Origin of the sequence: Psychromarinibacter halotolerans, assembly GCF_029168315.1 — a bacterium.
GTDB classification, from domain to species: domain Bacteria; phylum Pseudomonadota; class Alphaproteobacteria; order Rhodobacterales; family Rhodobacteraceae; genus Psychromarinibacter; species Psychromarinibacter halotolerans.
The window spans coordinates 390,370-446,438 of sequence record NZ_JARGYD010000003.1 but is presented as its reverse complement, the minus strand read 5'-3'; the positions used below and the strand labels follow the sequence as shown (position 1 = coordinate 446,438).

Here is a 56,069-nt window from a genome sequence, read left to right as displayed (position 1 = left end):
CGGACCATGCCGCCAGCCACGCCCGTCGCGACGGCCAACACAACGATGCCGAACAGGTCCAGCTTGCGGCGCACCGCGACAAGCGCGCCGCTTAGCCCGAAGGCGAAGGTGCCAAGCACGTCCAGCGTGGCGATCAGCAGGGTGGCGGTCATCGTGGCGGTCTCCAGTTGACTGCCGTGCAGCCTAGCGGCGGCGCGGAGCGATGCACAGATGCCGAGCGGCTTGGGGGGTGCTGTGACAATCTCTCTCTTTCGTTCGACCGTGGGTTCGCGATAGAGATCGCCGCATGACCAGATCCTGGCCTCATATCCTGTTCGGGCTGCTGTTGGCTGTCACGCTTGTCGTGTCGGGCGCGCTGTCAGCACGGCAGATGGGGCCGGACCGCGACACGATGATGGCGGAAGCCTCGCTTGCGGCGCTGGGCGGAAGCCTTGCGGATCTGTGCCAGACCGATGACGGCCCGGCGCATGTCCACGACTGCCCGTTCTGCCACAAGCTGCCAGAGGCGCAGAGCATGGCCTTCACGCCTGCGGCCTCGCGGGTGGTGCATCGCTTCGTTGCCGACCTGTCGCTCGATCTTGTCACCGGCCCGCAGACGCACGGGTTGCACAGAACAGCGCGCGCTCCTCCACGCACGGCCTGAGATCCCCCTCGTTTTGGCCCGCCATCGTGCGGGTGGTGATCAATGGCAGACCGGCGCAGCCGGCTGCGACCCTTGGAGCGACCATGAAACTTCTTTCCCTGACCTTCGTCCCGGCCCTTGCGCTTGCGCTGTCCGGGGCCGCCGCCCTTGCGCATTCGACGCTTGCGCAAAGCGAAGTCACCGCAGGTGCCACGACGAAGCTGACCGTCCGCGTGCCGCACGGCTGTGATGGCGAAGCGACCCACACCGTCGAACTGACGCTGCCCGATGGCGTCTACAACGCCAAGCCGATGCCCAAGGCCGGGTGGGAGCTGTCGACCGAAACCGGCGCGTATGCGACCCCCTATATGAACCACGGCGCCGAAATGACCGAAGGCGTGCGCAAGGTCACGTGGTCTGGCGGCAATCTTGAAGATGGGTGGTACGACGAGTTCACCGTCCGCGCGGCCATCGGCCCCGACGTGACGCCCGGCACGATCCTGTACCTGCCGGTGATGCAGTACTGCGCGAACGGAACATCTGACTGGACCGACATCACCGGCGCCGATGGCGTGCCGAACCCCGCGCCCAACGCGCGGGTCGTCGCGGGTGCGACGGGGCAGGGCCACGGCCATGCACACGGGCAAGACCATGACGCGGTCGCCATGACAAACGACGGGTCGGTGGTCGCCGGAGACCTGACGCTGACGGGCGGCTTCTCGCGTGCGACGCTGCCGAACGCCCCCGTTGGTGGTGGCTTCCTGACCATCGAGAACGCGGGCGCCGCCGACCGCCTTGTCTCTGCCAGTTCCGACGCGGCCGAACGTGTCGAGATCCACGAGATGGCGATGGACGGCGACGTCATGCGGATGCGCAAGCTTTCGGACGGCCTGCCGCTTCCTGCGGGCGAGACGGTTGATCTGAAGCCCGGCGGCTATCACCTGATGTTCATGGGCCTGACCGGCGCGCTTGTCGAAGGTGAGACCCTAGAGGTCACGCTGGAATTCGAGAACGCGGGCGAGGTCGTTGTGCCGCTGCTGATCGGCGCGCCGAACGCCAAAGGGCCGGGCAACGGCACGATGCAGCACGATCACGGCCACATGGCCGACACCGGCAAGGAGTGAAAACGGATGACCAGAAACCGGGTATTCATCGGAATTCTCTGGGCCGCGGCGGCAATCGCGCTGCTTGCGTTTGCCTACTTCAGGTTCGTGGCGCCGCAGATCGAGGCGCGCGTCAGCGACGGGCTGGGCGTGGGAGACTATGAATTGGTCACCACGGACGGTCAGCCCTTCACGCAAGACAGCCTGAAGGGCGGCGCGACGGCGGTGTTCTTCGGCTTTACCCATTGTCCCGAGGTCTGCCCGACCACGCTGGGGGATGTCGCCGGCTGGCAGGACGAGCTTGCCGCCGATGGCGAGGAGTTGCGCGTTTTCTTCGTGACCGTCGACCCCGAGCGGGACACGACCGAGGTGCTGGGCGACTATGTCGGCTGGGTGCCCGGAACGGTCGGCGTGACCGGGACGCCGGAAGAGGTCAAGAAGGCCGAGAAGGCGTTCATGGTCTACTCTGCGAAGGTCCCGCTGGAAGGCGGCGATTACACGATGGACCATTCGGCCAGCGTGCTGTTGTTCGACGAAGATGGCCGGTTCTTCGAGCCGGTCGGCTATGGTGAAGGCTTTGACCGCGCGGTGGCAAAGATCCGGCGGATGATCGGGGCCTGACGGGCCCTTCCTAACTTACCTCCCCCCCCCTCCCTTACCTCCCCCCAGTCGGGGGGAGGGGCTTGGTTGCGCCTGTAGCTTGCGGCGGCGGCCTAGATCTCTTCGATGGCTTCCAGCGACTCTGGCAGGATCTGTCCGCCGTCCACCACGATGGTCTGGCCGGTGATGTACCCGGCCTCTTTCGATGCGAAGAACAGCGCGGCGTTGCCGATGTCCTCGGGGTCGCCCAGCCGTTTCAGCGGGATCGAGGCGGCCATCGTATCAAGGTAGTCCTGCCCAAGATCGGCCAGCCCCTCGGTCGCGATGTTCCCCGGCAGGACCGCGTTGATCGTGACGTTGTAGCGCGACAGCTCCATCGCCGCCGTTTTCAGGAACCCAAGCTGACCGGATTTCGACGCGCCATAGTGCGTCCAACCGGGAAAGCCGGTGAACGGGCCGGTGATCGACGAGGTCAGAACGATCCGCCCGCCGCCCTTCGCCTTGAACGCGGGGATGCAGGCCTTGGTGCACAGGAACGACGACCGAAGGTTGGTGGCCATCACGGCGTCCCATTCCTCGACCTCCATGTCGATCATCTTCGACTGCGGGAACGCACCCGCGTTGGCGCACAGGATATCCACGCCACCGAACGCTTCGGTCGCCGCCGCGACCATGCCCTGTACGGCGTCCCAGTCGGACACGTCGGCGGAATGGGCCAGCGCGGTTCCGCCGTCTGCGGTCAGCTCTGCCGCTGTCGCCTCGGCGGCGGACAGGTCGCGCCCAACGATAAGGACCTTCGCGCCTGCTCTGGCGAAAACCCGTGCAATCCCCCGTCCAATACCCTTCGAGCCGCCGGTGACGATTGCGGTCTGTCCCGTGATCGGTGTCAGCATCCTGTCATCTCTCCCTGTCTTTTGCCCGGATGCTTGCGTCTGACGCACGGGCAGGGAAGAGAGAGGGTGGAACGGTCCCACCCCCGCAGGGACGGGACCGGGGGAACTGCACGGAAGTTGGGCGCATGGGCGGAGTTTACAGCGAAACGGTGCTGAAGGAGTTGGCGGCGGGGGTTCAGGGCCTGCTGCCCGAATGGGGCCTTTCGGGCACCTTGCGGCTGCTGACCATCTCGGAGAACGCGACTTACCTGCTGGACGGGCCGCACGGGCGCACGGTGTTCCGCGTCCATCGCCCCGGCTATCACACCGAGGATGAAATCCGGTCCGAGCTTGCGTGGATCGAGGCATTGCGAGCGCAGGGCATCGTCGAGACACCGGCGATCCTGCCGACCCGCGACGGCGCCCGGGTCCGGGCCTTCGATCACGGGGATGAGTTGCGCCACGTCGTGGCCTTTGCCTTCGCCGAGGGGGTCGAACCGCGCCCCGGCGACGACCTTGTGCCCGGCTTCCGGACGCTGGGCGGCATCAGCGCGCGGCTGCACGGGCATGTGCGTGCGTGGGACAAGCCCGCCGGTTTCGTGCGCAAGACGTGGACGTTCGACACCATTGCCGGGGACCGGCCGCACTGGGGGCCGTGGCAGGCCGCGCTTGGGCTGACGCCGGACGGGCGCGCGGTGCTGGATCGGCTGTCGGCGGCGCTGGACGCGCGGCTGGCCGCGTGGGGTACGGGGCCGGAGCGGTTCGGGTTGATCCATGCCGACTTGCGGCTGGCCAACCTGCTGGTCCGCGAGGGCGGGCTGACGGTGATCGACTTTGACGATTGCGGGTTCGGCTGGTTCGGCTTCGACTTTGCCGCCGCCGTCAGCTTCATGGAAGACGCCCCCGAGATCCCCGCGCTGATGGACGCTTGGGTCGAGGGTTATCGCGCCGTGGCGCCGCTGGGGGACGCGGACGCGGCGATGCTGCCGACCTTCGTCATGCTGCGCCGCCTGCAACTGACCGCGTGGATCGCCAGCCACGCCGAGACGCCCACCGCGCAAGAATTCGGCGACGGGTTCACAGACGGCACGGTGATGCTGGCCGAGCGGTATCTGTCGGCATGAGCGTCACGTCGCGCGACATCCTCGACATGAACGCCTTCCACGGCGATGGCGACGACCCGCTGGTCGCACGGCGCTTGGCGAGCATGGGGGCCGCATCGACGTTGTTCTTCGAACGGCCCATCGAGATGGTCAGCGCGCAGGGGGCCGAGATGACGGCGGCGGATGGCACCGTCTTCCTTGACCTCTATAACAACGTGCCGTCCGTCGGGCATTCGCATCCCCGGGTCGTGGGTGCCGTGCAGGATCAGGTGGCGCGGCTGAACACCAACTCGCGCTATCTCAGCGCGGTGACCGAGGCCTATTCCGAGCGCCTGCTGGCGACGGTGCCGGTGCCTGACGCGCGGATCGCCTACACCTGCTCTGGCAGCGAGGCGAACGACCTTGCGCTTAGGATCGCCCGGCTTTCGACGGGGAAGCGTGGCGTCGTGGTGACCGAGGCCGCGTATCACGGCAATACCGCCGCCGTGACCGAGGTGTCGCCCGTGTCCTACCGGCAGGGCGGGGTGCCCGACCATGTCCGGCTGATCCCGCCGCCCGGACCCGCCTATGGCAACGATATCGCGGGCGGCTTCGCGTCGGCTCTGCGCGCGGCGATCGCCGGGCTGGAAGCCGACGGGCACGGGTTCGCGGCCTTCCTGTGCGACTCGATCTTTTCGTCCGACGGGGTCTTCGCCTTCGACTGGTCGGCGCTGGTCGCGGCGGCGGAAGTCACGCGCACGGCGGGCGGGTTTTATATCGCGGACGAGGTGCAGCCGGGCTTTGGCCGCACCGGGCGCGGGCTGTGGGCCGTGGCGGCGGCGGGGGCGGTGCCGGACATCCTGACGATGGGCAAGCCGATGGGGAACGGATTTCCCATGGCGGCGATGGTAGCCCGCGCCGATCTGCTGGCGCGGTTCGCGGAGGCCTTCGGGTACTTCAACACCTTCGCCGGAAATCCCGTGGCCGCGGCGGCGGGGTCGGCGGTGCTGGATGTGATCGAGGACGAGGGCCTGATCGCCAACGCCGCCGCCGTCGGTGCGCGGCTGAAGGACGGGCTGACGGCGCTGGACAGTCCTGTCATCGGCGCGGTCCGGGGCTGCGGACTGTACCTTGGGGTCGACATCGTCGCGGGCGACGCACCTGACCCGGACGGCGCGACGCGGCTGATCAACGCGCTTCGGGGTCGCCGCATCATGGTCGGCGCCGCCGGTCGTTTCGGCCACACGCTGAAGATCCGCCCGCCCCTGTGCCTGAGCGCGGAACAGGCGGATCGCTTTCTTGGCGTCTTCGCCGAGTTGACCGTCGGGCCTGCCTGATTTCGCGGCACTTGCCCTCCTCGAAATGTGACTGGTTAGAAAACTATTTGCATCCCACGCAAGTCGTCGTGACAGTCGGGTCAACATCCGACCGGCCGTGCAGGGAGGCTCATGACCGACAGCGAACCCGTCCCCGAGGCGCTTGAAGCGCGCATCCGCGCGATCCCCTTCTGGACCGATCCGGGCGCGATCTCGGCGCTGGGCGGCGGCATCACCAACGTGAACGCGGTGGTCGAGGATGGCGGGCGCAAATACGTCGTCCGGCTGGGCGAGGACATCCCAGAGCACCTTGTGATGCGGTGGAACGAACGCCGCATTGCCGAGGCCGCCGCAGCCGCCGGCGTGTCGCCGCCGCTGCGCCATTTCGAGCCCGGCGTGATGGTGTTCGACCATGTCGAGTCCACCGCGCTTGAGGAACAGGACCTGCACGACGCCCAGACGCTGACCGAGGCGGTGGCGCTGGTCGGGCGGGTTCACCGCGAGCTGACGCGGGCGATCACCGGGCCGGTGCTGACCTTCTGGGTGTTCCACGTCATCCGAACCTACGCCGCCTATCTGAAGGCCAAGGGTTCGCGCCACGCATCGAAGCTGGACGCGCTGCTGGCGCAGTCCGACCTGTTGGAAGACGGCGTCGGCCCGGTGCAGCTTGTGTTGGGGCACAACGACCTGCTGCCCGCCAACATCCTGCGCGGGGCGGACCGGCTTTGGCTGGTGGATTGGGAATACGGCGGCTTCAATTCCCCGCTGTTCGACCTTGGCGGGCTGGCCAGTAACGCGGGCCTGCCGGAAGAGGCCGAGATCGGGATGCTGGCGGCTTATTTCGGACACCCGCCCGATGCCGCGTTGCTGCGCAGCTACCGCGCGATGAAATGCGCCTCGCTTCTGCGCGAGACGACGTGGAGCATGGTTTCGGAAATCTCGTCCGACATCGACTTCGACTATGCCGCCTACACGGAGGAAAACATGACCCGATACGAGGCCGCGTTGGCCGACTGGAGTCGCGGATGAGCCTGCCAGACAGTGCCGAGGTTGTCGTTGTCGGCGGTGGGATCATCGGATGCTCGACCGCCTATCACCTTGCCAAGATGGGGGTCGAGGTGGTGCTGCTGGAGCGGGCCAAGCTGACCAGCGGGTCGACCTTCCACGCGGCGGGGCTGGTGGGGCAGTTGCGGTCCTCGGCCAATATCACCCAGCTTCTGGGATATTCGGTCGAGCTGTATGACCGGCTGGAAGAAGAGACCGGGCTTGCCACGGGCTGGAAGCGGAACGGCGGTCTGCGGCTTGCGTGCAATGACGAACGCTGGACCGAAGTAAAGCGGCAGGCCACGACGGCGCATTCCTTCGGGCTGGAGATGGAACTGTTGACCGCGAAAGAGGCGCAGGACCTTTGGCCGCTGATGGACGTGTCGGACGTGGTCGGCGCGGCTTTCCTGCCGACCGACGGTCAGGCGAACCCGTCCGACATCACCGCCGCGCTGGCGAAAGGCGCGCGGATGGCGGGCGCGCTGATCGTCGAGGATTGCGCGGTGCAGTCGGTCGACATCGAGAACGGTGTGGTGACGGGTGTCGTCAGCGACAAGGGCCGCATCGCCTGCCCGAAGGTTGTCGCCTGCTGCGGTCAGTGGACCCGCGCCTTTGCCGCGACCGTCGGGGTGAACGTGCCGCTGGTGTCGATGGAACACCAGTACATGGTGACCGAGCGGATCGAGGGGGTGACGCCGAACCTGCCCACCCTGCGCGACCCCGACCGGCTGACCTACTGGAAGGAAGAGGTCGGCGGGCTGGTGATGGGCGGCTACGAGCCCAATCCGAAGCCGTGGGCCGTGAAGGGCATCCCCGAGGGGTTCCACTTCAGCCTGTTGGATTCCGACTTCGACCATTTCGAGCAGATCATGGAGCTGGCGCTGGGCCGTGTTCCCGCGATGGAGACGGCGGGGATCAAGACCCTGACCAACGGGCCGGAAAGCTTCACGCCCGACGGAAATTTCATCCTCGGCGAGGCGCCGGAACAGCCCGGATTCTTCGTCGGCGCGGGGTTCAACGCTTTCGGCATTGCTTCGGGCGGTGGCGCGGGTATGGCGCTGGCGGAGTGGGTGGCGAAGAAAGAGCCGCCGTTCGATCTGTGGCCGGTGGACATTCGCCGCTTTGGCCGCCCGCATTTCGATACGGACTGGATCCGCACCCGCACGGTCGAGGCCTACGGAAAACACTACACGATGGCGTGGCCGTCCGAAGAACACGACAGCGGCCGCCCCTGCCGCCGTTCGCCGCTGTATGCGACGCTGAAGGCGCGCGGCGCGGTGTTCGGCGAAAAGCTGGGGTGGGAACGGCCCAACTGGTACGGGCCGGACGGCGCGCGGGACGAATACACCTATGGCCGTCCCAACTGGTTCGCGCATGTCGGGGCGGAACACGCAGCCTGCCGGGACGGCGTGGTACTGATCGACCAGTCGTCTTTCGCCAAGTTCGCGCTGAAGGGGCCGGATGCGGTGGCCGCGCTGGGATGGATCGCCGCGAACGACGTCAGCGGTCCGCCGGGCAGCCTGACCTACACGCAAATGCTGAACGATCACGGCGGCATCGAGGCGGATCTGACCTGTGCCCGAATGGCTTTGGACGAATATTACATCGTGACCGGCACCGGCTTTGCCACGCGGGATTTCGACTGGATCGCGAAAGGTATCCCGCAGGGCATGAACGCGCAGCTGGTGGACGTGACCTCGGGCTGGGCGGTGCTGTCGCTGATGGGGCCGAAGGCTCGGGATATCCTGCAGGCGGCCACGCGGGCGGACGTGTCGAACGACGCCTTCCCCTTCGGCACCGCGCAGACCATCGGCATCGCGGGCGCTCCGGTTCGGGCGCTGCGGGTGTCCTATGTCGGTGAGCTGGGGTGGGAACTGCATATCCCGACCGAGTACGCCCAGTCGGTCTACGATGCGCTGCACGCGGCTGGCGATGTGACCGACGCCGGCTATCGAGCGATCGAGACGCTGCGGCTGGAAAAGGGGTACCGCGCGTGGGGGTCGGACATCGGGCCGGACCACACGCCGCTGGAGGCGGGATTGGGCTGGGCGGCGCGCAAGTCCACCGACTATCGCGGCAAGGCGGCGGTCGAGGCGCAGCGGGCCACCGGCGTGACCAAGATGCTGGCGACCTTTACCGCCGACCCAAAGGTCATCCTGCTGGGCCGTGAGACGATCTATCGCGACGGCGTTCGGGTCGGATACCTGTCCTCGGGCGGGTTCGGCCATACCGTCGGCAAGGCGATCGGCATGGGCTATGTCCGCCACGCCGAGGGTGTCACCCGCGACTGGGTTCTGGGCGGAACCTACGAGCTGGAAGTCGCGACCAAGCGGGTGCCGTGCGAGGTCACGCTGTCGCCGTTATACGATCCGCAGAACGTCAGGGTGAAATCCTGAGGGGCAAAGTTTCGCGACAGGAAAATTCGCTGCTTGAGGGGGCGGGGTGAACACCATACAACTCGGTCAGTTTGCCAAGCGAGTGCCAAGGGAGGCCATGGCCAGATGAACAAGCCGACGAAGACATCCGAGACCAAGCTGACGCAAGACCCGCACGCCACGCGGGAAGTCCGCGAGAAAAACCTCGAAGTCGCCATCGGCCGGCAGGTGCGTGACCTGCGCAAGCGGCAGCGGATGACCGGCTCGGATCTTGCCGCGGCCTCCGGCCTTTCGGTGGGCACCCTGTCGAAGATCGAGAACGGCCATATCTCGCCCTCGCTGAACACGCTGCAGGTGCTGGCGAATGCGCTGCGTGTGCCCTTCGTCCAGTTGTTCACCGGTTTCGACGAGGTGCGCGGCGCGATGCACGTCAAGGCGGGGGAGGGTGTCGAGATCGAACGCGCGGGGACCCGGGCGGGGCACCAGTATAACTTGCTGGGCCACATCGGATCGAACAATTCGGGCGTCGTGGTCGAGCCCTACCTGATCACGTTGGACAGCGAAGCCGACCGTTTCCCGGCGTTTCAGCACGAGGGGATCGAGTTCCTGTACATGTTGGAAGGCAAGATCGACTATCGCCACGGCGACCAGTTGTACCTGCTGGAACCGGGCGACGCGCTGTTGTTCGATTCGGACGCGCCGCACGGTCCAGAGGTGCTGTTGGAACTGCCGTCGCGGTATCTTTCGATCATCACCTACCCGCAGGCCGGCTGACGTAGCGTCGGGCAAGCGCCCAAAATCTCTACTTGCAGGCCCTGCTGACCGCCTTTTGCGCCCTATGCAAAGGCGCTTTCCGGCTGTGCTCGAATCTTTCTAACAGAGAAAGAAAGTTTCTTGAAAAGAAATTCCGTGGTGGCTAGAAGAAGATCGAGAGGGCAGGTTGCCCAAGGACTGAACTGGAGACATCCATGTGTGGCATCGTGGGCCTTTTTCTGAAGTCGGAGGCGCTGCGCCCCAAGCTGGGCGAGATGCTGACCGACATGCTGATCACCATGACCGACCGCGGCCCCGACTCGGCCGGTATCGCGATCTATGGTGACCCCGGCGACGGGCTGAAGGTGACCGTCCAGTCCGACACGCCCGCCGAAGACTTCGACGGGCTCGACGTGGCGCTGGGCGAAGTGCTGGGCGGTGCGGTTCCGATGAAAGTGTCCGACACCCACGCCGTGCTGACCATCCCCGCCGACGCCAAGACGCGCGCGGTCGCGTTCCTTGAAGATCGCGGACTGCGCGTGATGGGCGTGGGCGAGGCGATGGAGATCTACAAGGAAGTCGGCCTGCCGAAGGACGTCGCCGCGCGGTTCGACCTGCGCACCATGGGCGGCAGCCACGGCATCGGCCACACCCGCATGGCGACGGAAAGCGCGGTGACGACGTTGGGCGCGCACCCGTTCTCGACCGCGTCCGACGAATGCCTTGTGCACAACGGCTCGCTGTCAAACCACAACCGCCTGCGCCGCCAACTGGCGCGCGAGGGTTTCGTGACCAAGACCGAGAACGACACAGAGGTCGGCGCGGCCTACATCTCGTCGCGGATCGCCGGCGGCGCCAGCCTTGGCGAGGCGCTGGAGGGCACGCTGCAGGATCTCGACGGGTTCTTCACCTTCGTGATGGGCACCAAGAACGGGTTCGGCGTGGTGCGCGACCCGATCGCCTGCAAGCCCGCCGTGATGGCCGAGACCGACGACTATGTCGCCTTCGGCTCCGAGTACCGCGCTTTCGCGGACCTGCCGGGAATTGAAACCGCCCGCGTCTGGGAACCCGAGCCCGCCACCGTCTATTTCTGGGAGCGCTGAACATGGAGGCTGCAGCAATGGCCAAACCCGCAACCGATGCTTTGGTGCTGGACATGTCCGCCACCGAACTGCGCGAGGTGAACGCGACGCTTCAGGGCGCATCCGGCAACGAGACGGCGTTCCAGCTGGTGAACCCGCGCGGCAGCCACGCCGTTGCGGTCGGCCTCGACGCTCCGATCGAGGTCACGGTGAAGGGCTCGACCGGCTACTACTGTGCCGGGATGAACAAGCAGGCAACGGTGCATGTCGAGGGCTCGGTCGGCCCGGGCGTGGCCGAAAACATGATGTCCGGCACGGTGATCGTGGATGGCGACGCCTCGCAATACGCGGGCGCGACGGGGCACGGCGGGCTGCTGGTGGTGAAAGGCAACGCGTCCTCGCGCTGCGGCATCTCGATGAAGGGTATCGACATCGTGGTGCACGGCAATATCGGCCACATGTCCGCCTTCATGGCGCAGAAGGGTAACCTTGTTGTGTTGGGCAATGCTGGCGACGCGCTGGGCGACAGCCTGTACGAGGCCCGGCTGTTCGTGCGCGGCGAGGTGAAAAGCCTTGGCGCCGACTGCATCGAAAAAGAGATGCGCCCCGAACATCTGGAAATCCTTGCCGACCTGCTGGACCGCGCCGGCGCCGACGCGAAGCCGGAAGAGTTCAAGCGTTACGGTTCGGCCCGCAAGCTTTACAACTTCAACATCGACCACGCAGACGAATACTGAGGACGGCACGATGAAAGACATTCCGCAGACCGAACCGCGCCAGTCCTGGACCTTCTCGAACGAGATCAACTCCGAGATCCGGCGCGCCGCGCAGACCGGCATCTACGACATTCGCGGCGGCGGTGCGAAACGGCGGGTGCCGCATTTCGACGACCTGCTGTTCCTTGGTGCGTCGATGTCGCGCTATCCGCTCGAAGGCTACCGCGAGAAATGCGAGACCGGCGTGACGCTGGGCACCCGTTTCGCGAAGAACCCGATCGAGCTGAAGATCCCGATTACCATCGCCGGCATGTCCTTCGGCTCGCTTTCGGGCCCCGCCAAAGAAGCCCTTGGCCGCGGCGCGACGCTGGCCGGCACCTCGACCACCACCGGCGACGGCGGCATGACCGAGGAAGAGCGCGGCCATTCCGAGAAGCTGGTGTACCAGTACCTGCCGTCGCGCTATGGCATGAACCCCGACGACCTGCGCCGCGCCGATGCGATCGAGGTCGTGGTGGGGCAGGGCGCCAAGCCGGGCGGCGGCGGGATGCTGCTGGGCCAGAAGATCACGGAACGCGTCGCCGGAATGCGCGACCTGCCGGTCGGCATCGACCAGCGGTCGGCCTGCCGCCACCCGGACTGGACCGGGCCGGATGATCTGGAAATCAAGATCCTCGAACTGCGCGAGATCACCGGCTGGGAAAAGCCGATCTACATCAAGGTCGGCGGCGCGCGGCCCTATTACGACGTCGCGCTGTCGGTGAAGGCCGGGGCGGACGTGATCGTGCTGGACGGGATGCAGGGCGGCACCGCCGCCACGCAGGACGTGTTCATCGAACATGTCGGCCAGCCCACGCTCGCCTGTATCCGGCCCGCCGTGAAGGCGTTGCAGGATCTCGGGATGCACCGCAAGGTGCAGCTGGTCGTGTCCGGCGGCATCCGCACCGGTGCCGACGTGGCCAAGGCGCTTGCGCTGGGCGCCGACGCGGTGTCCATCGGCACCGCCGCACTGGTGGCGCTGGGCGACAACGACCCCAAGTGGGAAGACGAATACCGCAAGCTTGGCACCACCACCGGCGCCTACGACGACTGGCACGAGGGCCGCGACCCGGCGGGCATCACCACACAGGACCCCGAGCTGATGGCGCGACTTGATCCGGTCGAGGCGGGGCGGCGCTTGCGCAACTACCTCAACGTGATGACGCTGGAATGCCAGACGCTCGCGCGCGCCTGCGGCAAAAGCCACGTCCACAATCTCGAACCCGAGGACCTGTGCGCGCTGACGATGGAAGCCGCCGCGATGGCGCAGGTGCCGCTGGCGGGGACCGACTGGTACCCGGGCAAGGCCGGGTTCTGACCAAGGCCAGATAACACCGGGAACCGGCCCCTTCTTTGGTCCGAAAATATCCCGGGGGTCCGGGGGCAGCGCCCCCGGCCGGCCGGGCCGGGAACCACGGCCCGCCGATACAAAGAAAACGAACAGGGACCGACCACCATGACCGACCTCGCCGCCTTCGCGAAGAAGACCAACGTCAAGTATTTCATGATCTCCTACACCGACCTGTTCGGCGGTCAGCGGGCCAAGCTGGTGCCTGCGGCGGCGATCTCGGACATGCAGGCGGACGGGGCCGGCTTCGCGGGCTTCGCGACGTGGCTCGACATGACCCCGGCCTATCCGGACATGCTGGCGGTGCCGGACCCGGACACCGTGATCCAGCTGCCGTGGAAGCCCGAGGTCGCGTGGGTCGCCGCCAACTGTGTCATGGAAGGCCAAGAGGTCGCGCAGGCGCCGCGCAACGTGTTGCGCCGGCTGGTGGCCGAGGCCGCTGAACAGGGTCTGCGTGTGAAGACCGGGGTCGAGGCCGAGTTCTTCCTGCTGACGCCCGAGGGCGACAAGATCAGCGACCCCTCCGATACCGCGGCGAAGCCCTGCTATGACCAGCAGGCCGTCATGCGGCGCTATGACGTGATCTCCGAGATCTGCGACTACATGCTGGATCTGGGCTGGGGCCCGTACCAGAACGACCACGAGGACGCGAACGGCCAGTTCGAGATGAACTGGGAATTCGATGATGCGCTGGTCACCGCCGACCGGCATTCCTTCTTCAAGTTCATGGTCAAATCGGTGGCTGAAAAGCACGGCCTGCGCGCGACCTTCATGCCGAAACCGATCGAGGGGCTGACCGGCAACGGCTGTCACGCGCATATCTCGGTCTGGTCGACGGACGGCAAGACCAACGCCTTCGCAGGCGACGGGGGCGGGCAGGTCGGCGAGGTCGGTCTGTCGATGGACGGCGGTCATTTCCTTGGCGGGATCATGACCCACGCCACCGCGATGGCCGCGATCACCAATCCGACCGTCAACAGCTATAAGCGGCTGAACGCACCGGTGACCCTGTCGGGCGCCACATGGGCGCCGAACACGGTGACCTGGACCGGCAACAACCGCACCCACATGGTGCGCGTTCCGGGCCCGGGCCGGTTCGAGCTTCGCCTGCCGGACGGCGCGGCCAACCCCTATCTGCTGCAGGCGGCGATCATAGCCGCAGGTCTGTCGGGGCTGAAGACCAACGCCGATCCCGGCAAGCGGCACGACATCGACATGTACGCCGAGGGTCACACGGTGAAGGACGCGGTCAAGCTGCCCCTGAACCTGCTGGACGCGATCCGTGCGTTTGAGGCGGATCAGGGCTTTACCACGGCGATGGGGGCCGAGTTCTCGGCTGCCTATGCCAAGATGAAGCGCAAGGAATGGGACAGCTTCGTGTCGCATTTCTCGGCTTGGGAACGGGAGCACACGCTGGACATCTGAGGCAGGTATCCGCCACGCGGGAACGGTGTCACGAACGTGACTTCACCCGGCAAGGCGGGTCTGCAAGGTCAGACACAGGACGGCGGAGGGATCATGCGATATTCCGGATTGCGGCTGGTCGCCGAGGCATTGCGGGGTCACCGGGGATGGAAGCCCCTGTGGCGCGACCCCGAACCGCAAAAGGACTATGACTTCGTCATCATCGGCGGCGGTCACGGGATGGCCACGGCCTATTATCTTGCCAAGACCTTCGGCAAGGCGCGGATCGCGGTGCTGGACAAGGGGTGGATCGGCGGCGGCAACATCGGGCGCAACACGACGATCATCCGTTCGAACTATCTGCTGCCGGGGAACGAGCCGTTCTACGAATTGTCAATGAAGCTGTGGGAAGGGCTGGAGCAGGAGTTCAACTTCAATGCGATGGTCAGCCAGCGCGGCATCATCAACCTGATCCACACCGACGGCCAGCGCGACACCTACCGCCGCCGGGGCAACGCGATGCTGCTGGCAGGCGCCGATGCGCGGCTGCTGACGGCGGACGAGGTGCGCGAGCGGGCGCCGTTCCTGAACTTCGACAACCCCCGGTTCCCGATCAAGGGCGGCCTGATGCAGGAACGCGCGGGCACGGCGCGGCACGATGCCGTTGTCTGGGGCTATGCCCGGGGTGCGGACATGGCCGGTGTCGACATCATCCAGAGCTGCGAGGTCACGGGCTTCGAGATCGCGGACGGTCGGGTTACCGGGGTCGAGACCACGCGCGGCCGGATCGGCGCGAAGACGGTGGGTGTCGCGGTCGCGGGCAACTCGGGCCGGGTGATGGCGATGGCCGGGATGCGGCTGCCGATCGAAAGTCATGTGCTGCAGGCCTTCGTGTCCGAAGGGCTAAAGCCGACGATCCCCGGGGTCATCACCTTCGGGGCCGGGCATTTCTATATCAGTCAGTCGGACAAGGGCGGGCTGGTCTTCGGCGGCGACATCGACGGCTACAATTCCTATGCGCAGCGCGGCAACCTGCCCACGGTCGAGGACGTGGCAGAGGGCGGCATGGCGCTGATGCCGATGATTGGCCGGGCGCGGATGCTGCGGTCTTGGGGCGGCGTGATGGACATGTCGATGGACGGCTCGCCGATCATCGACGCGACGGGGATCGACGGGCTCTATCTGAACGCGGGCTGGTGCTACGGCGGGTTCAAGGCGACGCCGGCGTCCGGCTATTGCTTTGCGCATCTGCTGGCGACGGGCCGCCCGCACGAGACGGCGGCGGCGCTGCGGCTGGACCGCTTCGCGCGGGGCCACGTGATCGACGAACGCGGCGCCGGCGCGCAGCCGAACCTGCACTGAGGAGGGAAGATGCAGAATTTTCTAGAAAATTCTGAAAGACACGTTCTTCTAGAAGATCGTGCCCCGTCGTGCGGGCGGGGGGTGTCAGAATGCTGATCCCCCATCCCTTGCTGGGACTACGCGACGCGCAAGAGTTCACCTATCTCGGCGACGCCCGCCTGCTGGACCGGCCCGATCCGGCGGACGGCGAAGCGGCGTTCTGCGACTATGTCTTCCTGCGCGACAACCCGGCGGGCGTGCACCGCGAGCTTTGGTATCACGAGCAGGGCGACCGGTCGTGGCTGGTGGTCACTCGCGACACCGTCACCCACGAGATCCTTGGCGCCGAACTGGCCCGCTACGGTAAGGGAGGCGCGGCATGACCCGGCTCGACGGCGGCCTGATCGACCGGGACCGCACCCTGTCCTTCCGCTTCGATGGCCACCGCTATCTTGGCCATCCCGGCGACACGCTGGCCTCGGCGCTATTGGCGAACGGTGTGCGGCTGATGGGGCGCAGCTTCAAGTACCACCGCCCGCGCGGCGTTCTGACCGCCGGGTCCGAAGAGCCCAACGCTTTGGTCGAACTGCGCAGCGGTGCGCGGCAAGAACCCAACACGCGGGCCACCGTCGCCGAGTTGTTCGACGGGCTGGAGGCGCGCAGCCAGAACCGTTTCCCGTCACTGGGTTTCGACCTGCTGGGCGTGAACGACCTGTTCGCGCCGTTCCTGACCGCCGGGTTCTATTACAAGACCTTCATGTGGCCCAAGGCGTTCTGGGAAAAGCTGTACGAACCCGTGATCCGGCACGCGGCGGGGCTTGGACGGTTGTCGATGCAGCCCGATCCCGACGCCTACGACCGGGGCTTCCTGCACTGCGATCTGCTGGTGATCGGCGGTGGCGCGGCCGGGTTGGCGGCGGCGCTGACGGCAGGCCGGGCGGGTGCCCGCGTGGTGCTGGCGGACGAGGATTTCCGGCTGGGTGGGCGGCTTTTGGCGGAAAGCCATACGCTGGACGACGCCCCCGCGACGGACTGGGTCCGCGCTGCCAAGGCAGAGTTGGGCAGCCTGCCGAACGTGCGGGTGCTGACGCGGACCACGGTGTTCGGCGCCTACGATCACGGGATATACGGCGCGGTTGAACGGGTGTCGGATCACCTTGCCGAGCCGGGCGACCGGGTGCGCCAGACGCTGTGGCGGATCACCGCGAAGCGCACGGTGCTGGCCGCCGGCGCGACCGAGCGGCACATTCCCTTCCGCAACAACGACCGCCCCGGCATCATGCTGGCGGGCGCGATGCGGGCCTATGCGAACCGGTGGGCGGTCAGCCCCGTCGCGCGGGGCGGACGCGTTGCGATCTTCACCAGTACCGACGACGGGCACCGCACGGCGGTGGACCTGCTGGCCAAGGGCGTTCCGGTTCTGGCGGTGATCGACCCGCGCGAGGACGCGCCGCGGCTGGGCGGCTATCAGGTCATGGCGGGCGCGTCGGTGACCGGGACGCGGGGCAGGCTGGGCCTGACGTCGATCGAGGTGACGCGCAATGGCCGGCCGGAATGGCTGGAATGTTCGGCGCTTGGGGTATCCGGCGGGTGGAACCCGAACGTTCACCTTGCCTCGCACCACCGGGGGCGGCCGGTCTGGTCGGAGGATCACCTTGCCTTTCTGCCGGGGGGCGACCTGCCGCCGGGCATGTCCGTTGCCGGGGCTGCCGCCGGGAACGGATCGACCCATGCGGCACTGGCGGACGGCGCGGCGCAGGCCCGAGCGGCGCTGGAGACATTGGGCCTTACGGCGCGCGAGCTTCCACTTCCGAAGGTCGAGGACGCGCCGCTGTCGCAGGCTGCGGTCTGGCATGTGCCGGGCCGGGGGCGGGCGTGGGTCGACTTTCAGAACGACGTCACGGTCAAGGACATCGCGCTGGCCCACAAAGAGAACATGCGCCCGGTCGAACACCTGAAGCGATGGACGACGCTGGGCATGGCGACTGATCAGGGAAAGACCGCCAACGTCACCGCGCTGGCCGTGATGGCGGAACTGACCGGCAAGGAGATCCCGCAGACCGGCACCACGATCTTCCGTCCGCCCTATACGCCTGTCGCCATGTCGGTGCTGGGCGGCGGCGACACCGGGCCCGATTTCCGGCCCACCCGCCTGACCCCGACGCACGCATGGGCAAAGGCGCAGGGCGCGGAATTCGTCGAGGTCGGCCAGTGGATGCGGGCGCAGTACTTCCCCCGGGACGGAGAGACGCACTGGCGCCAGTCGGTCGACCGCGAGGCAAAGGCGGTGCGGTCGGGCGTGGGGCTGTGCGACGTGACCACGCTTGGCAAGATCGACGTGCAGGGCGCGGATGCGGCGGTGTTCCTGGACCGGATCTATTCCAACATGATCTCGACGCTGAAGGTCGGGCGGGTCCGCTATGGCCTGATGCTGCGCGAGGACGGGTTCGTCTATGACGACGGCACCTGCGCCCGGATGGCCGAGGACCATTTCGTCGTCACCACCACCACGGGCAACGCGGGTCTTGTGTTCCGCAACATGGAATTCGCGCGCCAGTGCCTGTGGCCGGAACTGGACGTGCAGGTGATCTCGACCACCGACGCCTGGGCACAGGTCGCTGTGGCGGGGCCGAACGCGCGGACGCTGTTGTCGCGGCTGGTGGACGATGGGTTCGACCTGTCGAACGAGGCGTTCCCCTTCATGGCCTGCGGCGACCTGACCATCTGCGGCGGGCTGCGGGCGCGGCTGTTCCGGATCTCGTTCTCGGGCGAACTCGCCTACGAGATCGCGGTGCCCGCCCGATACGGCAACGCGCTGATGCAGCGGCTGACAGAGCGCGGGCAGGATCTTGGCGTGACGCCCTACGGGACAGAGGCGCTGGCGGTGTTGCGGATCGAGAAGGGCCACGCGGTCGCGGCCGAGATCAACGGACAAACCACGGCGGCGATGCTGGGGCTGGGGCGGATGGTGTCCGGGAAGAAGGACTCGATCGGCGCGGTGATGTCGCGGCGCGAAGGGCTGGCGGAAGACCGGCGGCGGCTTGTGGGGCTGATGCCCGTCGATCCAAGTCAGCAGGTGATGGCGGGCGCGCACCTGTTCGAACCGGGCGCCGAACACACCACGGCCACGGACCAAGGCTGGGTCACGTCGAGTTGCTTCTCGCCGCACCTTGGCAGCTATATCGCGCTGGGCTTTCTTGAAGAAGGCGACAGCCGCATGGGTGACGTGGTGATCGCGGCGAACCCGCTGGCGGGAGTGAACCTAGAGACGAAGGTGGTCAGCCCGCATTTCGTCGATCCGGAAGGAGAGCGGCTGCGTGACTGATCTTGTGCCCACGACCGCGCTGGGGGACGCCGCGCCGCGCACGGCGACCTTTGGGGTCCTGACACTGACAGAGAACGACCGGCTGGCGCTGGCTTCGGTCGCCCTGCGCCGGAACACGGACGTGCCCGCGCCGATGGGGCTGGCGCTGCCGGGGCCGGGGGACTGGGTCGAGGGCGTCGGGGTTGCTGCGTTCTGGACCGGCCCGGGACAGTGGATGATCGAGGGGCCGGTGCCCGAGGACCCGCGCGAGGATTTCGCCGCCGAGGTCCTGCGCAACGCTCCGGGCTGTTCGGTGACAGAGCAGACCGATGGCTGGGTCGCGGTCGAGATCGTGTCGGACGCCGGGGAAGGTCCGATCCTTGACCTGCTTGAACGGCTCGTGAATCTTGACCCCGTGACGCTGCGGCCCGGAAAGGCGTCGCGAACCGTCCTTGAACATCTGGGCGTTTTCGTTATCCGACGGGACGAAGACCGGCTTGCGGTCATCGGCATGCGCTCGGCGGCGGGATCGCTGTGGCACGCGCTGAGTACCGCGGCCCACAGACTGGAGGGTGCGGCGTGACCGCGACGATCATCGACGGCAAGGCCTTTGCGGCGACGGTACGGGAAAAGGTGGCGGCGGGCGTCGCCACGCTGAAAGCGGATCACGGGATTACCCCCGGTCTGGCTGTCGTGCTGGTGGGCGAGGACCCGGCCAGCCAGGTCTATGTGCGCAACAAGGGGACGCAGACGATCGAGGTCGGCATGAACTCGTTCGAGCACAAGCTGCCCGCCGACGTGCCCGAGGCCGAGTTGTACGCGCTGATCGACCGGCTGAACGCGGACCCCGCGGTGCACGGCATTCTGGTGCAGTTCCCGGTGCCGGATCATCTGAGCGAAACCGACATCGTCGCCCGCATCGACCCGGCGAAGGACGTCGACGGGCTGCATGTCGTGAACGCGGGCCTGCTGGCCAGCGGGCAGAAGGCGATGGTGTCCTGCACGCCGCTGGGTTGCCTGATGCTGCTGCGCGACCAGCTGGGCAGCCTGTCCGGCCTGAACGCGGTGGTCGTCGGACGGTCCAACCTTGTGGGCAAGCCGCTGGCGCAGCTGCTGCTGCGTGACAGCTGCACCGTGACGATCGCGCATTCGCGCACCAAGGACCTGCCGGAGGTCTGCCGTGGCGCCGACATCCTGATCGCCGCCGTGGGGCGGCCGCAGATGGTGAAGGGCGACTGGGTCAAGCCGGGCGCCGCCGTCATCGACGTGGGCATCAACCGGATCGACGCGCCCGAGCGGGGCGAGGGCAAGACGCGGCTGGTGGGCGACGTGGATTTCGCAAGTGCGTCGGAGGTTGCGGGCGCGATCACGCCGGTGCCCGGCGGCGTCGGCCCGATGACCATCGCCTGCCTGCTGGCCAACACGCTGACGGCCTGTTGCCGGGCGAACGATTTGCCCGAGCCCGACGGCCTGACGGCCTGAGCCCCATTCAAAACAAGTCTGCATGGCCCGCGTGGCCCGACCCGACAGGAGAGCCGGAATGTCGAAATTCACTCTGACCGTCACCTGCCCGACGACCCGTGGCATCGTCGCGGCGATCTCTTCCAACCTTGCCGAGAAGGGCTGCAACATCACCGACAGCTCGCAGTTCGACGACTTCGAGACGGGTAATTTCTTCATGCGCGTCAGCATGGTGTCGGAAACCGGGATCGAGTTGCAGGATCTGGAAGCCGGGTTCGCCGAGACCGCGAAATCCTTCGACATGGACTTTGCGTTCCACGACGAGGGCGCGAAGATGAAGGTGGTGATCATGGTCTCGCGGTTCGGGCACTGCCTGAACGACCTGCTGTACCGCTGGCGCATCGGCGCGCTGCCGATCGAGATCGTGGCCGTGATCTCGAACCACATGGATTACCAGAAGCTGGTCGTGAACCACGACATCCCGTTCCACTGCATCAAGGTCACGAAAGAGAACAAGCCCGAGGCCGAGAAGCAGATCATGAACGTGGTCGAGGACACCGGCGCCGAGTTGGTGGTTCTGGCGCGCTACATGCAGATCCTCAGCGACGAGATGTGCCAGAAGATGTCGGGCCGGATCATCAACATCCACCACTCGTTCCTGCCGTCTTTCAAGGGGGCTAACCCCTACAAGCAGGCGTTCGAGCGGGGCGTGAAGCTGATCGGGGCGACGTCGCACTATGTCACCGCCGATCTGGATGAGGGTCCGATCATCGAGCAGGACACGGTGCGGGTCACACACGCGCAGTCGCCGTCGGACTATGTTTCGCTTGGCCGTGACGTGGAAAGCCAGGTACTGGCGCGGGCGATCCACGCGCATATCCACCGCCGCGTGTTCCTGAACGGAAACAAGACGGTGGTGTTCCCGGCATCGCCTGGCTCCTACGCAAGCGAGCGGATGGGCTGACACTCGGAGTGTCCGACGCCTGCGCGCGCCGCCGGCGTCACCGCGTGAATCCGCCAGCGGAGGGGGCTCTGCCCCCGTCGCTTCGCGACTCCCCCGAGGTATTTTCGAAGAGAAGAATCTGGACGCGGGCCAGGCCCTGGCTAGCTGGGCTCGGTCGCTGTCAGAGCTGCATGTGGCGGGCGCGCGCGCCGCGTTCGATAGCGGCGGCGTGCAGGCGGTCGATGCGAAGCTCGTAGCGGATCTCGGCGAGGAACTGCAGTTCGGTCTCGCCCAGCAGGCCGTCCGATGCGGCGACGTCGCAGGCCAGCGCGTAGGCGGTTTCCCACAGCTTTTCCGGCAGCGTTTCCCGGACGAGGCCGAACAGGGCGTCAAGCCCGTCCTCTTCGCCGAACAGATCGAAAACCGTGGTGGAGACGCGTTTGAGGCGGTCTTTGTCGTAGTCCGCGAAGACCGGCATGTGGTCGAGGATGGATTCGATGGACACGAGTTCCGCCGTCCGGATGTTCTGGTCGGAGGCCGAAAGCGCGATCATCACTGCGACAAGACTGTCCTGGGGCGAGAGGGTGAGCTGGTTGTCATCCACGAGTCGGAATCCTTCGAAAGCGGGTTCAGGGTCGTAAATATTGACGCCGGGGTGCCCGGGCAATAGGGAGTGGCGTCCCCGGGGCCGGGTGCCCCTGTCAGAGAATCGAGAGAACGACATGTCCGATCTGCGCGAAGCCGCGATGACGTCCAAGGCCTGGCCCTTCGAAGAAGCGCGCCGGGTGTTGAAACGTTACGAGAAGGCGCCGCCGGAAAAGGGCTATGTCCTGTTCGAGACCGGCTATGGCCCGTCCGGCCTGCCGCATATCGGTACCTTCGGCGAGGTTCTGCGCACGACGATGATCCGGCGGGCGTTCGAGCTGATCTCGGACATCCCGACGCGGCTGATCTGTTTTTCGGACGACATGGACGGGATGCGCAAGGTGCCGGGCAACGTCCCGAACCAAGAGCGGCTGCGCGAGGACCTGCAGCGCCCGCTGACCAGCGTGTACGACCCGTTCGAGGAATACCCGTCCTTCGGCGACCACAACAACGCGATGCTGCGCCGTTTCCTTGATACCTTCGGGTTCGAGTACGAGTTCTATTCGGCCACCGAGTTCTACAAGTCGGGCCAGTTCGACGAGACGCTTCTGCGCGCCTGCGAGAAGTACGACGACCTGATGAAGGTGATGCTGAAGTCGCTGCGCGACGAACGGCAGCAGACCTATTCGATCTTCCTGCCGATCCATCCCGAAACCGGTCGCGTGCTGTACGTGCCGATGAAGCATGTCGATGCGAAGGAAGGCACGATCACCTTCGATGACGAGGATGGCCGCGAATGGACCCTGCCGGTGACCGGCGGGCAGGTGAAGCTGCAGTGGAAACCGGACTTTGGCGCCCGCTGGGCGGCGCTGGGTGTCGATTTCGAGATGTACGGCAAGGACCACAGCACCAACACGCCGATCTACGATTCCATCTGCCGTATCCTTGGTGCCCCGGCGCCGGAACACTTCACCTACGAGCTGTTCCTGGACGACAAGGGCCAGAAGATCTCGAAATCGTCGGGCAATGGCATCTCGATCGACGAGTGGCTGACCTATGCCTCGACCGAGAGCCTGTCGTATTTCATGTACCAGAAGCCGAAGACGGCCAAGCGGCTGTTCTTCGACGTGATCCCGCGCGCGGTGGACGAGTATCACCAGCAGCTGCGGGCCTACGCGGATCAGGACGCGACGCAGAAGCTGGCGAACCCGGTTTACCACATCCACAACGGCGATGTGCCGGAGTCGAAGATGGTGGTGCCGTTCTCGATGCTGCTGAACCTTGCGTCGGTCTCGTCGGCCGAGGACAAGGACCAGATGTGGGGCTTCATCCGCCGCTATGCGCCCGACGCCTCGCCCGAGACGCATCCGGATCTGGACGCGGCCGCCGGTCATGCGGTGCGCTATTACAACGACTTCGTGAAGCCCACGAAGGTGTTCCGTGCCCCCACCGATCAGGAGCGGGCCGCGCTGGAGGATCTGCGCGACCGGCTGAAGGCGTGGGACGGCGGGCTGGACCCGGAAGAGCTGCAGTCGATGGTGTTCGCGGTCGGCAAGGCGCACGGGTTCGATCCGCTGCGCGACTGGTTCAAGGCGCTGTACGAGGTTCTGCTGGGCGCAAGCCAAGGGCCGCGCTTCGGCGGGTTCATTGCGTTGTACGGTGTCGAGGAAAGCCTCGCGCTGATCGACGCTGGCCTGAACGGGACGCTGCAGGCGGGCTAAGCCCAAAACGTAATCAGCCGGGGGTGGGTTTTGCTCCGCGTGCGCCTTGCGCGCGCGGGGTCTTGCTTCCGACGCTCAGGTGTCGCGCCAGAGCGTCCACCACGTCTTCCACCGGCTGGCGACCGTCTTCGGCTTTTCCGACAGCAATAGCGCGCCAAGCGCGAGGGCCTCGTCTTCCAAGCGCTGCATCTCGTCCCGCGCGGGCGGGTACAGGGCATGCCGCGCCGCGCCGGGCATCGTCGGGTCCTGCAGCAGGATCTGGAAATTCGCGAGGTCGTGGTGCTGGCCAAGCAACTCGCCAAGGTCCCGGGCCGCTTCGATGCGGGCCTCGAAAGCACCGGGCCACAAGTTCTGCAGCAGCGTCGCGTGATACCAGTGGTATTTCACGTGTTTGCGCCACGTGTGGAAGTCATCGACGGCCCGCGTTTTCCGCGCCGTTTTCATGGATCGCCGCGCCTGCTTGAGGGTGTCGGCCAGTCCGCCTTCGATGGCCGCGAAGCCGTCCTTGTCCAGTTTCCATTTCGCGGCGCGGTCGCGGGTGTCGGACAGGGCGTTGCGAAAAGCCTTCAGGCTTTCTTTCACGGACTGGTCCTGTTCTTCGGCCGCCCGCCTGTCTTCCAGACTGTCGCGCAAGGATACAGCGACGGTGCGGTCGAATGCGCAGTCGGGGTTGGCCGCAAGCCGGTCGTAGGTCTCGATCATTGCGGTGCTGTCGCGCACCCCCGACAGCAGCCGGGCCGCGTCGCGCAGGGCCGCGTTTTCCTTGCCATAGTGAGGAAAGTGCGGGCGGATCAGGCGGATCATGCCGCGCAGTTTCTTGCAGGCCTTGCGGGCGTCGTGGATCGCGCTGTGCAGGTCGTCGGGAGACTCGAGCGCGTCGAGCGCGCCGGTCAGTTGCCGGCGGGTGATGCGTCGCACACCGTGCTGGACCGTGTCGTCGGAGGGAAGGAAAGCATAGGGCATGGCGAACGAACGTAGCTCTGGCGGACAAGGTTCCCGCGCGGAATGAAACCGAACGGTCAATCCTTTCGTATCTTCAGGTACGAAGGAGGATCGACCATGAAATTCATCATTACGGCCATTTTTCTTTCCTTTGCCGCGGCGGCAAACGCTCAGGATGCCGAAATTCAGGGCGTGATCGACCAGCAGTTCGAGGCGTTCAAGGCCGATGACGTCGACGAGGCGTTCAGCTTTGCGTCGCCCAATATCCAGCGCCTGTTCCGGACTCCCGAGATGTTCGGGATGATGGTCCAGCGCGGGTATCCGATGGTCTGGAGGCCGGGCGACGTCCGCTATTTGGCGCTGGAAGAGCGTGACGGTCAGTTGGTTCAGCGCGTGCTGATCACCGACGCCCGGGGCGCCGTTCACGCGCTGGAGTACACGATGATCGAGGGCGCCGATGGCTGGCGCATCGACGGCGTCGTGCTGCTGCCCGCGCCGGACGTGGCTGCCTGACGTTACGCCCGTTCCACGGTCCCGTCCGACCGGACGCTTAACACGCCCTTCAGACGGGGCGTGATACCTCCCCTTCCGCTTCGGGCACCTCGGCCCGGATCTTCCTGACAGAGCAACATGTTGCGGGTCCGGCGGCCCGCCGGTGGTCCGATTGCGGGCTGCCGCGCGCGTCGGGGTGCGTGCCGGATGGACTTGGAAAGGGGTACTTGATGAACAAGGTGATTACCGACGGCCTGGTGCTGATGCCCACGCCCTTCACCGACGGGCTGGACGTCTGGTCCAGCGGCAATGGCACGGCCGGGTCGGCCACCTATGACGGCGCACCGAATGCCGCCTTCGTTCCGGCTGACGGCGACTTTGGCGGGTGTCTGGAACTGGTGAAAACCGAGACGACGCAAAAGCTGCGGTTCATGGGGCAAACGCCGATCCTGCCCGGCTGCTACCTGCGGATTTCGGCCCGCGTGAAGGCGATCAGTGGCAACCTTCCGTCGATCCGCATCGCCGGATGGGCCGGTGACGGAAGCGACGTGCACGTCGGCGGTCTGGATGAGACCGGCGGTTCGGTGGCGCTGACAGGATACGGCGATATCGTCGAAGTGTCCGCGATCGTGGGCACCGGCAGCCGGGGCGGCGTGGACATGGCGTGGGGTCTGCAGCCGGTTTACGGGCATTTCGGGCTGGACCTTACCGGGACCAACGGTGGCGTTGTGCGGATTGATGACATCGTCATCGAGGACATCACCAGCGCCTTCCTGCGCGACATGATCGGCGTGGTCGATGTGCGCGATTTCGGTGCGGCGGGGGATGGCATCGCCGACGACAGCGCGGCCTTCGCTGCTGCGGATGCCGCCGCAGCCGGACGCACCGTGCTGGTGCCCGAGGGGACGTACCTGTTGGAGCAGAATGTGACCTTCGACAACTTCGTCAAGTTCGAGGGGACGGTCACCTGCGCCGCCGATGTCATGCTGATACTGCGGCGAGGCTTCGACTATGACGCGTATCTTTCGGCCTTCGGGGACGAGGTGCTGGCGTTTGAAAAAGCATGGCAGGCGCTGCTGAACGCGGGCGAGCATGAATCGCTGGACCTGTGCGGGCGGCGGATCGAGCTGGACGCGCCGATCGACATGCAGGCGGCGGTGCCGAACCGGGACACGTGGGAAAGCCGGCGGGTGATCCGCAACGGCCAGTTCAACTGCCTTGCCTCGTCCGACTGGGACGAGGACGTCGTGACCTCGGCGGCCACCTATTCCCCCGGCAACCCGACGCGGCTGACCGGGGTCGCGAATGTCGCGGGCATCGCGGTCGGTTCGCTGGTGCAGGGCAACGGGGTCGGGCGCGAGGTCTACGTGCGGTCGAAGGATGTCGGCGCGCAAGAGATCGAGCTAAGCCAGCCGTTGTACGATGCGGCGGGAAGCCAGACGTTCACCTTCACGCGGTTCAAGTACGTGTTGGACTTTTCCGGCTTCACCAAGCTGTCGCGCCTGACGGTCACCGATGTCGAGTTTCAGTGCAGCGGCCGCGCCAGCGCGGTGATGATCGCGCCCTTGGGAGAGGTGATGCACTTCCGCGACGTGCATTTCACCCGGCCCAAGCATCGCGGGATCACCTCTATCGGGTCCGGGTGTCAGGATTTGCACGTCGACCGCTGCTCGTTCTACTCGGACGAACAGGCGGTGGCGGCGACGGCGCGCGTGTCCATCGGGTTCAACGTGAACGCCAACGACGCGAAGATCCGCGACAACCGGTTCCAGCGGCTGCGCAACATGGCCGTCCTGCACGGGACAGGGCACCTGATCGTCGGCAACCACACCTTCGGCGGCGACGGGCTGACCGAAGCGCCGCGCACGGCGGCGATCGTGTTCACCTATCCCAACGTGAATTCGGTCATCACCGGCAACTACATCGACAACTCGTGGATCGAGATGACGAACGAGCACGATGCACAGCCCGATTTCGCGTCCGAATTCTCGTTCGGCGGCCTTACCGTGACGGGCAACATCTTCGTGGCCAGCGACTGTTCCTACGACACGCCGTTCCTGTTGATCCGTCCGCATGGCGCGGACCATTTCGTGCAGGGGCTGTCGATGATCGGCAACTCGTTCCGGGTCTTCAACGGCGAGATCGAGCGCGTCGACCGTGTGGACGACTCTATCGCCGATCTCGACTATTTCCGCACGCGCAACGTGATCTTCGAGGGCAACACGTTCAACGCGGTGGACAAGCAGACGCTGAACCCGGCGACGTTGGAGTTCGATCAGGCGTCGGACGCGGCGACGTGGACGCTGAACGTCGGAGACTTCCTGCCGTTCGAGGGCAATTCGCGCACCGTGTCGTCGGTGATCCTGAAGGGCGAGATCCTGAACGGGTCGGACGCGCCGATCTATGCGATGCCGTCGGTCGACATCAACGCGGGGGCCGACAACAACCTGATCAACCTAAACTGGCCCGAGCCGTGCCGGGGGTCGGTCTTCGTGACGGTACGCGCGGACCGGCCGATCTGAGGTCGAAGTTCTGCACACGAACCGGGGGCGCCGTGGCGGCCCCGGTGTCTAGCTCAGCGACAGATCCTGCGGCGTCAGGTGAAACGCCTTGCCGAAGCCGCCGTTCAGGAAGCCTTCGGTCATGTCCAGCCGGACCAGCGTGAAATCCCCGAAATCGATATACAGCTTCGCCTTCGGGACCTGCCGCAGATAGGTCGCGCGAAGGCGGTCGTGCAGGTCGCCGGGGCGGGGAACGAAGGCGGCGGTGCACTGCAGCGTCAGGCGCGGATGCACCAGCGGATCGCCCCGGTCCTCGGGTTCGCCGACCAGCAACGAGCAGGCGGGATTTTCCTTCAGCGCAGCGGTGTGCTGCGCCAGCGACGACACCAGCGTCAGCGGCGCGCCCCGGTCGTCGCGCGCCAGTGCGATGCGCGTCACCATCGGAGCGCCGGTTCCGGGAAGCAGAACGCCAAGCGCCGCGAACCGGGCCGTGTCCAGCAGGGTGCGGGCAAGGGTGCGGGCTTCGTCGTCGGTCGGTCGGATCAGGTCTGTCATGAGACAGGACTGTGCAGGCCACGGCGCGGGGTGCAAGGGGCGAAGTGGCTGACATGGATCAAGGTTTCCCCGCCGCCCCGCCGGTATCCTTGCTTATGGACCCGAGTGGAGGAAAGCCATGTACAAGCACATCCTGATCCCCGTGGCGCTTGACCACGAACATACGCCCGAAGAAGCGCTGGCCGTTGCGGCCAAGGTGATGGACGAAGGCGGGCGCATCACCGCGCTTCACGTCAGCGAACCGCTTCCGGGCCTTGCCGCGCAGTACCTGCCGGATGACCATATCAAGACCCGGACCGAGAACCTGATGAACCGGATGAAGGCCGAGTTGCACGACGACGCCCACATCGCGATGAAGGTGGTCGAGGGTCATGCCGGGCGCAGCATCGTCGATTACGCCGAGAAGAATGGCGTCGACCTGATCGTCATCGCCTCGCATCGGCCGGGCCTGCAGGACTTCTTCCTTGGCTCGACGGCGGCGCGTGTCGTGCGCCATGCGCAGTGTTGCGTCCATGTGCTAAGGTAATCCCGAAGCACGGCAAAACGGGAGGAGCCAAGTCATGGTGAAGATCGCCAAAAGCCAGGCGTTGCAGACCGTCATCACCACCTTCGAGGTCAATCCCGGCAGTTGCCAGGATCTGCTGGAGGCGCTGACGGAGGCCTACGAGTCGTTCATCTCGAAGCAGCCTGGCTTCATCGCCGCCGGGCTGCACGTCAACGACGCGCAGACGCGGATCGCGAACTATAGCCAGTGGCAACGTCGCGAGGACTTCCAAGCGATGCTGCGCAGCACCGAGATGCGCGAACGCAACCGCCGGTTCGGGGCGCTGTCGAAAAGTTTCGAGCCGGTGATGTACGAGGTCGCCGCCGACTTCGGCTGACGAGGCGGAGTGACGGGGGCCTCTCGGGGGCCGACGGGGAGCTGAAGGGTCAGAACGACAGCCACGCGCCCAGTTTCAGGCCGACGTCGTTTCCGCCGACCAGCCCCATCGGAGTGCCGACTTCAAGGTCGCGCCCTTCGCCTATGTTGTAGGACATCGACGGGACGATCCGCAGGTAGGCGTCCGCGTCAGGGTACTGCCCGGCTTGAAGCTGGACGAACACTTTTGTCTTGTCCGATGGCGAGATGCCCACGGTCACGTCCGTCTTCACGACCACGTCCCCGGTCTGCGTCATGTAGTACAGCATCGGATCGGCGGCAGCCCAGCCGCTGCCCCAACGCGTGTCCAGCCCGCGCCCCCACGACGCGCCGACATAGGCCAAAAGCTCGGACGTGTCGCCCCGCCGCATGGTGCCGCCGCCCGCGTGAAGGGCGAAGCGGTGCGGGCCGTCGTCCGGGCCCACGGTGCGCGAGAGATAGGCGATGGCGGTGCCCCCGCCGTCGTCGCCGATCCCGGCGTCCAGCCCGAAGGTAAGCCTTGGGCCCAGACCGCGTTCCACCAGCAACGAAGTGTAACCCGTGGTGTCGAACTCTGGCGTACCCAGCGTCTGGGGGTCGCCTTCGATCTTGTAGCTCAGGGCCACGAAGGTGTTGCCTTCGCCGCGCGCCCATGCGCCTGCCGCCACGTTCTGGGGGGGCCAGAACGAGCACCAAAAGTGCCAATCGCAGGATATCCATCCCACCTCCGCTCTTCCCCCGGGCGCATGGTCGGGTTGAAAGGGTTAACAAAAGGTTAAAAGGACCTGTGCGTCCGGGAGGTTGATCTTGGGTGATGCATCGGGGAGACAGGTGGCAACGAGGGAGCCTGCCGATGTCTGACCTGAACCTGCAAACCCGCGACGGGCTGCCCGAGGCGCTTCGCGTCCTGCTGGAAGCCTTCCCGCGCGAGGTTTGGGAGGGCCACGAGAACTTCGGCCAGTTGGTCCGGTTCTGGCTGGACCGGCACATGATGTTCCGCGAGATGACACGCCGGATGCTGGCCGACACCGAGGGCTTCATCGACGGCACCGCCGAGTTCGAGCGGTACGCGCCGCGGCTGTCGCGGCTGGGCGGCAGCTTTCTGAACCAGCTGCACGGTCACCACCAGATCGAGGATATGCACTATTTCCCCCAGCTTGTCGGCATCGACGCCCGGATCGAGCGCGGGTTCGACATGCTGGAGACCGACCACCAGTTGATCGACCCGATGCTGAACCGCTTTGCCGACAAGGCGAACGTCTTGCTGACGGCGGATACGTCCGACGGACGGCGCGATGGGGCGGGCGCATTCCACGAGGAACTGACCGGCTTCGCGGGATTGCTGGAACGGCACCTGACGGACGAAGAGGACATCATCGTGCCGGTGATCCTTAAGTCCGGGTTCGACGGATAGGAGGCGGCGATGGGCGATCTTCCGGTGGTGGGGGCGCAACTGACGGGGCTGCTTCTGGACAGTCACCGCGACTGGCTGATCGAGAAGAACCGCGACCTTGAACTGCCCGAATATGCGATGGCCGACATCCTGCGTGCGCCGGATGCGCTGATCGCGAAGACGAAGGCAAAACTGGACGGGTGGACCGGGCGGCTGGGTGTGCACGGCCCGTTCCGGGGGTTCGAACTGGATGTCGCGGACAAGGAACTGCGCCCTGTGGTGCAGGCGCGGCTGCTGTCCTGCCTGTCGGCCTGCGAAAAGCTGGGAGCGGTGCAGATGGTGCTGCATTCGCCCTATGATCCGTGGGATCACGCCAACCTTGGCCACAAGCCGAAGGACCGCGAGCGTCGGGTCGCCGCGATCCTTGCGACGCTGGCGCCTGCGTTGCGGCGCGCCGAGGCGATCGGCGTGACGATCGTGCTGGAGAACATCAAGGACGTGGATCCGGCAGAGCGCGCGGCGGTGATCGCGGCGGCGGACAGCCCGGCGCTGCGGCTGTCGGTCGACACGGGGCACGCGAACTGGGCCCACCACGCCTGCGGGGCGCCGGATGCCGCCGGGTTCGTGGACGCGGCGGGCGCGTCGCTGTCGCACGTTCATTTGCAGGACACCGACGGCAGCCGCGATTGCCACTGGGCGCTGGGCGAGGGCAGCATCGACTTTGCCGCCGTCTTCGCGGCGCTGGACCGGTCGGCGGCACGGCCGCACCTGATCGTCGAGATCAACGACTTTTCGAAGGTGAAAGCCAGCGTCGCCCACCTGGCCGCATTGGGGCTGGCGCAGTAGGGGCTCTGCCCCCGCCGCCTTCGGCGGCTCCCCCGAGGTATTTCGGAAGAGAAGAAGGGCGCGCGGGCTATTCCGCCGCGACGTCGCGCGGGGCGGCGAGATCGACGATGTCGAACATGATGCGGTTCAGTTCGAAGTCCTTCGGGGTGTACACCCGGGCGACGCCCATCGCGCGCAGGCGGTCCGCGTCGTCTTCGGGGATGATGCCGCCCGCGATCACCGGAACATGGCCGAGCCCGGCGGCGCGCAGGCGGTCGGTGACATCCTCGATCAGCGGCAGGTGGCTGCCGGACAGGATCGACAGGCCAAGGACGTGCGGTTCTTCCTGCGCCACCGCATCGACGATGTCCGCCGGGGTCAGCCGGATGCCGTGGTAGCGGAAGTCCATGCCGCTGTCGCGGGCGCGGGCGGCGATCTGTTCGGCGCCGTTGGAATGGCCGTCGAGGCCCGGTTTCGCGATCAGCAGTTTCAGGCGGCGCCCGAGGCGGGCAGAGACGGCGTCGACGGCGGCGCGGATGTCGTCCAGCCCCTCGGTCCGGTTCGAGGGCGCGTCGGACACGCCGGTGGGGCCGCGATAATGGCCGAAGGTCTGGCGTATCACCTCGGCCCATTCGCCGGTGGTGGCGCCCGCCTTCGCGGCGGCGATCGAGGGGGGCATGATGTTGCTGCCGTCGGCTGCGGCGCGGTGCAGGTCGGACAGGGCAGCCTGTACGGCGGCCTCGTCGCGGGATGCGCGCCAGTCGGCGAGACGGGCGATCTGGTCGGCCTCGGCCTGCGGGTCGGCGGTCAGGATCGCGTCGCCCGCCGTCAGCGGCGAGGGTTCGGCTCCGGTGTAGCGATTGACGCCGATCACGGTGGTTTCGCCGGTTTCGATCCGGGCGATGCGGGCGGCGTTCGCCTCGACCAGCTGGCGTTTCATGTGGTCGATCGATTCCATCGCGCCGCCCATTGCGTCGATCTGCGCCAGTTCGGCGCGGGCGCCGGCCTTCAGCGTCTCGACCTTCGCGGTGACCGCCGGGTTGCCGTCGAACAGGTCGCCGAATTCCAGCAGGTCGGTCTCGTAGGCGAGGATCTGTTGCATCCGCAGCGACCACTGCTGGTCCCACGGGCGGGGCAGTCCCAGCGCCTCGTTCCACGCGGGCAATTGCACGGCGCGGGCGCGGGCGTTCTTGGACAGGGTGACCGCGAGCATCTCCAGCAGGATGCGGTAGACGTTGTTTTCGGGCTGCTGTTCGGTCAGGCCGAGCGAGTTGACCTGAACGCCGTAGCGGAAGCGGCGGTACTTCGGGTCCTCGACGCCATAGCGGTCGGCGGTGATCTCGTCCCACAATTCGACGAAGGCGCGCATCTTGCACATCTCGGTGACGAAGCGGATGCCGGCGTTCACGAAGAACGAGATGCGGCCGACCATTTCGGGAAAGTCGGCGGCGTCGACCTTGCCCTGCAGGTCGTCCAGCACCGCGATGGCGGTGGCCAGCGCGAAGGCGAGTTCCTGCTCGGGCGTCGCGCCGGCTTCTTGCAGGTGGTAGGAACACACGTTCATCGGGTTCCATTTCGGCAGGTGCACCCGCGTCCACGCGGCGACGTCGGTGATCATGCGCAGGCTGGGTTTCGGCGGGCAGATATAGGTGCCGCGGCTGAGGTATTCCTTGACGAGATCGTTCTGAACCGTGCCTTGAAGCGCCGCGATGTCGGCGCCCTGTTCCTCGGCCACCGCGATGTACAGCGCCAGCAGCCAAGGCGCCGTGGCGTTGATCGTCATCGACGTGTTCATCTGGTCCAGCGGGATCCGGTCGAACAGCGCGCGCATGTCGCCAAGGTGCGCCACGGGAACGCCGACCTTGCCGACCTCGCCGCGGGCAAGGACATGGTCGCTGTCATAGCCGGTCTGGGTCGGCAGGTCGAAGGCGACGGACAGGCCGGTCTGCCCCTTTTCCAGGTTCGAGCGGTACAGCGCGTTGGACGCGGCAGCCGTGGAGTGACCCGCATAGGTGCGGAACAGCCAAGGGCGGTCTTTCTGCGGTTGGGTCATCCTGGCCTCCGTCGAATCCGGTGCGCAACAAAATTACACGAAACCGCTTCTAGCCGGAATATTGATGCGATGTCAATCTGCCGCGTTGCAGCGAAAAGGATCATGAGGCCGGAATCAGAAAAGCGCCGGCCCCTGATGGGACCGGCGCGTTTTTTCGTGTTCGCGGTGGCGCGGTGCGCTTAGGGCGCGTCGTCGCCTTCGCCGCTGACCGACGACACCTGCCGCGCGATGTACAGCTGGTCGCCCATCATCTCCATCAGGTCGAACTGTTCCTCGACGAAGTCGATATGCTCTTCCTCGTCCTTGAGGATGCGCATGAACAGTTCGAAGCTGCCGAGATCGCCGGCCTCTTGGCACTCGCGGGCGGCCTTGTCGTAGTACTCGCGGGCCTCCAGCTCCATTTTTTGCTGGGTTTCGAAGATGTGGCGCACGTTCTTCGGCTCTTCGATCTTGTCCAGCGTCTGGACATCGGCCTTGCCTTCAAGGAACAGGATGCGCGTGAGGAAGTCGTTGGCGTGGCCGCGTTCCTCGTCGATTTCTTCGCGCATGCGGGTCGCGAGGCGGTCGATGCCCCAGTCGTCCAACGCACGTTCCTGGTAGATGTACGTGTTGACCGTCGTGAGCTCCATCGTCAGCGCGCGCTGGAGGTGCTTCAGCGATACTTTCTGGCCTTTCATTTCGGGGTTCCCCTCTTTTTATTAGAGTGATCTTTCGGTGCCACAACGCCGCGCCCCGCTTCATCGTTCCGAAGGCTGACGGGAAAGGATGTCGCAGGCTGCGAATCGATGTAGAGGGGCGGGCATGTTCCGGGCCGTCGAAATTCCGCTTTGGCTGCTGATCTTGGTCCTGCTGTTCGCGGCGGTGACCTTTCTCAGCCATTTCCTGTTCCCCTCGGTCCGCTGGTTCTTCCGCCGGCGGATGGAGCGGGCGGTTGCCGAACTGAACAAGCGGCTGCAGCGTCCGATCCAGCCGTTCAAGCTGGCGCGGCGTCACGACACGATCCAGCGTCTGGTGTATGACCGCGAGGTTCTGGCAGCGGTGACCGAACACGCGGCCGAGGAAGGCATCCCCGAGAACGTCGCGATGGAACGGGCGCGCCGCTATGCGCGCGAGATCGTGCCGTCGTTCTCTACGGTGGTGTATTACCGCTTCGCCACGCGGGCCGCGCGCTGGCTCAGCCGCAAGCTGTACGACGTTCGCGTGGACGAACGCAGCCGCGCCGCGCTGGAACGGGTCGACCCGGACGCGACCGTGATCTTCGTGATGAACCACAGGTCCAACATGGACTACGTGCTGATCACCTATCTGGTGGCCGAAAACTCGGCGCTGTCCTACGCGGTGGGGGAATGGGCGCGGGTCTGGCCGTTGTCGTGGCTGATCCGGTCGATGGGGGCCTACTTCATCCGGCGCAAATCGCGGAACGCGCTCTATCGGCGGGTGCTGGCACGGTACGTCCAGATGGCGACCGAGGCAGGTGTGACGCAGGCGTTCTTTCCCGAGGGCGGGCTTTCGCTGGATGGGCGGATCGGGACCCCGAAGCTGGGATTGCTGAGCTACGTGCTGGCGGATTTCGACCCCGAAGAGGGGCGCGACGTCGTCTTCGTTCCGGTTGCACTGAACTATGACCGGGTGATCGAGGACCGCGTGCTGACCGAGGCTGCCGCGCATGGCGAGCGGCGGTTCCGGGCGTCGATCGCGCAGTCGCTCTGGTTCCCCATCCGCTACACGTGGCGCCGGTTGCGCAAGCGGGCAGTGCGGTTCGGGCAGGTCGGTGTGCGGTTCGGGGCGCCGATGTCGATGCGGCGCTACATGCGTCAGCATCCCGGCGCGTCGGTCAAGGCGGTCGGGGAAGAGCTGCGCAACCGGGTGCGGGTGGTGTTGCCGGTACTGGCGGTTCCGCTGACCGCCTTCATCGTCGCCCGGGCCGGCGGCACGATCAGCCGCGCCGACCTGCGGGCGCGGGCGTCGATGCTGCTGACGCAGCTTTCCAACCCGCTTGTCGAGGGCGACGCCGACGAAGTGCTGCGCGTCGGGCTTGCCAGCCTGACCTCTCGCCGCATTCTGCGCGAGTCCGGCGATTTCATACTGTCTGTCCCGGAAAATGCTTCGCTTTTAGACTATTACGCCAATTCGGTGGCTTGGGTCTTTGAACGATCCGAGAAGGGACGCATGGATGTCGGGAAATCGGCAGAGACATAAAATTACAAAATAAGCATCAACAGTATTGCATAATTACTCTTCCGTCTCTATCCGATAGGGAGGCGGCGCGATTCTGCGCCGCCGCATGGATCGGCAAGGAGACCCGACGATGGCCCTGGACAGCACCCCGGCCCCAGCCGGATACGACGCGCCGCAGAAAGACCTCTATGAGGTTGGCGAGATGCCCCCGATGGGCCACGTGCCCAAGCAGATGTATGCATGGGCAATCCGCCGCGAGCGGCATGGCGAACCCGAACAGTCTATGCAGGTCGAGGTGGTGGATACCCCCACGCTCGACAGCCACGAGGTGCTGGTTTTGGTGATGGCCGCGGGCGTCAACTACAATGGCGTCTGGGCCGGGTTGGGCATTCCGATTTCGCCGTTCGACGTCCACGGGGCGGAATACCACATCGCGGGGTCGGACGCGTCCGGCATCGTCTGGGCCGTCGGTGACAAGGTCAAACGCTGGAAGGTGGGGGACGAGGTCGTCATCCACTGCAATCAGGACGATGGCGATGACGAGGAATGCAACGGCGGCGACCCGATGTTTTCCGCGTCGCAGCGGATCTGGGGTTATGAGACTCCGGACGGCAGTTTTGCCCAGTTCACGCGGGTGCAGGCGCAGCAGTTGATGCCGCGACCGAAGCACCTGACGTGGGAGGAAAGCGCCTGCTACACGCTGACGCTGGCCACCGCCTACCGGATGCTGTTCGGGCACGAACCCCATGACCTGAAGCCGGGCCAGAATGTTCTGGTCTGGGGCGCGTCGGGCGGGCTGGGCAGCTTTGCGATCCAGTTGATCAACACGGCGGGCGCCAACGCCATCGGCGTGATCTCGGACGAGGACAAGCGTGACTTCGTCATGTCGCTGGGCGCCAAGGGCGTGATCAACCGCAAGGATTTCGACTGCTGGGGCCAACTGCCCGAGGTGAACACGGACGCCTACAAGCAGTGGTTCGCCGAGGTCCGCAAGTTCGGCAAGGCGATCTGGGAGATCACCGGCAAGGGCGTGAACGTCGACATGGTCTTCGAACACCCCGGAGAGGCGACGTTCCCGGTGTCCACCTTCGTCGTGAAGAAGGGCGGCATGGTCGTCATCTGCGCCGGCACCACCGGCTATAACCTGACGATGGACGCCCGCTATGTCTGGATGCACCAGAAACGCATCCAGGGGTCGCACTTCGCCCACCTGAAACAGGCGTCTGCGGCGAACAAACTGATGGTCGAACGGCGCATCGACCCCTGCATGTCCGAAGTCTTCCCGTGGGCGGAAATCCCGGCCGCCCATACGAAGATGCGGCGTAACGCGCACCTGCCGGGCAACATGGCGGTGTTGGTCCAAGCCCCCACCACGGGCCTGCGTACGCTGGAGGACGTGCTCGAAGCCGGTTCCCCACGCTAGGCTTCGCGCTGCTTCGACCATGACGCCGGCGGACCCGCACGGTCCGCCGGCGTTTATCTTTTCTTTCCGGCGGTTTGTGACTTTCCAATCGGTTGAGGTGCGACGCCTCCCCATTTTCGGGGAGTACCAAAATGCGAATGGATGCGCCTATGCTGGGCCAAGTATGCTCAGTCCCAAGCTTAATCTTAAGCTTCCGTTAACCTTTCGTGTGGAGAGTTTGTTTTGGCAAATGACTGGATACTCGACGTGCTCGCGGACCTGAGGGCCTTCGCCGATAAGAACGGGCTCTCTGAAACGGCAGATCAGCTTGGGGATGCAACGCTGATCGCCGCTGTGGAGCTTGCGTCGGCGAAGGGGAGGCAGCCGGAAACAGCGGCACGGCATGAAAGGACGGCTGGACTCGTTTATTGATCTTCTGCAGGGCACGCGCGACTTCGACGAGTTGCAAAAGCACCTGAAGGGCCTGCGTGACATGTTCGATATCGAGCATGTCACCTATCACTCGGTAAACAGCACCGGCCACCAGTACGCCTCTACCACCTATTCCGCCGATTGGTCCGTCCAGTATTTCGGCGAGGATTACGCCCGCATCGATCCGGTGGTGCAGGGCTGTTTCCGGCGTTTCCACCCCGTCGACTGGCGCCAGCTGGACTGGTCCGGCAAGTCCGCCCGCGATTTCATGGGCGAGGCGCGCGCCGCTGGCGTCGGAACGCACGGCTTCTCGGTTCCGATTCGAGGGCCGTCGGGACAGTTCGCCCTGTTTACCATTTCCGACGCCCGCCGGGATTCCGAGTGGGAACTGTACACCACCGAACACACGCGCGAGCTGATCCTTGCGGCGCATTACGTGAACCAGAAGGCGCTGCAACTGGAGCGGGGGTCGGACGAGACCAAGGTGCAGAACCTCAGCCCGCGCGAGATCGACGTCTGCACCCTTCTGGCCATGGGCCAAAGCCGCGCGCAGGCGGCCGAGGCGCTGGGCATCAGCGAGCATACGCTGCGCGTTTATATCGAAAGCGCCCGGTTCAAGCTGGGCGCGTCGAACACGATCCACGCCGTCGCCAAGGCGCTGTCGATGGGCCTGCTGGTGATCTGATCCGCGATGCACCGCGCCGTTGGTTAGCGACGCGTTAACAAGCCGAAAGCAGCCTGAGTTGCAGTTTTCCTGCACTGAGGCGTTCCATGCTCCGTTACATCTATGGCGAGGACCTGTCCCGCTTTCCCCTGCTGCGCGACACCATGTTCCAAGATCGTGCCACGCAGTTCCGTGACCGTCTTGGCTGGGAGGTGACGGTGGACGACGCGGGTGAAGAACGCGACAGCTATGACGCGATGAACCCGATCTACGCGATCTGGGAGCGTCCCGACGGCCGCCACGGCGGGTCGATGCGGTTCCTGCCCACTGTGGCCGACACGATGGTGAACGACCACTTCCGCCACCTTGCCGGGGCCGAGATCCGGACGCCGCTGATCTGGGAATGCACCCGCTTTTGCCTTGCCCCGGATGCCGAACCGCGCGTGTCCTCGGCGCTGATGCTGGCGGCGCTGGAAGTCGGGCTGAACTTTCACCTCACCGATCTGGTCGGCGTGTTCGACGCGCGCATGGTGCGGGTCTATCGCAGGCTGGGCTGGGAACCGACGGTGTTGGGGTCCGAAGGATCGGGCCGCGCGGCGATCAGCGTCGGGCTGTGGGCCTGCACCCACGACGTGCTGCCGGTTCTGCTGGACCGGGCGGGCATCTCGGCGGCGTTCAGCCAAGCGTGGTTCGACCAGTCGTTCGGGCTGAAACCGATGCCGCTTGCGGCCACCGGCTAAGCCGGCTTGATGGCCGCTTGGGGCGGGGGGATCTTTCATCTTCATGCGGTGAAATCCGATTCCCTCCCCCCGCCGGTTGGCATAGGGTCTGCGCATGGCGCTGCCCGCAGTACAATTCTCCGATGATCAGGCCGAGGCCTTCGACAGCGTCACCGAAATGCTTCGGGGCGCTGGCGTCGATCTTGTGGACGGGTCGCTGTCGCCGATGGCCGAGGGTCGCCAAAGCATCGCCGCCGTGATCGGCAAGGCCGGCTCCGGCAAGACCATGCTGCTGGCGCAGCTGACCGACGCGCTGCAGGAAGCGGGCGTCGAGATCGTCTCGGGCGACTGGGAAGGCAAACGCCGCAAGGACCGGCGCACGCTTGCGATCCTTGCGCCGACGAACAAGGCCGCCAGCGTTCTTCGCAACCGGGGCGTGCCCGCGACGACGATCCACCGCATCCTGTACACTCCGGTCTACGACCCCGAGTACGAGAAGATCGCCGAGTGGCTGGCCGGCAATGGCGACCGTCCCGAGATCGAGGGGCTGACCGACATCGCGCTGGACCGGGCGCGGGCGTTCTACGAGACGAACAAGTCGATCCCCGGCGCGCTGGCGGCGGCGGGATTGCGCGGGTCTGATTTCATCCGGGGCTGGAAGCGGCGCGAAGACCCGCTGGACGTGGGTTTCGTCGACGAGGCCTCGATGCTGGACGACCGGCTGTACGACGACCTGAAAGAGATCTTCCCGACGCTGCTGCTGTTCGGCGACCCGGCGCAGCTGGCGCCCGTGGGCCAGTCGGGCGAGATGGTGTTCGACCGGTTCGAGGGCAAGCGGCGGCTGGAGCTAAGCCGCATCCACCGGCAGGCCGAGGGCAACCCGATCCTCGACCTTGCCCATGCACTCGCCGACGACAGCCTTGGGTTCGAGCAGTTCGAGCGCATGGTCGAGGATGCCGCGCGCCGCGACGACCGGGTGGTGGTGACGCCCCGAGTGGACGCCAGCCTGATGGCCCGTTCGCCGGTGCTGGTGTGGCGCAACAAGACCCGCGTGCGGCTGATTTCGGCGTTCCGGTCGGCCTATGGCGCGCGGCCAGACGAACTTTTGCCCGGCGAGCCGCTGATTTGCGACGGGCTGGAATTACCGCTGAAACACCGCAAGCGCCGCATCGACCTTGAAGCGCGGGGTCTGATCAAGGGCGCGCAGGTCGTGTTCATGCGGCCCGGCCGCAAGCCCGGTTTCGCGCATCTTCACGTCATGGGGGCCGAAGACCCGCAGTTGTCCGTCGCCTCGATCATCAAGATCGAGATGCCGAACGAAGAAGAACCCTTCATCCCGTCCGCCGCCACGATGGGGGCCGCGTTCCTGCATGGGGCCGCCGTGACCATCCACAAGGCGCAGGGCAGCCAGTGGCCTGACGTGCAGGTGTTCGCACCAGACCTCTGGGCCGCCGCGCAGGCTGGACGGGTCGAGGCGGGTATTCCGCTGTGGAAGCGGCTGGCATATGTCGCGATCACCCGCGCGCAGGAACGGCTGTATTGGGTGACACGCTATCGGCTGGCGCGCCCAAGCGGGCCGCTGACGACCGACGATCTGAAGGCGCCGGCGGCGCCACTTGAACTGCAGAGGGAGGAACAGGAATGACAGGGACGATCCTGATTACCGGCGCAAGCTCGGGCATAGGACAGGCAACGGCAGAGTATTTTGCCGAACAGGGCTGGACCGTGGGCGCGCTTGCCCGCCGCGCCGAGCCGCTCGAGGAGATGGCCGCGAAGAACGACCTGATCATCCCGCTGCCGGCGGACGTCAGCGACCCGGATGCCGTCGACAAGGCGTTCGCGACCTTCGTGGAAAAGGCCGGGCGGCTGGACGTCCTGTTCAACAACGCCGGCATGTTCGGCGTGGCCGAGCTGATCGACGATGTGCCGCTGGACGTGTGGAACAACGTGGTGAACGTGAACCTGCACGGGATGTTCCTGTGCGCGCGGGCGGCCTTCGGCCTGATGCGCAAGCAGGACCCGCGCGGCGGACGGATCATCAACAACGGGTCGATTTCGGCCCACGTCCCGCGTCCGAACTCGGTGTGCTACACGACGACCAAGCACGCGATCACCGGCATGACCAAGGCGCTTAGTCTCGATGGCCGCGATCTGGACATCGGCTGCGGTCAGATCGACATCGGCAACGCCCGCACCCCGATGGTCGCCGCGCAGCACGAACGTGCGATTGCGGCGGGGACCAAGCCCGACCCGTCGATGGACGTCAGCAACGTGACGGACGCGATCTGGTTCATGGCGACGCGCGACCTAGAGGCCAACGTCCAGTTCATGACGGTGATGGCACGCGAGATGCCCTACATCGGGCGCGGCTGAACGCGGCCCGGGATCGTCCGGCTCTTGGCGCCGGACGGTCAGCTTGACTGGCCGGATTTTTCCAGCTGCGAGCGCAGTTCTTCCGCCTCGGTCCGGGCGTCGCGCAGCCCGTCCATCGCGGCGGACAGTTCCGCCTCGGTTTGGTGCAAGGTGTTGGTCAGGTCCTGCTCGCGCTGCTGATAGTAGGCAACCGCCTGATCGCGCTGTTCTTCGGCCTCGTGCAACTGCTGCGCCAGCTTGTCCAGCTCGCCCATTTCCGAGCCTTTCACCCGCACGAAGCGGTGGATCAGCCAGTGGGCGAACCAGCCCAGCACGAAGGCGACGAACAGGATGACGGCCGTCAGGGCGATGAATTCGGTGCGGTTCATTCGGTGTCTTCCTACTCGGCTATGTCCTCGGGCCGTCTAACCGGCGGCGTGGTGGGCATGTCGGGATCAACGGGCAAAGTCTCGGTGTCCGGGGCGTCATCTTCGCTGACCTCTTCATCGGCCTCATCCGCCGCGGCATCCGTGTCTTCTTCCGGTGCCGCAGCGTCTGCGTCTGCCTCTGCGTCCGCCTCGTCCGACGCGGCTGCGTCGTCTGCCGACTCGTCCGTCGCGTCAGTCTCGGCTTCGGCGGTCTCGTCGTCCTCCGTGGCCTCGGCGACATCTTCCTCGCGCAGGCGCAGCGTGAACTCGATACGGCGGTTTTCCTCGCGGCCTTCTTCCGACCCGTTGTCGGCGATCGGCTGTTCCTCGCCATAGCCGCGCGCGGTCAGGTTGGCGGTCAGAACGCGGCGGGCCATCAGGGCTTCCAGCACGGCCTCGGCCCGGCGCTGCGACAGGCCAAGGTTCATCGCCTCGCGGCCTTGGCTGTCGGTGTGTCCACCGATCTCCATCGGCACGGCGGTGCAGTCTTCCATCACCTCGGCGATGCGGTCGATGGACACCCGTGCGGCGCTGTCGATGTCGGCAGAGCCGGGAGCGAAGGTGATCTTGCGCGCGGCGAGGATCGCGTTGATGGCGTCGACGCATTCCTCGGGCGTTGGCAGGGTTTCCTCGGGTTCCTCGACCTCGTGGTAGGTCACATTGATCGTGATGTTGGCCGACGCGCCCAGCTGGTCGCCCAGAATACGGGCGATCTCGGCGCGGGCGTCCGGGTTGTCGGTGTCGCCGCGCACGGTGATGTTCTCGGGCTGCACCACAAGCGCGCCGTTGGTCAGGTTCGACAGGGCCTCCAGCCCCGAGAACACCCGCCCCGACCAGCCCATCGGCAGATCCTCGGCGGTGCGCATCGTGCCCCGAACCTCGGCGGTCGAGAACCGGGCGCGGGCAAAGCTTTCGACCGCTTCGCGCAACCGCGCGTCGTTCACGCGACCGCGCAGTTGCAGCAGGCCTTCCGGCGACAGGGTGGCGACGAACTCGGGGCGGACGTCGCCCGCGTCGTTGCCAGCGCCGTCGTTTTCCGGCGGGGTCGGCAGCACCGCGTCAAGGCTGAACACCTCGGGCAGGGCGGCTTCCAGTTCGCCGACAACGGTGTCGAAGGTCGTCTGGTCGGTGCCGACGGGGGCGGTCAGGCTGACGTCCGCGTCCGAGAACGACAGCGTCCCGCCGTTCAGCCGCGCGACGGCGTCGATCCCGGCGGTCACCGCATCGGGCCAGCGCGGCGACGGCACGCCAAGCCCAAGGGTGCAGGTGGCCGTGCCCTGCAGGCCAGCCGCCGCGGCGGCGGCAAGGATGCGGGCGCGCCCGTCCTCGGTGTGGGCCGAGCACGCGTCGAAGCGCCCGCCATCCTCGTCCATCAGGAAGCGCAGGGTAAACGGCGTGATAACCGGGCGCGGTGCGCTGATGTCCAACGTCAGCGTCACGCTGTCCGGAACCTCTGCCCGCAGCGCCTCTTGCAGGGCGCGCCGCTGGTCGGCGCTGTCGGAAATCGCGGTGATCTCGACCGAGCCGGGCGACACCGAAATTTTCGAGCGGGGCAGGCGGGCCAGTGCCTCGAGCGAATAGGTCATCGCCGGGCCCCAGCCTTCGGGCACCGGGTAATCGGCGCTTTCCAGCAGGTCCGTCACCTGTGCCCGACCGGCGATTTCCTGCAGCAGGTCGGACACGGCTTCGCGGTCCATCGCGTCGGGCACCAGACCGATCAGCGACACGCCGTCCGCGTTGCGCAGGATCTCGATCGAGAATTCGGGCGGTTGGATCGGGTCGGGGGACGTCACCTCCATCCCGTCGATCACGCGGGTGGCGTCGACCACGTTCCCGGCCAGCGACAGGGCCTGAAACCGCGTCGCTTCATCCGGGGCGGTACCGCTGAGTCGTACCTGAAGGCCGTCGACCGAGACGGACGCCCAGTCCAGCCCGCCTTCGAGGAACAGGGTGTCGATCTCGCGTTGTGACGTGCGTTCGATGCGGCCCACCATTAGGGCCGCCGCGCTGACGGCGCCGGTGGCGGCAATCGCGAAGGCGGCGATGGTGGCAATCAAAGAGGATTGGCGCATGGACTGTTCGGGTGTCCGTTCCGTTGGTCTGCCGGGTCTAATAGGCGGATCGGCAAAAAGCTGCAATCATGCCAGCAAGGCGGCGGCGAGAAACAGCGCAGGGATCAGCCCCGCGTCGCGGTTGGACCGGAACAGCGTCAGGCAGATGTCGCCGTCGTCGATGTCCAGCTTGCGCAGCTGCCACGCCATGTGCCAGCCCATCGCCCACGGGCCGCCAAGGGCAATGACCAGCGCCAGCAGGTTCGCGTCCGGGACAAGGGCAAGGATGACAGCGAAGGCAAACAGCGTGACGGTCAGGGCAAGGAACGCCTGAAGGTAGGTCGCGGTGCGTTCGCCGAACAGGCGGGCGGTGGACTTCACGCCGATCAGGGCGTCGTCTTCCTTGTCCTGATGGGCGTAGATCGTGTCGTAGAACAGCGTCCACGCGATGCCGCACAGGTACAGCGGCAGCTGCGCCCAGTGGAAGCCGCCGGTGACGGCGGTCCATGCCAGCACCGCGCCCCAGTTGAAGGCAAGGCCAAGGAAGATCTGCGGCCACCATGTAAAGCGTTTGGCGAAGGGGTAGATGCACACCAGCGCCAGCGACGCGATGCCAAGCGCGATCGCCTCGACCGGGAAGGTCAGCAGGATTGCGAAGGCGATCAGCGACTGGATCGCCATCCAAGCGACGGCCTGCTTCACGCTCACCTGTCCCGACGGGATCGGTCTGGAGGCCGTCCGGGCGACCTTGCCGTCGAAGTTTCGGTCGGTGATGTCGTTCCACGTACAGCCCGCGCCGCGCATCAGCACCGCGCCGACGCCGCAGCCCGCCATCACCCACGCGGCGTGCCATGAAAACCCGCCCTGCCACAGCGAGGCCAGCAGTGCCGACCACCAGCATGGCAGCAGCAGCAGCCACGTTCCGATCGGACGGTCCGCCCGGGACAGCCGCAGGTAGGGCCGCGTCCACGCCGGGGCGTGCCGGTCGACCCAGTTTCCCTTCACCGCGTCCGCAACGGTGCCGGTCGTGGTGTCTGGTGCTTCGCTCATCGCTCGCCTATCTGTGCGGTCATGGTCAGGCTCTATGTAGATCACCCGCTTCACCCGGGACAACCGGTCCCTCTGTCTCGTGATCAGTCGCATTACCTGTTCGGGGTGATGCGGATGAAGGAAGGCGACGACCTTCTGGTGTTCAACGGACAAGATGGCGAGTTCCGCTGCACCGTATCGGCGGTGCACAAGAAAGACGGCATCCTGACCGCGGTCGAGCAGACCCGGCCGCTGCAAATGCCGCCGGACCTGTGGCTGTTGTTCGCGCCGATCAAGAAGCAGCGCACCGATTTCATCGTCGAGAAGGCGGCAGAGATGGGGGCGGCGCGGATCATGCCGGTCCAGACCGATCACACCAATTCCGAACGCATCCGGCAGGACCGGCTTCAGGCCCACGCGGTCGAGGCGGCGGAACAATGCGGCGGCACCTATGTGCCCGAGGTCACCGATCTTGCGAAGCTGGACACCGTGCTGGACGGTTGGCCCGAGGACCGGCAACTGGTGTTCTGCGACGAGGCGACCGTGGGGTTGCAACAGGCGTTGTCGGGCGGGGTGGGCAAGTGGGCGATCCTGATCGGTCCCGAAGGCGGATTTTCCCAGCGCGAGCGCGACCGCCTGACGTCCTTGCCCTTCGTGCACATCATCAGCCTTGGCCCGCGCATCCTGCGCGCCGACACTGCCGCCGTCGCAGCCATCACCCTGTGGCAGCAGGCGCTGGGCGACTGGTAGGCGCGGGGAAATTGCGGCCAGAATGGACTTTGGCCACCGATTTCGCCAAATTGACGCCGGGATTGCGGGGTATCGTCCGCCGCAGCCGTTGGTAGACCACAGGTGGACATGTCGTTCATCCGACCCGAACTGAAGCAGAAATTCTGGCGCTGGCGCGAGGTCTTGCTGGGCGTCTTCATCGCCTGTTGCGGGATGTTGTGGGCGGTGACGGAAAGCGGCGTGCTTGCGGCCATCGGAACCTCGCTGGCCATTGTCGGGGCGCTGATCACCTTCGCGGGCTTCCAGCGCACACGTTTCCGTGTGGGCAGCGACGGGCCCGGCGTCGTGACCGTGGACGAGCGGCAAGTGACCTATTACGGGCCGCTCGACGGTGGATCGGTGTCGATCGACTCGCTGGTCCGGGTCGAGCTTGACCCGGCCGCGAAACCCCATGCTGTCTGGGCTTTGACCGACTCGACCGGGCTGACCGTCGAGATCCCGACACAGGCGCGCAATGCAGAGATGCTGTTCGACGTTTTCTCGGCACTGGACGGAATCCGCACCGAGAACATGCTGGCGCAACTGCGCAGCAATCCGACCGAGCGGGTTCGCATATGGGACGCGGGGCGTCGGCGGCTGCATTGACTTCGCGCTGAAAACGCCGCAGGTCTGCCTTCATATCGAAGGCAAGACAAAGGCGCGCGCCCATGTCCATTCCCCAGTCGGGCGGCGGCCCCATCGAACGTCACGAACAGCTGGCCGAGTATCTCGCCGACGGGTGCAAGCCCAAGGCCGACTGGCGGATCGGGACCGAGCACGAGAAATTCGGCTATTGCAAGGACACGCACAAGCCGCTGCCCTATGAAGGCGAGCGGTCGATCCGCGCCATCCTTGAAGGTCTGCGCGACCGTTATGGCTGGGCCGAGGTGAACGAGGGCGGCAAGCTGATCGGCCTGACCAAGGACGGCGCCAACGTCAGCCTAGAGCCCGGTGGCGCGCTGGAACTGTCGGGCGCACCGCTTGAGACGATTCACCAGACCTGCGACGAGGTGAACGAGCACCTGCGCGAGGTCAAATCCATCGCGGACGAGATCGGCGTTGGCTTCATCGGCCTTGGCGCCGCGCCCGAATGGACGCATGACGAGATGCCGCTGATGCCGAAGGGGCGGTACAAGCTGATGGATGCCTACCAAAGCACCGTCGGCACCACCGGCACCACGATGATGCGCCGCACCTGTACGGTTCAGGTCAACCTCGACTTCGGGTCCGAGGCGGACATGGTCCAGAAGATGCGCGTCGCCATCGCGTTGCAGCCGGTGGCCACCGCTTTGTTCGCGAACTCGCCCTTCTTCGAGGGCAAGCCGAACGGCATGAAATCCTATCGCAGCTGGGTCTGGCGCAACATGGATCCGGCGCGCACCGGCATGGTGCCCTTCGTGTTCGAGGACGGTTTCGGTTTCGAACGCTGGGTGCAGTACGCCTTGGATGTGCCGATGTATTTTGTCTACCGCGACGGAAAATACATCGACGCGCTGGGCATGTCGTTCCGCGACTTCCTGAAGGGCGAACTGCCGGCTTTGCCGGGCGAGAAGCCGACCTTGTCGGACTGGGCCGATCACCTGACGACCCTGTTCCCCGAAGCCCGCGTGAAGAAATTCATCGAGATGCGCGGCGCCGACGGCGGCCCGTGGCGGCGGCTGTGCGCGCTGCCCGCGCTGTGGGTCGGACTGACCTATGACCAGACGGCGCTGGACGCGGCATGGGACCTGGTCAAGGACTGGGACGCCGAAACGCGCGAGGCCTGGCGGGTCGGTGCGGGCGAGCAGGGGCTGGATGCCGTCGTCGGTGGCCGCCGGATGCAGGATCTTGCCCGCGAGGTCGTGGACATTGCCCGCGGCGGCCTGAAGGCGCGGGCCCGCCCCGGCCTTGGCGGAATGGTGCAGGACGAACGCCATTTCCTTCACGCGCTGGAAGACAGCATGGAGAATGGCAAGGTCCCGTCGGACGAACTGCTGGACAGGTACAACGGCGACTGGGCTGGCGATCTGTCGAAGATCTACGGCGAGTATTCCTACTGACCCGATCCGCCTAGCGGAAGAAACAGGTCGTTCCGGCCCACAGCGTGTCGATCGGAGTGGCCGCATCGTTGTCGGGCAACAGGCCGTAGATCCCGTCTGCCTCGAACTCTACGCCCAGCGTGGTGGGCTGGAACGGGCCGTAGCCGCCGTTTTCCAGCTGCGCCCGCGTGACCCCGGCCGACAGACCGTTCGCTGCCGCGACGCGCGGGTCGTCGGTTGTCCAGCCGACGAAGTTGCCGGTCTGGAACAGCAGGGTGATCCGGTCGTACTGCACGATCTGCAGCGGCCCGGCCCCGCATTCCGGGTTGGTCATGCTGTTCGCGGGGGGTGCGCCCAACACCCGGGTGACAGCTGTCAGCACGCCGTCCTGCGCCCGACCGAAATCGATCCTCAGGGGATTGCCCGCGATCGCCAGACCGTTCGCATCCGGCCGCAGGTCCGTGGTGCCGCCGCGTGTCGTGACCTCGGTCCCGCCGCAGGCGGCCAGCAAAAGCAGGGCGCAGGCGGCAAGGATGCGGGTCATCTACTTCGGGCTCCGCTTCGCGAGGATACGCTGTAGCGTCCGGCGGTGCATGTTCAGCCGCCGCGCGGTTTCCGAGACGTTGCGGTCGCACAGTTCATAGACCCGCTGGATATGCTCCCACCGGACACGGTCGGCGCTCATCGGGTTCTCGGGCGGCGGCGGCAGTTCGTCGCCGCGGGCCAGAAGCGCGTTGGTGATGTCGTTGGCGTCGGCGGGCTTGGACAGATAGTCGGTCGCGCCGATCTTCACCGCGGCCACGGCGGTGGCGATGGCGCCATAGCCCGTCAGCACCACGATACGGCTGTCGGGGCGGCGTTCGCGCAGCACCTCGACCACGTCCAGCCCGTTGCCGTCTTCCAGCCGCAGGTCGACCACGGCATAGGCTGGCGGACGGGCGGTGGCGATGGCGCGACCGGCGGCGACGGACTCGGCCATCTCGACCTCGAAGCCGCGCTTCTCCATCGCGCGCGCAAGGCGGCGCAGGAAGGGTTCGTCATCGTCAACCAGAAGAAGCGAGCGGTCGTCCCCAAGTTCAGTCGCATCCCGATCCTGCACGTCGGCCTCCATCCCTCGCATTCAGTCAGGCGAATTTAGTTAACTCTTCGAAGATGGTCAATTTGCAGCCGCCGTCCGAATGAAGCAGGCAGAGCGCGAGGCGATCTCTTCCGGCGTCGTGTCGCGGCTGAAATAGTCCACTGTCCCGTGACCGGGCAGGACCAGATAGCTGTAGGCCGTGTGGTCGACGAGATAGAACGCGTCGTCCGCCTCGTGCGGACGGAAGTACACCTTGAAGGCATCGGCGGCGGCCTTCACTTGCTCGGGCGAACCGGTCAGCCCCACCATGTCCGGGTGCATCCAGCTGGCATACTGGTCGACGACCTCGGGGGTGTCGCGGGCCGGATCGACGGTGATGAACACCGGCTGAAATTCCAGCCCCTCGGCCTGCACGAGGTCGGTCGCCTCGGCATTGCGGGCGGTGTCGGTGGGGCAGACATCGGGGCAATTGGTATAGCCGAAGTACAGCAGGCTGGGCCGCGTGATCACATCTGCGTCAGTAACCGCCGTTTCGGACCCGTCGACCAGCGTGAACGGCCCGCCCAGAGCGTCCGCCAGACCCGGCCCGGTTCCGGCCCGGCAATCGGCGAAAAGGTCGCTGGCGCCGCCCCACGTCGCATAGAACGTCCCGCCGATCAGCGCGACGGCGGCCGTGGCGGCGACAAGCGCATATGTCCGGGTCGATGCCATAGGTCGCGGGCCCGCCTGCGTTGATCTGTGGTCGGGGCGGGCTTAACAAGGTTCGCAACCGTCATCCAGAGGCAGTCCATGCCCGATACACACCGCGGCCTGTTGGCGAACGAAATCCGCAACCGTTGGGTCCGTCTGCGGACGCTGGTGATGCTGCGCTGGTTCGCCATCGGCGGCCAGTTCGCTGCGCTGGCCGTCGGTCTGACCTTCTTCGACCTGCGGCTGGAACTGGGCTGGTGCTTCGTCGCCATCGGCGCGTCGGTGATCGCCAACCTGGTGATGAATTTCGTCTATCCCGAAAGCAAGCGCCTGACCGAACGCGAAGTTCTGGCGATGCTGCTGTTCGACCTTGGGCAGCTGGGGTTCCTGCTGTTCCTGACGGGCGGGCTGAACAACCCGTTTTCGCTGCTGGTGCTGGCGCCGGTGACGATCTCGGCGACGGCGCTGTCGCTGGGCGCAACGACGACGATGGGCGCCGTGGCGATCACGGTGGTGTCGCTGGTGGGGCTGGTCCACATCCCGCTGCGCACCGCCGCCGGGGACGTGATCGAGATGCCGCAAACGCTGCAGTTCGGCACCTGGATCGCCACGACGATCGGGATCGTGTTCATGGCCGTTTATGCCCGTCGGGTCACCAGCGAGATCCATTCGATGTCCGAGGCGCTGCTGGCCATGCAGATGGCACTGGCGCGCGAGCAGAAGCTGACCGACCTTGGCGGCGTGGTCGCCGCCGCCGCGCATGAACTTGGGACACCTCTGGCGACCATCAAGCTGGTCAGCCGTGAGCTGATGGAAGAGCTGGAAGACAATCCGGAACTGCGCGAGGACGCCGAGTTGATCGGCAGTCAGGCGGACCGATGCCGCGACATCCTGCGGTCGATGGGGCGGGCCGGGAAGGACGACCTGCACATGCGCCAAGCGCCGCTGGAAGAGGTCATCCGCGAGGCGGCGGAGCCGCACAGCGACCGTGGCAAGACGCTGGTGATCGACATGGCACCCGGCGAAGGCGGGGCGCTGACCCAACCGCAGATCGCGCGCCGGCCCGAGGTGATCCACGGGCTGCGGAACCTGATCCAGAACGCGGTGGATTTCGCGGCCTCGACGGTCTGGATTGACGTGGTCTGGACCGACCGGGTGATCGAGCTGCGTATCATCGACGACGGCAGAGGCTTTCCGCCGCACCTTTTGGGACGGATCGGCGACCCCTTCGTGCGGCGCCGCAAGACCGTCGAGGACAGCGACGCGCGACCGGAATACGAAGGCATGGGGCTTGGGCTGTTCATCGCCAAGACCCTGTTGGAGCGCTCGGGCGCCGAACTGAGTTTTTCGAACGGTCGCGATCCCCTGACGCCGCCGGGCGAGGCCGGCACGCGGTCGGGCGCCATCGTCGAGGTCATCTGGCCAAGGTCCCGCATCGTGCCGCAGCGCGAGGATCGCGGGCTGGGAGAGAACCAGCCGTTCCTGCCCTGATCCTTTTTTCGGGACGGGATCGAGAACCACGAAACGAGCTTAACGGCATATTAACCACTGCACCGGTAAGCCTGTGGATGGGACGGGTAACTTCTGGAATGCGCCAATGGAAATGGCGAGTCTTGCTCAGGCTGGTGTACTGGTATTCATAGCGTTCGTGACGGCCTTGGCTGCGTTGCTTGCATCAGGAAGCTTATTTTCCCGCAAGTCCGGTCGCGACCGGCGCGCCGTGGCAGAGGTCGCGTTCCTGTTCGACGGCGGGACGCTGGTCGACGCCACGGCTGCCGGCCGCCGGTTGCTGCAATACGCGACCTCGCGGGGCTCGGACATGGCGCGGCTTGTCGCCTTCCTTGCGCCCCGCTTCCCGGACCTTCATGCCCGCGTGCAGACCTGCGGCGAAAACGACAGGATGCTGCTGCTGTCGTCGGACAACCGCGCGCGGCTGCGGATCGAATCCCGGTCGGGCCGGCTGCGGATCTCGCTTGAAGACGTGCAGGACGAACAGTCCGAAACGATGGACCGGCATAGTCAGGCCGTGCTGTCCGCCGAACTCGACGCGCACCGCGACGTGTCCGAGCATATGCCGATCCCGATCTGGCGTCTTGATGCCAAGGGTCATGTGACTTGGGCGAATGGCGCCTACTGGGCCCTTGCGGAACGCGCCGGTCTGTCGGAAGGCGTGGCGCCCGGCGCCTTTCCCTTGCTGTTTCCCGGTGTGTCCGAGGTGACGCTTCCGGCCGGGGCCACCCACCGGCTTCAGCTGATCGTGCCGGATGTCGAAGATCCGCTGTACTTCGACGCCTCGGTCGCGCTTGTCGGGCGCGACCGGCTGCTGACAGCGGTGCCCGCCGATGCCGTGGTGGGTGCGGAACGCAACCTGCGGGAATTCATCCAGACGCTGACCCAGACCTTCGCGCATCTCAGCGTGGGGCTTGCCATCTTCGACCGGCGGCGGGAACTGACCCTGTTCAACCCGGCGCTGGGCGACCTGTTGGGGCTGGAGGTCGAGTTTCTGGTGGCCCGGCCACCGCTGATGCGGTTCCTCGACCACCTGCGGGAACGCAACATGATGCCCGAACCGAAAGACTACAAATCGTGGCGGCAGCGGATGACCGATCTGGAAACGGCGGCCACGGAAAGCGGCAAGTCCGAAACATGGGCGCTGCCCGACGGACGCACGTTGCGGATCACGGGGCGGCCGCATCCGGACGGCGCCGTGGCCTTTCTGTTCGAGGATATCAGTTCCGAGATCCGGCTAAGCCGCGAATACCGGAGCGAGCTTGAAACCGGCCATGCCGTGATCGACACGCTGGACGAGGCGATCGCGGTGTTCTCTGCCGATGGTCGCCTGAACTTCGCCAACCGGGCCTATGGCCGCCTGTGGGCCGGGGAAACCGCCTCGCGGCAGGGCGTTCCATTCCTTGAAGCGTCGCGGCAATGGCAGCAGCAATGCGCACCCAGCCCGGTCTGGGGTGATGCACGCGACTTCGCCGCTGAAATGTCGGGCCGTTCGACTTGGCACGCCGAGGTGCGGCTGACCGATGGACGCCCGCTGGTCTGCCGGTTCGAACCGCTTCCGGGCGGCGGCACGATGGCCGGCTTCAGCGAACCGACCGGCGGAGCCCTGCAACCGCGCTCGGTCGCCGACACCGGCCCGGTCAAGCGCACCGCCGCCGGGGCGTGACCACCGGGATCGGGGCTGCGTCGCGCGCCGCCGGGTGCTTACCGGCATCGGTCAACGGCTGGTCCGCCCATGTTCCCGTAAGCGCGAATCGCTCGCTTGGCCGACAGGGCGAGCGGCGTCGTCAGGCGGGCCGCTCCCGCCGTTTTGACGCAGAACGGCGGGTCATACCCGGTCTGCACCCGGTTTCTGCGCGTGGTGATCCTTTATTTTACGGCGCATATCCTATATCAGACCGGAACCTTTTCCGGAGACGATCCATGACCGCGCCTTCTGCCCCGATCACGCAGGATGTCCTGACGATTCCGCGCCGCACCCCCGAGGGTGACGGCAAACGGAACCTTGTCGGCCTGACGCGCGACCAGCTGCGCGACGCCCTGATCGAAACGGGCACGCCCGAGAAGCAGGCGAAGATGCGCGTCGGCCAGGTCTGGCAGTGGATCTACCAGAAGGGCGTCCGCGATTTCGACTCGATGACCAACCTTGCCAAGGCGTACCGCGCCCAGTTGGACGAGAATTTCGTGATCGCCATCCCCGAAGTGGTGCAGCGCCACGTTTCCGAGGACGGCACCCGCAAGTACCTTGTCCGCATCGCTGGCGGCCACGAGGTCGAGACGGTGTACATCCCCGAAGAAGGCCGCGGCACGCTGTGCATTTCCAGCCAAGTGGGATGCACGCTGACCTGCTCGTTCTGCCACACCGGCACGCAGCGTCTGGTGCGCAACCTGACCCCGGCCGAGATCGTCGGCCAGATCATGCTGGCCCGCGACGATCTTGGCGAATGGCCCGAGCCCGGACGCGCCCCGAAGGACGAGACGCGGCTGCTGTCGAACATCGTGCTGATGGGCATGGGCGAGCCGTTGTACAACTTCGAGTCCGTCCGCGACGCGATGAAGATCGCGATGGATCCCGAAGGCATCTCGCTGTCGCGCCGCCGCATCACGCTGTCGACCAGCGGCGTCGTCCCCGAGATCGCGCGCACCGCCGAAGAGATCGGCTGTCTTCTGGCGGTCAGCTTCCACGCCACCACCGACGAGGTCCGCGACCGCCTTGTGCCGATCAACAAGCGCTGGAACATTGCCGAACTGCTCGAGGCGCTGAAGGCCTATCCCAAGCTGTCGAACTCGGAACGGATCACCTTCGAATACGTGATGCTGAAGGATGTGAACGACAGCGACGCCGACGCGCGCCGTCTGGTCAAGCTGATCCGTGGCATCCCCGCCAAGATCAACCTGATCCCGTTCAACGAATGGCCCGGTTCGCCCTATGAGCGGTCGGACTGGAAGCGGATCAAAAGCTTTGCCGACATCATCTACAAGGCCGGTTACGCCAGCCCGATCCGCACCCCGCGCGGCGAGGACATCATGGCCGCCTGCGGCCAGCTGAAGTCCGCGACCGAGCGTGCCCGCAAAAGCCGCGCGCAGATCGAGGCCGAGACCCGCGCGGGCTGACCCGATGCGCCGGCGCCATGTCCTGTCGCTGGTCGGCGGCGCGATCCTGTTCCCCGGCGCAGTACTTGCACAAGGCTGCGGCCTGCCGTCCGGGGCCGAGGCGGCGCTTGCCGACGTTACCAACCTGACCAACGCTCTTCGCCGCCGCAGCGGCCTGTCGCCGCTGGACCTGTCGCCCGCGCTGTTTGCGGCGGCACAGGACCAGGCCTGCCATATGGCCGCGACGGGGCGCATGTCGCACAGCGGCGCCGGAGGATCCGGTGTCGGAGACCGGGCCCGTGCGGCGGGCTATCGCTGGCGCTTCGTCGCCGAAAACGTCGCCGCCGGGCACCCGGATGCACAGGCCGTGGTCGCCGGCTGGCAGGCGTCGCCCGGCCACCGCGACAACATGCTGTCGCGGCAGGCGGTCGATATCGGCCTTGGCGTGGCAGCCGGCGGCGGCCGGCTGTACTGGGCAATGGTGCTGGGCGCGCCGCTTTAGGCGGCCCAGTCGTCCATCGCCGCGATGGCGTCTTCGGCGGTCTCGACGAAGCGGAACAGGTCCAGATCCTCGGGCGAGATCGTCCCGGCATCCGCCAGCGCCTCCCAGTTGACGATCCGCTCCCAGAAGTCCTGCCCGAACAGCAGGATCGGGATCGGATCCATCCGCTGGGTCTGGATCAGGCACAGCGTCTCGAACAGTTCGTCCAGCGTGCCGAAGCCGCCGGGGAAGATGCAGACGGCGCGGGCGCGCAGCAGGAAGTGCATCTTGCGGATCGCGAAGTAGTGGAAGTTGAAGCACAGCTCGGGCGTGACGTACTCGTTCGGCGCCTGCTCGTGCGGGAGCACGATGTTCAGCCCGATCGACACCCCGCCGGCATCGGCCGCGCCTCGGCTGCCCGCCTCCATCACGCCCGGACCGCCGCCGGTGACGATGACGTTCTGCAGGTGGTTGCCGTCGCGCTGTCCCCGCTCGGTGACGATATGCGCGAACCGGCGCGCCTCTTCGTAGTATTTCGACAGACCGGCCAGCGTTTCTGTCCGGGCCGTGTCCTTCTGCGACGGTTCGGGCACCCGCGCGCCGCCGAACAGGACGATGGTGGATTCCACCCCGTATTCGGTCAGCATCAGCTCGGGCTTCAGCAGTTCCAGTTGAAGCCGCACCGGGCGCAGTTCGTCGCGGCACATGAAATCGTCGTCGGTGAAGGCCAGCCGATAGGCCGGCGACCGCGTCTGCGGCGTGTCGGGCGTGTTGCGAGAGCGGACGATGTCCTCGTGCGCGTCGGGGAACTTGCGTTTCTTGTGGTCGAGCATCTCGGCCATCTCTCCTCGTGTCATTGCACCGCGTTGGTCCTAGCTCTATAGCCATTTCGCGACTTAGACCAAACACGAGACCCCGCAACGGAGCGCCCGATGTCCAACGCCCAGCTTGAAACCGCAATCGAAGCCGCCTGGGAGGCGCGCGACACGATCACCCCCGCCACCACCGGCGAAACCCGCGAAGCGATCGAAGATACGCTGAACGCGCTGGATTCCGGTGCGCTGCGCGTCGCCGAGAAGACCGAAGGCGGCAATTGGGTCGTGAACCAGTGGGCCAAGAAGGCTGTGCTGCTGGGCTTCCGCATCAAGGACATGGAACTGCAGGACGGCGGTCCGCAGTCCGGCGGCTGGTGGGACAAGGTCGACAGCAAGTTCAAGGGCTGGGGCGACAACCAGTGGAAGGCCGCCGGGTTCCGCGCCGTGCCGAACTGCGTCGTCCGCAAGTCCGCCTATATCGCGCCCGGCGTGGTGCTGATGCCGTCCTTCGTGAACCTCGGCGCCTATGTCGACAGCGGCACCATGGTCGACACCTGGGCCACCGTCGGCAGCTGCGCCCAGATCGGCAAGGGCGTGCACCTGTCCGGCGGCGTCGGCATCGGTGGCGTGCTGGAACCGCTGCAGGCCGATCCGGTCATCATCGAAGACAACTGCTTCATCGGCGCCCGGTCCGAGGTGGTCGAAGGCGTGCGCGTCCGTGAAGGCGCGGTGCTGGGCATGGGCGTGTTCCTTGGCCAGTCCACCAAGATCCTCGACCGCGAGACCGGCGAAGTAATGTACGGCGAGGTGCCGCCGTATTCCGTCGTCGTGTCGGGCTCGATGCCGTCGAAGAACGGCGTGAACCTGTACTGCGCGGTCATCGTGAAACGCGTGGACGAAAAGACCCGGTCCAAGGTCGGCATCAACGAACTGCTGCGCGACTGACCTGAAGGTTTTTCACGGGGCCGGGAACTTTCCCGGCCCCGCGGTGT

54 protein-coding genes (1 of these 54 running past the window's edge) are annotated in these 56,069 nt (G+C 66.1%); 39 read left to right on the top strand and 15 right to left on the bottom strand.

Features of this window, described 5'->3' with window-relative positions:
* A protein-coding gene (locus tag P1K30_RS10715; protein WP_275632719.1) for a trimeric intracellular cation channel family protein crosses the window boundary here: on the bottom strand, positions 1-152 show its 5' portion. It extends 466 nt beyond the left edge of the window; the window shows 152 of its 618 coding nt (coding positions 1-152); the start codon lies at positions 150-152; its stop codon lies beyond the left edge, outside the window.
* 134 nt (positions 153-286) lie between these two features.
* Between P1K30_RS10715 and P1K30_RS10710 the strand changes: the two genes are divergently transcribed.
* The 3 genes from P1K30_RS10710 to P1K30_RS10700 all read left to right on the top strand — a co-directional run bounded on the left by P1K30_RS10710 (position 287) and on the right by P1K30_RS10700 (position 2,346).
* Positions 287-643 (top strand): hypothetical protein, encoded by a 357-nt coding sequence (locus P1K30_RS10710; protein ID WP_275632718.1) that lies wholly within the window; start codon positions 287-289, stop codon positions 641-643.
* Positions 644-726: 83 nt separating this feature from the next.
* Entirely contained in the window at positions 727-1,746 is a 1,020-nt protein-coding gene (locus tag P1K30_RS10705; RefSeq protein ID WP_275632717.1) for a DUF1775 domain-containing protein, read from the top strand.
* A gap of 6 nt (positions 1,747-1,752) precedes the next feature.
* Positions 1,753-2,346 (top strand): SCO family protein, encoded by a 594-nt coding sequence (locus P1K30_RS10700; protein ID WP_275632716.1) that lies wholly within the window; start codon positions 1,753-1,755, stop codon positions 2,344-2,346.
* A gap of 92 nt (positions 2,347-2,438) precedes the next feature.
* Here the strand turns inward: P1K30_RS10700 and fabG are convergent, their stop codons facing one another.
* Positions 2,439-3,218, bottom strand: a complete 780-nt coding sequence (gene fabG, locus P1K30_RS10695; protein WP_275632715.1) for a 3-oxoacyl-ACP reductase FabG — start codon at positions 3,216-3,218, stop codon at positions 2,439-2,441.
* Between the two features lie 125 nt (positions 3,219-3,343).
* On the opposite strand from fabG, the gene P1K30_RS10690 reads away from it, so the two are divergent.
* From P1K30_RS10690 to purU, 15 genes are all read left to right on the top strand, one after another.
* Positions 3,344-4,321, top strand: coding sequence for a phosphotransferase enzyme family protein (locus P1K30_RS10690; RefSeq protein WP_275632714.1), 978 nt, complete (start codon positions 3,344-3,346; stop codon positions 4,319-4,321).
* Positions 4,318-5,616 (top strand): aspartate aminotransferase family protein, encoded by a 1,299-nt coding sequence (locus P1K30_RS10685; protein WP_275632713.1) that lies wholly within the window; start codon positions 4,318-4,320, stop codon positions 5,614-5,616. The genes P1K30_RS10690 and P1K30_RS10685 overlap by 4 nt, the downstream gene beginning before the upstream one ends.
* Before the next feature lie 111 nt (positions 5,617-5,727).
* Complete coding sequence (locus tag P1K30_RS10680) at positions 5,728-6,624, top strand: phosphotransferase (protein ID WP_275632712.1); 897 nt, start codon at positions 5,728-5,730, stop codon at positions 6,622-6,624.
* Complete coding sequence (locus P1K30_RS10675; RefSeq protein ID WP_275632711.1) at positions 6,621-9,035, top strand: GcvT family protein; 2,415 nt, start codon at positions 6,621-6,623, stop codon at positions 9,033-9,035. Before P1K30_RS10680 ends, P1K30_RS10675 begins: the two co-directional genes overlap by 4 nt.
* Positions 9,036-9,140: 105 nt before the next feature.
* Positions 9,141-9,788 (top strand): helix-turn-helix domain-containing protein, encoded by a 648-nt coding sequence (locus tag P1K30_RS10670; RefSeq protein WP_275632710.1) that lies wholly within the window; start codon positions 9,141-9,143, stop codon positions 9,786-9,788.
* Positions 9,789-9,982: 194 nt separating this feature from the next.
* Positions 9,983-10,870, top strand: coding sequence for a class II glutamine amidotransferase (locus P1K30_RS10665; RefSeq protein ID WP_275632709.1), 888 nt, complete (start codon positions 9,983-9,985; stop codon positions 10,868-10,870).
* 17 nt (positions 10,871-10,887) lie between these two features.
* The gene (locus tag P1K30_RS10660) at positions 10,888-11,586 is read left to right on the top strand and encodes a GXGXG domain-containing protein (RefSeq protein WP_275632708.1); all 699 of its coding nucleotides are present in this window, start codon (positions 10,888-10,890) and stop codon (positions 11,584-11,586) included.
* Between the two features lie 10 nt (positions 11,587-11,596).
* Entirely contained in the window at positions 11,597-12,922 is a 1,326-nt protein-coding gene (locus tag P1K30_RS10655) for an FMN-binding glutamate synthase family protein (protein WP_275632707.1), read from the top strand.
* 138 nt (positions 12,923-13,060) lie between these two features.
* A complete protein-coding gene (gene glnT / locus P1K30_RS10650; protein WP_275632706.1) occupies positions 13,061-14,377 on the top strand; it encodes a type III glutamate--ammonia ligase in 1,317 nt (438 codons plus the stop codon).
* A gap of 93 nt (positions 14,378-14,470) precedes the next feature.
* A complete protein-coding gene (locus tag P1K30_RS10645; protein ID WP_275632705.1) occupies positions 14,471-15,718 on the top strand; it encodes a sarcosine oxidase subunit beta family protein in 1,248 nt (415 codons plus the stop codon).
* 89 nt (positions 15,719-15,807) lie between these two features.
* Complete coding sequence (locus P1K30_RS10640; RefSeq protein ID WP_275632704.1) at positions 15,808-16,080, top strand: sarcosine oxidase subunit delta; 273 nt, start codon at positions 15,808-15,810, stop codon at positions 16,078-16,080.
* The gene (locus tag P1K30_RS10635) at positions 16,077-19,022 is read left to right on the top strand and encodes a sarcosine oxidase subunit alpha family protein (protein ID WP_275632703.1); all 2,946 of its coding nucleotides are present in this window, start codon (positions 16,077-16,079) and stop codon (positions 19,020-19,022) included. Before P1K30_RS10640 ends, P1K30_RS10635 begins: the two co-directional genes overlap by 4 nt.
* Positions 19,015-19,584: a sarcosine oxidase subunit gamma gene (locus tag P1K30_RS10630; RefSeq protein WP_275632702.1), complete on the top strand. Its 570-nt coding sequence runs from the start codon at positions 19,015-19,017 to the stop codon at positions 19,582-19,584. The genes P1K30_RS10635 and P1K30_RS10630 overlap by 8 nt, the downstream gene beginning before the upstream one ends.
* Positions 19,581-20,483 carry a bifunctional methylenetetrahydrofolate dehydrogenase/methenyltetrahydrofolate cyclohydrolase FolD gene (gene folD, locus P1K30_RS10625; RefSeq protein WP_275632701.1) on the top strand — a complete coding sequence of 301 codons (903 nt, stop codon included), beginning with the start codon at positions 19,581-19,583 and terminating at the stop codon, positions 20,481-20,483. Before P1K30_RS10630 ends, folD begins: the two co-directional genes overlap by 4 nt.
* A gap of 58 nt (positions 20,484-20,541) precedes the next feature.
* Positions 20,542-21,426, top strand: a complete 885-nt coding sequence (gene purU, locus P1K30_RS10620) for a formyltetrahydrofolate deformylase (RefSeq protein ID WP_275632700.1) — start codon at positions 20,542-20,544, stop codon at positions 21,424-21,426.
* Positions 21,427-21,586: 160 nt separating this feature from the next.
* Here purU and P1K30_RS10615 read toward each other — a convergent pair whose 3' ends face one another.
* Positions 21,587-21,958 (bottom strand): tellurite resistance TerB family protein, encoded by a 372-nt coding sequence (locus tag P1K30_RS10615; protein ID WP_275632809.1) that lies wholly within the window; start codon positions 21,956-21,958, stop codon positions 21,587-21,589.
* A gap of 169 nt (positions 21,959-22,127) precedes the next feature.
* Here P1K30_RS10615 and P1K30_RS10610 point away from each other — a divergent pair, with 169 nt between their 5' ends.
* Complete coding sequence (locus tag P1K30_RS10610; RefSeq protein ID WP_275632699.1) at positions 22,128-23,711, top strand: lysine--tRNA ligase; 1,584 nt, start codon at positions 22,128-22,130, stop codon at positions 23,709-23,711.
* A 75-nt stretch (positions 23,712-23,786) separates the two neighbouring features.
* Here the strand turns inward: P1K30_RS10610 and P1K30_RS10605 are convergent, their stop codons facing one another.
* On the bottom strand, positions 23,787-24,674 hold the full coding sequence (locus P1K30_RS10605; protein WP_275632698.1) for a CHAD domain-containing protein: 888 nt from the start codon (positions 24,672-24,674) through the stop codon (positions 23,787-23,789).
* A gap of 96 nt (positions 24,675-24,770) precedes the next feature.
* Between P1K30_RS10605 and P1K30_RS10600 the strand changes: the two genes are divergently transcribed.
* Complete coding sequence (locus P1K30_RS10600; RefSeq protein ID WP_275632697.1) at positions 24,771-25,166, top strand: DUF4864 domain-containing protein; 396 nt, start codon at positions 24,771-24,773, stop codon at positions 25,164-25,166.
* 209 nt (positions 25,167-25,375) lie between these two features.
* Positions 25,376-27,667: a glycosyl hydrolase family 28-related protein gene (locus P1K30_RS10595; protein WP_275632696.1), complete on the top strand. Its 2,292-nt coding sequence runs from the start codon at positions 25,376-25,378 to the stop codon at positions 27,665-27,667.
* A gap of 48 nt (positions 27,668-27,715) precedes the next feature.
* Here P1K30_RS10595 and P1K30_RS10590 read toward each other — a convergent pair whose 3' ends face one another.
* Entirely contained in the window at positions 27,716-28,201 is a 486-nt protein-coding gene (locus P1K30_RS10590) for a HugZ family pyridoxamine 5'-phosphate oxidase (RefSeq protein ID WP_275632695.1), read from the bottom strand.
* 118 nt (positions 28,202-28,319) lie between these two features.
* Here P1K30_RS10590 and P1K30_RS10585 point away from each other — a divergent pair, with 118 nt between their 5' ends.
* Both P1K30_RS10585 and P1K30_RS10580 read left to right on the top strand, forming a co-directional pair.
* The gene (locus tag P1K30_RS10585) at positions 28,320-28,727 is read left to right on the top strand and encodes a universal stress protein (protein ID WP_275632694.1); all 408 of its coding nucleotides are present in this window, start codon (positions 28,320-28,322) and stop codon (positions 28,725-28,727) included.
* A 34-nt stretch (positions 28,728-28,761) separates the two neighbouring features.
* On the top strand, positions 28,762-29,082 hold the full coding sequence (locus P1K30_RS10580) for an antibiotic biosynthesis monooxygenase family protein (protein WP_275632693.1): 321 nt from the start codon (positions 28,762-28,764) through the stop codon (positions 29,080-29,082).
* A gap of 49 nt (positions 29,083-29,131) precedes the next feature.
* On the opposite strand, the gene P1K30_RS10575 is transcribed toward P1K30_RS10580, so the two are convergent.
* On the bottom strand, positions 29,132-29,767 hold the full coding sequence (locus P1K30_RS10575) for a hypothetical protein (RefSeq protein WP_275632692.1): 636 nt from the start codon (positions 29,765-29,767) through the stop codon (positions 29,132-29,134).
* Positions 29,768-29,952: 185 nt separating this feature from the next.
* On the opposite strand from P1K30_RS10575, the gene P1K30_RS10570 reads away from it, so the two are divergent.
* On the top strand, positions 29,953-30,513 hold the full coding sequence (locus tag P1K30_RS10570) for a hemerythrin domain-containing protein (protein WP_275632691.1): 561 nt from the start codon (positions 29,953-29,955) through the stop codon (positions 30,511-30,513).
* 9 nt (positions 30,514-30,522) lie between these two features.
* A complete protein-coding gene (locus P1K30_RS10565) occupies positions 30,523-31,338 on the top strand; it encodes a sugar phosphate isomerase/epimerase family protein (protein WP_275632690.1) in 816 nt (271 codons plus the stop codon).
* 67 nt (positions 31,339-31,405) lie between these two features.
* Here the strand turns inward: P1K30_RS10565 and P1K30_RS10560 are convergent, their stop codons facing one another.
* Entirely contained in the window at positions 31,406-33,370 is a 1,965-nt protein-coding gene (locus P1K30_RS10560) for a protein meaA (protein ID WP_275632689.1), read from the bottom strand.
* Between the two features lie 179 nt (positions 33,371-33,549).
* On the bottom strand, positions 33,550-34,047 hold the full coding sequence (locus P1K30_RS10555) for a bacterioferritin (protein WP_275632688.1): 498 nt from the start codon (positions 34,045-34,047) through the stop codon (positions 33,550-33,552).
* Between the two features lie 124 nt (positions 34,048-34,171).
* Between P1K30_RS10555 and P1K30_RS10550 the strand changes: the two genes are divergently transcribed.
* The 6 genes from P1K30_RS10550 (at position 34,172) to P1K30_RS10525 (ending at position 41,138) form a co-directional block, all read left to right on the top strand.
* Positions 34,172-35,569 (top strand): 1-acyl-sn-glycerol-3-phosphate acyltransferase, encoded by a 1,398-nt coding sequence (locus P1K30_RS10550; RefSeq protein WP_275632687.1) that lies wholly within the window; start codon positions 34,172-34,174, stop codon positions 35,567-35,569.
* A 109-nt stretch (positions 35,570-35,678) separates the two neighbouring features.
* Positions 35,679-36,971, top strand: coding sequence for a crotonyl-CoA carboxylase/reductase (ccrA, locus tag P1K30_RS10545; RefSeq protein WP_275632686.1), 1,293 nt, complete (start codon positions 35,679-35,681; stop codon positions 36,969-36,971).
* Positions 36,972-37,353: 382 nt separating this feature from the next.
* Positions 37,354-38,067, top strand: coding sequence for a helix-turn-helix transcriptional regulator (locus P1K30_RS10540; protein ID WP_275632685.1), 714 nt, complete (start codon positions 37,354-37,356; stop codon positions 38,065-38,067).
* A gap of 86 nt (positions 38,068-38,153) precedes the next feature.
* Positions 38,154-38,786 carry an acyl-homoserine-lactone synthase gene (locus P1K30_RS10535; protein WP_275632684.1) on the top strand — a complete coding sequence of 211 codons (633 nt, stop codon included), beginning with the start codon at positions 38,154-38,156 and terminating at the stop codon, positions 38,784-38,786.
* A 94-nt stretch (positions 38,787-38,880) separates the two neighbouring features.
* Positions 38,881-40,410 (top strand): ATP-dependent DNA helicase, encoded by a 1,530-nt coding sequence (locus tag P1K30_RS10530; protein WP_275632683.1) that lies wholly within the window; start codon positions 38,881-38,883, stop codon positions 40,408-40,410.
* A complete protein-coding gene (locus tag P1K30_RS10525) occupies positions 40,407-41,138 on the top strand; it encodes an SDR family oxidoreductase (RefSeq protein ID WP_275632682.1) in 732 nt (243 codons plus the stop codon). Before P1K30_RS10530 ends, P1K30_RS10525 begins: the two co-directional genes overlap by 4 nt.
* A 38-nt stretch (positions 41,139-41,176) precedes the next feature.
* On the opposite strand, the gene P1K30_RS10520 is transcribed toward P1K30_RS10525, so the two are convergent.
* The 3 genes from P1K30_RS10520 to ubiA form a co-directional block, all read right to left on the bottom strand.
* A complete protein-coding gene (locus tag P1K30_RS10520) occupies positions 41,177-41,506 on the bottom strand; it encodes a hypothetical protein (RefSeq protein WP_275632681.1) in 330 nt (109 codons plus the stop codon).
* Between the two features lie 11 nt (positions 41,507-41,517).
* Positions 41,518-43,617, bottom strand: coding sequence for an OmpA family protein (locus P1K30_RS10515; protein ID WP_275632680.1), 2,100 nt, complete (start codon positions 43,615-43,617; stop codon positions 41,518-41,520).
* Positions 43,618-43,683: 66 nt separating this feature from the next.
* Complete coding sequence (ubiA, locus tag P1K30_RS10510) at positions 43,684-44,646, bottom strand: 4-hydroxybenzoate octaprenyltransferase (protein WP_275632679.1); 963 nt, start codon at positions 44,644-44,646, stop codon at positions 43,684-43,686.
* Positions 44,647-44,667: 21 nt separating this feature from the next.
* Between ubiA and P1K30_RS10505 the strand changes: the two genes are divergently transcribed.
* The 3 genes from P1K30_RS10505 to P1K30_RS10495 all read left to right on the top strand — a co-directional run bounded on the left by P1K30_RS10505 (position 44,668) and on the right by P1K30_RS10495 (position 47,432).
* On the top strand, positions 44,668-45,375 hold the full coding sequence (locus P1K30_RS10505; RefSeq protein ID WP_275632678.1) for a 16S rRNA (uracil(1498)-N(3))-methyltransferase: 708 nt from the start codon (positions 44,668-44,670) through the stop codon (positions 45,373-45,375).
* Between the two features lie 108 nt (positions 45,376-45,483).
* Complete coding sequence (locus P1K30_RS10500) at positions 45,484-45,999, top strand: hypothetical protein (protein WP_275632677.1); 516 nt, start codon at positions 45,484-45,486, stop codon at positions 45,997-45,999.
* 62 nt (positions 46,000-46,061) lie between these two features.
* A complete protein-coding gene (locus tag P1K30_RS10495; protein ID WP_275632676.1) occupies positions 46,062-47,432 on the top strand; it encodes a glutamate--cysteine ligase in 1,371 nt (456 codons plus the stop codon).
* 10 nt (positions 47,433-47,442) lie between these two features.
* On the opposite strand, the gene P1K30_RS10490 is transcribed toward P1K30_RS10495, so the two are convergent.
* Genes P1K30_RS10490 through P1K30_RS10480 form a run of 3 tightly spaced genes read right to left on the bottom strand, consistent with a single transcriptional unit; the run spans position 47,443 to position 49,200 of the window.
* Positions 47,443-47,955, bottom strand: a complete 513-nt coding sequence (locus tag P1K30_RS10490; protein WP_275632675.1) for a hypothetical protein — start codon at positions 47,953-47,955, stop codon at positions 47,443-47,445.
* On the bottom strand, positions 47,956-48,510 hold the full coding sequence (locus P1K30_RS10485) for an ActR/PrrA/RegA family redox response regulator transcription factor (protein WP_379561845.1): 555 nt from the start codon (positions 48,508-48,510) through the stop codon (positions 47,956-47,958).
* 57 nt (positions 48,511-48,567) lie between these two features.
* A complete protein-coding gene (locus P1K30_RS10480; protein WP_275632674.1) occupies positions 48,568-49,200 on the bottom strand; it encodes an SCO family protein in 633 nt (210 codons plus the stop codon).
* Between the two features lie 78 nt (positions 49,201-49,278).
* On the opposite strand from P1K30_RS10480, the gene regB reads away from it, so the two are divergent.
* From regB to P1K30_RS10460, 4 genes are all read left to right on the top strand, one after another.
* A complete protein-coding gene (gene regB / locus P1K30_RS10475) occupies positions 49,279-50,670 on the top strand; it encodes a sensor histidine kinase RegB (protein WP_275632673.1) in 1,392 nt (463 codons plus the stop codon).
* Positions 50,671-50,827: 157 nt separating this feature from the next.
* A complete protein-coding gene (locus P1K30_RS10470) occupies positions 50,828-52,354 on the top strand; it encodes a PAS-domain containing protein (RefSeq protein WP_275632672.1) in 1,527 nt (508 codons plus the stop codon).
* A 257-nt stretch (positions 52,355-52,611) separates the two neighbouring features.
* The gene (gene rlmN / locus P1K30_RS10465) at positions 52,612-53,802 is read left to right on the top strand and encodes a dual-specificity RNA methyltransferase RlmN (protein WP_275632671.1); all 1,191 of its coding nucleotides are present in this window, start codon (positions 52,612-52,614) and stop codon (positions 53,800-53,802) included.
* 4 nt (positions 53,803-53,806) lie between these two features.
* A complete protein-coding gene (locus P1K30_RS10460; RefSeq protein ID WP_275632670.1) occupies positions 53,807-54,283 on the top strand; it encodes a CAP domain-containing protein in 477 nt (158 codons plus the stop codon).
* Here P1K30_RS10460 and P1K30_RS10455 read toward each other — a convergent pair.
* A complete protein-coding gene (locus P1K30_RS10455; protein ID WP_275632807.1) occupies positions 54,280-55,095 on the bottom strand; it encodes an LOG family protein in 816 nt (271 codons plus the stop codon). The genes P1K30_RS10460 and P1K30_RS10455 overlap by 4 nt on opposite strands.
* A gap of 99 nt (positions 55,096-55,194) precedes the next feature.
* Between P1K30_RS10455 and dapD the strand changes: the two genes are divergently transcribed.
* A complete protein-coding gene (gene dapD, locus P1K30_RS10450; protein WP_275632669.1) occupies positions 55,195-56,022 on the top strand; it encodes a 2,3,4,5-tetrahydropyridine-2,6-dicarboxylate N-succinyltransferase in 828 nt (275 codons plus the stop codon).
* Positions 56,023-56,069: the final 47 nt, after the last annotated feature.

What these genes read in the sequence shown, in the direction of transcription:
- P1K30_RS10710 (WP_275632718.1), top strand. Translation starts at nt 287, where the DNA reads ATGACCAGATCCTGGCCTCATATCCTGTTCGGGCTGCTGTTGGCTGTC.
- P1K30_RS10705 (WP_275632717.1), top strand. Translation starts at nt 727, where the DNA reads ATGAAACTTCTTTCCCTGACCTTCGTCCCGGCCCTTGCGCTTGCGCTG.
- P1K30_RS10700 (WP_275632716.1), top strand. Translation starts at nt 1,753, where the DNA reads ATGACCAGAAACCGGGTATTCATCGGAATTCTCTGGGCCGCGGCGGCA.
- fabG (WP_275632715.1), bottom strand. Translation starts at nt 3,218, where the DNA reads ATGCTGACACCGATCACGGGACAGACCGCAATCGTCACCGGCGGCTCG.
- P1K30_RS10690 (WP_275632714.1), top strand. Translation starts at nt 3,344, where the DNA reads ATGGGCGGAGTTTACAGCGAAACGGTGCTGAAGGAGTTGGCGGCGGGG.
- P1K30_RS10685 (WP_275632713.1), top strand. Translation starts at nt 4,318, where the DNA reads ATGAGCGTCACGTCGCGCGACATCCTCGACATGAACGCCTTCCACGGC.
- P1K30_RS10680 (WP_275632712.1), top strand. Translation starts at nt 5,728, where the DNA reads ATGACCGACAGCGAACCCGTCCCCGAGGCGCTTGAAGCGCGCATCCGC.
- P1K30_RS10675 (WP_275632711.1), top strand. Translation starts at nt 6,621, where the DNA reads ATGAGCCTGCCAGACAGTGCCGAGGTTGTCGTTGTCGGCGGTGGGATC.
- P1K30_RS10670 (WP_275632710.1), top strand. Translation starts at nt 9,141, where the DNA reads ATGAACAAGCCGACGAAGACATCCGAGACCAAGCTGACGCAAGACCCG.
- P1K30_RS10665 (WP_275632709.1), top strand. Translation starts at nt 9,983, where the DNA reads ATGTGTGGCATCGTGGGCCTTTTTCTGAAGTCGGAGGCGCTGCGCCCC.
- P1K30_RS10660 (WP_275632708.1), top strand. Translation starts at nt 10,888, where the DNA reads ATGGCCAAACCCGCAACCGATGCTTTGGTGCTGGACATGTCCGCCACC.
- P1K30_RS10655 (WP_275632707.1), top strand. Translation starts at nt 11,597, where the DNA reads ATGAAAGACATTCCGCAGACCGAACCGCGCCAGTCCTGGACCTTCTCG.
- glnT (WP_275632706.1), top strand. Translation starts at nt 13,061, where the DNA reads ATGACCGACCTCGCCGCCTTCGCGAAGAAGACCAACGTCAAGTATTTC.
- P1K30_RS10645 (WP_275632705.1), top strand. Translation starts at nt 14,471, where the DNA reads ATGCGATATTCCGGATTGCGGCTGGTCGCCGAGGCATTGCGGGGTCAC.
- P1K30_RS10640 (WP_275632704.1), top strand. Translation starts at nt 15,808, where the DNA reads ATGCTGATCCCCCATCCCTTGCTGGGACTACGCGACGCGCAAGAGTTC.
- P1K30_RS10635 (WP_275632703.1), top strand. Translation starts at nt 16,077, where the DNA reads ATGACCCGGCTCGACGGCGGCCTGATCGACCGGGACCGCACCCTGTCC.
- purU (WP_275632700.1), top strand. Translation starts at nt 20,542, where the DNA reads ATGTCGAAATTCACTCTGACCGTCACCTGCCCGACGACCCGTGGCATC.
- P1K30_RS10615 (WP_275632809.1), bottom strand. Translation starts at nt 21,958, where the DNA reads ATGATCGCGCTTTCGGCCTCCGACCAGAACATCCGGACGGCGGAACTC.
- P1K30_RS10610 (WP_275632699.1), top strand. Translation starts at nt 22,128, where the DNA reads ATGTCCGATCTGCGCGAAGCCGCGATGACGTCCAAGGCCTGGCCCTTC.
- P1K30_RS10605 (WP_275632698.1), bottom strand. Translation starts at nt 24,674, where the DNA reads ATGCCCTATGCTTTCCTTCCCTCCGACGACACGGTCCAGCACGGTGTG.
- P1K30_RS10600 (WP_275632697.1), top strand. Translation starts at nt 24,771, where the DNA reads ATGAAATTCATCATTACGGCCATTTTTCTTTCCTTTGCCGCGGCGGCA.
- P1K30_RS10595 (WP_275632696.1), top strand. Translation starts at nt 25,376, where the DNA reads ATGAACAAGGTGATTACCGACGGCCTGGTGCTGATGCCCACGCCCTTC.
- P1K30_RS10590 (WP_275632695.1), bottom strand. Translation starts at nt 28,201, where the DNA reads ATGACAGACCTGATCCGACCGACCGACGACGAAGCCCGCACCCTTGCC.
- P1K30_RS10585 (WP_275632694.1), top strand. Translation starts at nt 28,320, where the DNA reads ATGTACAAGCACATCCTGATCCCCGTGGCGCTTGACCACGAACATACG.
- P1K30_RS10580 (WP_275632693.1), top strand. Translation starts at nt 28,762, where the DNA reads ATGGTGAAGATCGCCAAAAGCCAGGCGTTGCAGACCGTCATCACCACC.
- P1K30_RS10570 (WP_275632691.1), top strand. Translation starts at nt 29,953, where the DNA reads ATGTCTGACCTGAACCTGCAAACCCGCGACGGGCTGCCCGAGGCGCTT.
- P1K30_RS10565 (WP_275632690.1), top strand. Translation starts at nt 30,523, where the DNA reads ATGGGCGATCTTCCGGTGGTGGGGGCGCAACTGACGGGGCTGCTTCTG.
- P1K30_RS10560 (WP_275632689.1), bottom strand. Translation starts at nt 33,370, where the DNA reads ATGACCCAACCGCAGAAAGACCGCCCTTGGCTGTTCCGCACCTATGCG.
- P1K30_RS10555 (WP_275632688.1), bottom strand. Translation starts at nt 34,047, where the DNA reads ATGAAAGGCCAGAAAGTATCGCTGAAGCACCTCCAGCGCGCGCTGACG.
- P1K30_RS10550 (WP_275632687.1), top strand. Translation starts at nt 34,172, where the DNA reads ATGTTCCGGGCCGTCGAAATTCCGCTTTGGCTGCTGATCTTGGTCCTG.
- ccrA (WP_275632686.1), top strand. Translation starts at nt 35,679, where the DNA reads ATGGCCCTGGACAGCACCCCGGCCCCAGCCGGATACGACGCGCCGCAG.
- P1K30_RS10540 (WP_275632685.1), top strand. Translation starts at nt 37,354, where the DNA reads ATGAAAGGACGGCTGGACTCGTTTATTGATCTTCTGCAGGGCACGCGC.
- P1K30_RS10535 (WP_275632684.1), top strand. Translation starts at nt 38,154, where the DNA reads ATGCTCCGTTACATCTATGGCGAGGACCTGTCCCGCTTTCCCCTGCTG.
- P1K30_RS10530 (WP_275632683.1), top strand. Translation starts at nt 38,881, where the DNA reads ATGGCGCTGCCCGCAGTACAATTCTCCGATGATCAGGCCGAGGCCTTC.
- P1K30_RS10525 (WP_275632682.1), top strand. Translation starts at nt 40,407, where the DNA reads ATGACAGGGACGATCCTGATTACCGGCGCAAGCTCGGGCATAGGACAG.
- P1K30_RS10520 (WP_275632681.1), bottom strand. Translation starts at nt 41,506, where the DNA reads ATGAACCGCACCGAATTCATCGCCCTGACGGCCGTCATCCTGTTCGTC.
- P1K30_RS10515 (WP_275632680.1), bottom strand. Translation starts at nt 43,617, where the DNA reads ATGCGCCAATCCTCTTTGATTGCCACCATCGCCGCCTTCGCGATTGCC.
- ubiA (WP_275632679.1), bottom strand. Translation starts at nt 44,646, where the DNA reads ATGAGCGAAGCACCAGACACCACGACCGGCACCGTTGCGGACGCGGTG.
- P1K30_RS10505 (WP_275632678.1), top strand. Translation starts at nt 44,668, where the DNA reads ATGGTCAGGCTCTATGTAGATCACCCGCTTCACCCGGGACAACCGGTC.
- P1K30_RS10500 (WP_275632677.1), top strand. Translation starts at nt 45,484, where the DNA reads ATGTCGTTCATCCGACCCGAACTGAAGCAGAAATTCTGGCGCTGGCGC.
- P1K30_RS10495 (WP_275632676.1), top strand. Translation starts at nt 46,062, where the DNA reads ATGTCCATTCCCCAGTCGGGCGGCGGCCCCATCGAACGTCACGAACAG.
- P1K30_RS10490 (WP_275632675.1), bottom strand. Translation starts at nt 47,955, where the DNA reads ATGACCCGCATCCTTGCCGCCTGCGCCCTGCTTTTGCTGGCCGCCTGC.
- P1K30_RS10480 (WP_275632674.1), bottom strand. Translation starts at nt 49,200, where the DNA reads ATGGCATCGACCCGGACATATGCGCTTGTCGCCGCCACGGCCGCCGTC.
- regB (WP_275632673.1), top strand. Translation starts at nt 49,279, where the DNA reads ATGCCCGATACACACCGCGGCCTGTTGGCGAACGAAATCCGCAACCGT.
- rlmN (WP_275632671.1), top strand. Translation starts at nt 52,612, where the DNA reads ATGACCGCGCCTTCTGCCCCGATCACGCAGGATGTCCTGACGATTCCG.
- P1K30_RS10460 (WP_275632670.1), top strand. Translation starts at nt 53,807, where the DNA reads ATGCGCCGGCGCCATGTCCTGTCGCTGGTCGGCGGCGCGATCCTGTTC.
- P1K30_RS10455 (WP_275632807.1), bottom strand. Translation starts at nt 55,095, where the DNA reads ATGCTCGACCACAAGAAACGCAAGTTCCCCGACGCGCACGAGGACATC.
- dapD (WP_275632669.1), top strand. Translation starts at nt 55,195, where the DNA reads ATGTCCAACGCCCAGCTTGAAACCGCAATCGAAGCCGCCTGGGAGGCG.